Genomic DNA, 57,671 nt, shown 5'->3' with positions numbered 1-57,671 from the left:
AAATTACTAAATATGTATGAAAGATAGAATAATACAGTTTTGTGTTAATTCTGTGTTATAACCTGTTTCGTGAATATTTGAGGGAAAATGTATCTAATTAAACACATTTTTGTAAAATTTTTCTACTGTCCTTTTTTTTTCGTTGTGGTATAATATCGTGGATTCAAACTAATTGTGTCAAATATATTTCAATGAAGCTAAGGCTTATATATGCCTTGTCTTCGTTTAGAATGGAGAATATTTTATGTCAGAAACAAAGTATCGCCTAGGTATAGACATAGGCTCTACTACAGTTAAGGTTGCTCTTATAGACGATAACCTGAAAGTACTCTTTTCGGACTATCAAAGGCACTACGCCAATATCCAGGAGACTCTTGCTTCTCTTTTGCACGACGCAATAAAGACCTGTGGCAATGTGGATGTGTATGCGATGATAACAGGCTCTGGCGGTCTTACCCTCTCAAAGCATCTTGATATACCTTTTGTTCAAGAGGTTATTGCGGTGGCAACAGCCCTTAAGACCTTTGCACCACAGACTGATGTGGCAATAGAGCTTGGTGGCGAGGATGCCAAAATCATCTACTTTACCGGTGGAATCGAGCAGAGAATGAACGGTATCTGTGCAGGTGGTACAGGCTCCTTCATTGACCAGATGGCAAGCCTCTTAAAGACTGATGCAGCTGGCCTTAATGAATATGCAAAGAGCTACCAGTCCATCTATCCGATAGCCGCACGTTGTGGAGTATTTGCAAAGTCGGATATACAGCCTCTTATAAATGATGGAGCTACCAAGCCTGACCTTGCCGCATCCATCTTTCAGGCTGTTGTAAATCAGACCATAAGTGGTCTTGCCTGTGGTAAGCCTATCAGAGGAAATGTAGCCTTCCTTGGAGGGCCTTTACACTTCCTTACTGAGCTACAGGCTGCCTTTGTAAGAACCCTTGAATTAGGACCAGAGAACATAGTTGCTCCTGAGGGTTCACATCTTTTTGCAGCTATGGGTGCTGCTATGAGCTCTAAGTATGAGAAGGCTACGACTCTTTCCCAGCTTCACAATACTCTTCACAACAAGGTTAGTATGGATTTTGAGGTAGCTAGGCTTGAGCCTCTCTTTAACAGCGAGGAAGAATACGAGGCTTTTAAGGCTGAACATAAGAAGGCTGAGGTAAAGAAAGGAAATCTTGCAGATTACCACGGAAAATGCTTCCTTGGTATAGATGCAGGCTCTACCACTACCAAGGTAGCTGTTGTAGCTGAGGATGGCACCCTTCTCTATTCATTCTACAGCAGTAATAACGGAAGTCCTCTTAAGACCTCCATTAAAGCATTTAACGAAATACATGAACTCATGCCAAAGGACTGCAAGATAGCAAGAAGCTGTTCTACAGGCTACGGCGAGGCATTGCTTAAGGCAGCCTTCCTTCTTGATGAGGGTGAGGTTGAGACTGTTGCTCACTATACTGCCGCTTCCTTCTTCAATCCGAAGGTAGACTGTATCCTCGACATCGGTGGTCAGGATATGAAGTGTATAAAGATAAAAGACGGCACAGTTGACGGCATTCAGCTTAACGAAGCCTGTTCATCGGGCTGTGGCTCATTTATAGAAACCTTCGCTAAGTCTCTTAACTACGAGGTTGCTGACTTTGCTAAGGTTGCCCTTCTTGCGAAGAATCCTATTGACCTGGGTTCACGTTGTACGGTGTTTATGAACTCCAAGGTTAAACAGGCGCAAAAAGAGGGTGCAAGTGTAGCAGACATTTCTGCCGGTCTTGCTTATTCGGTTATTAAAAATGCCCTTCTAAAGGTTATTAAGCTCACAGACCCTAAGGATTTGGGCGAAAATATAGTAGTTCAGGGTGGAACCTTCTACAATGACGCTGTGCTAAGGAGCTTTGAGAAGGTATCAGGCACCAAGGCTATAAGGCCTGACATTGCAGGTATAATGGGTGCTTTCGGTGCTGCCCTTATAGCAAGAAAGCACTACAGGCAGGGTGATGAGACCACCACTCTTTCCTACGAGCAGATTAAAAATCTTAGCTATGAGACAAATATGGAGAGATGCCAAAAGTGTAATAACCACTGTATGCTTACTGTCAATACATTTACAGGTGGAAGACACTATATCTCAGGTAACAGATGTGAAAGAGGTCTCGGTCTTGAAAAGAACAAGGACAATATACCTAATCTTTTTGAGTATAAGATGCAGAGAACCTTCGGTTACAAGGCTCTCACTGAGAAAGAAGCCACAAGAGGAACTATTGGTATTCCAAGAGTGCTTAACATGTATGAAAATTATCCTCTTTGGTTTACTTTCTTTACCAAGCTTGGTTTTAGAGTTGTGCTTTCTCCACGTTCAAGCAGGAGTATATACGAGCTTGGTATTGAGTCAATTCCAAGTGAGTCTGAGTGCTATCCTGCTAAGATTGCACACGGCCACGTTATGTGGCTTCTCAAAAAGGGAGTAAAGCATATATTCTACCCTTGTGTAATATACGAGCGCAATGAGACACCTGACTCAAATAACCACTACAATTGCCCTATTGTTACCTCTTATGGTGAGAATATTAAGAACAATATGGAAGAACTTAACGACCCTTCCATTACCTTTGAGAATCCTTTTCTTTCACTTGAGTCTGAGAAGATACTTGCTGACAGGCTTGTAAAGGTGTTTGAGGGAAGGATACCAAAGGCTGAGATAAAGGCTGCTGTGAAGGAAGCCTGGAATGAGCTCCTTCAGACCAAGAAGGATGTAGAAAGAAAGGGTGAGGAAGTAATTGCCTACCTTAAGGAGACAGGCAAGAAGGGCATAGTTCTTGCGGGAAGGCCATACCACATTGACCCTGAGATAAATCACGGTATACCTGAACTTATCACCTCCTTTGGTGTTGCTGTTCTTACCGAGGATTCGGTGGCACATCTCGGACAGGTTGAGCGTCCTCTTGTGGTAATGGATCAGTGGATGTACCATTCAAGACTTTATAAGGCTGCCTGCTATGTAAAGACCAATCCTGCTCTTGATTTGATTCAGCTTAATTCCTTTGGGTGTGGTCTGGATGCGGTAACTACAGATCAGGTGAGTGATATCCTTGAGCGTGCAGGCAAGATATACACTGTACTTAAGATAGATGAGGTAAATAACCTCGGTGCGGCTAGAATCAGAATCCGCTCTCTCCTTTCTGCGGTAAAGGACAGGGAAGCTAATCCGATGCAGAACTTTGATTTCTCCTCTGCCACTGACAGGGCTGTATTTGAAAAGGAAATGAAGGATTATACCATACTTTGTCCTCAGATGTCTCCTATCCACTTTGAAATGCTTAAAACTGCTATCGAATGGGGTGGCTACCATATAGAGCTCCTTGCGGATGAACATTCCGTCATCGATACCGGACTTAAATATGTAAATAATGATGCCTGCTACCCATCTCTCATAGTCGTAGGTCAGATTATGAGTGCAATAAAGTCAGGCAAATATGATGTAAACAAACTTGCAATCTTTATAAGCCAGACTGGAGGAGGCTGCCGTGCATCCAACTACATAGGCTTCATCCGTAGGGCACTTAAGAAGGAAGGACTCGCTCATATCCCTGTTATTTCCCTCTCTGTTCAGGGACTTGAGAAGAATCCGGGCTTTAGTGCTACCCCTCCTATCCTTCTTCGCTGCCTTCAGGCTCTTGTGTACGGTGACCTTTTCATGAGAGTCTTATATGCAACCAGGCCTTATGAGCTTGTAAAAGGCTCTGCTGACGAGCTTCACCGGAAGTGGGAGAAAAAGTGTATAGAAAGTCTTAAAAAGGCTTCGATGATAACCTTTAACAGAAACTGCAAGCAGATTGTAGAGGACTTTGATACTCTGCCTCGTGTAGAAGGACTTACTAAGACCAAGGTAGGTATAGTAGGAGAAATCCTTGTTAAATTCCTTCCAAGTGCCAACAACGGTGTTGTAGATCTCCTTGAAAATGAAGGCGCTGAGGCAGTCGTTCCTGACCTTATAGACTTCCTCCTCTACAGTGCATACAATACTAATTTTAAGGCTGAAACCCTTGGCAAAAGTAAGAGAAATGCCTTTATAAGCAATAGGGCAATTGACCTTATCGAGTTCTTTAGAAAGCCGGCCAGAAAGGCTCTTAGAAAGAGTAAGCATTTTGTGGAGCAAAGCTATATAACTGAGCTTGCTGAGTTTGCTGAGCCGATAGTTTCTCTTGGCAATCAGACCGGAGAAGGTTGGTTCCTTACAGGTGAAATGATTGAGCTTATTAAGTCAGGTGCAACCAACATCATCTGTACCCAGCCTTTTGGCTGCCTTCCTAACCATGTAGTAGGAAAGGGTGTAATAAAGCAGCTAAGGCTTAAGTATCCGGGTACTAATATAGTTGCTGTTGACTATGATCCGGGTGCAAGTGAGGTTAATCAGCTTAACCGTATTAAACTTATGCTTGCAACTGCTGAGAATGAGCTTCTTAGAAGTTAAAACTTAATGTATTTATTAAGATAGTCCCTGCGGGGGCTATCTTTTTTAATTTTGGTTATTTTGTACACTTTTCTTTCAAAACTTTGTGCACTTTACCGTTGTTTTTGATTTGAATTTCGTTTATAATACTACTTGTCGGGTGAGTTGCAATAGTCACTAAGTAGTATTTCTTAAACCACTAAGCAGTATTTCTTAGTTTTTATAATTTGCGTGAAATATGTATTCGATATCTGATTATATGTGATATGTGTTTTATATTTTATTATATGTGATATGTATTCGATATCTGTCTATACTGATTGCTGCTTTTTCTCCCCAATAGTCACTGCAAAAAGCGTTCAGTTCTTAGGTATCTGGCATTAAGCAGTTCTGATTATTGTGGCTGCCTTAAACTTTAGTATATCCTGAGTATCTAAGTCTTACTTAACAGGAAAATCTATTTAACATTTTAACTTCATCTGCTATAATGTCTATAAAGGCATTATAGCAAACCCACGAAAGAAAGGACTATATGCCGGCAAAAAAGAATTTTGAAAAGTATGCAAAGCTTCTTAATCCTATCGATGATTTGATGTTTTGCAAGATGGCAGAACACAAGGAGTTCTGCGAAGAGATTTTAAGAGTTATTCTTGAAGATGAGGGACTTACCGTCATAGAGGCGATACCTCAGTGGCAGGGAAAGAATCTTACAGGGCGTTCTGTTGTGCTAGACGCTAAGTGTGTAACAGGTGATGGGTGTCAGATTAATATTGAGGTTCAGAAGGCAGATGACGATAATCATCTAAAGAGAGCTCGTTACAATGCTGCTGTATTGACTACGAATATATCTGAAACAGGTAAAAGGTTTGAGTTCATACCTGATGTGTGTATTGTGTTTATATCGAAGTTTGATATATTTGATGGAGGACTTCCTCTCTATCATATTGACAAGGTGGTTAGGGAGACCGGGCAGGTGATAGAGGATGGTCTTACTGAGATATTTGTAAATACAGTTAATAATGATGGTTCCAAGCCTGCAAGGCTAATGAAGCTATTTACTGACAATGATGCTTACAGTAGTGATGAGTTCCCTATAACAAGTGAACTAAAGTCTAGATTAAAGTCAAGTGAAGGAGGTAGTAGGACTATGAACGAGATTCTTGAGAAGCTTATTAGTGATGAAAAGAGGGAAAGCGAGTTGCGTGGTGAAGAACGCGGCGAGAAACGTGGCCGAAAAGAAGGCAAAATTGAAGGTGCAAACGAGGAAAAACTTAGGATTGCTAAAGATATGAAAGCCAGTGGGCTTGCGTTTGATTTTATTGCTAGGTTTACAGGTCTTACTGAAGATGCTGTTGCCACTCTACAGAACTAAAATCTGTCTCCACCTATGCTGTGCAGGGCATTAATCCTTATAAATTAAAAACGGTTACAAATTTACAAGGTCAGTTTTTTGTTTATTTTGTACATTTTGTAACCGTTTTTACGTTTTTTTTGCCGTTGCTAAAAGCTTTAAAATATACTATAATGAGCCTAGTAAATATTGTTTGTAATACGCGTTATTCTCACGATTTTTAAATTAATTGTATGATTACACTTATAATATGAAACTTTTTTCAATATAAGTGAGAGGGAAAAATTAAAGAAAAAATTATGAAGGAGGTGCCGGAAGATTGGATAATATTTTACACGGATGTATGCTTAAAAGCGCTGAGATTAAAGAAAAATTATGCTCTTATTATATAGATTGTTTAGTAAGATAGTTACGTATTACAAAAATATTTCATAAAAATATATTTTTGTAAAGGAGTATTTAGTGAAAAGCAGGACCTTAAAAAGAAAATTGGATAAGCTCGGTAGAATCACCCTCCCATCAGATTTTAGAAAAGCCCTAAAGCTGGCTGATTTGGAGGAACTTGAAGTGGTAAGTGACGGAAATAGCATCATTCTTAGGAAGCAGAGCTATCCGGATGTATTTGGAAATATTGCTCACGATGATTTTTACTTTGAATACCGAGGTAACAAGGTATCTAGGAGATCCATTATTGAATTATCAGAAATGGCGGGAATCATCTAACTTTGTTTAGATACTGTCAAAGATTTAGCCGGAGCCTATATTTAAGCTCCGGCTTTATTCATTAAAATCAAAACACCTTCATTGCTCTTTTTAATATACCTGTCATCTCGGCAATTGCCATCCCATAATTTACTATAGGAACACCCTGATTAACAGCCTTACCTATTCTGCTCTTCATAGCAGCTTCGTTAAGCATACAGCCTCCACAGTGGACTATAAGCTTATAAGAGGTTAGGTCATCAGGATAGGTTCCCCCTGAGGTAAATTCAAAATGAGGGGAGGCACCGGAATATTCCCTTATCCATCTTGGAAGCTTTACCGTACCTATATCTTCACACTGCCTGTGATGAGTACAGCCCTCACTGATAAGTACCCTGTCACCATCCTTTAGTTTAGATAGCATAGATGCACCTTCTAACATCTTAGAAAGCCCGCCTCTGTATCTCGCAAAAAGAATTGAAAATGAGGTTAGTCTAATGTTTTCAGGTACTATTTCACTTACTTCCTTAAATACCTGCGAGTCCGTAATTACAAGACTTGGAGGCAGTTTAAGTTTTTCAAGACTTTCCTTAAGCTCACTATCCTGTACACAGAGTATAATACAACCTATTTCAAGCAATTCTCTAATCACCTCCTGTTGAGGCAAGATTATCCTACCTTTAGGTGCAGATTCATCTATAGGCATTACAAGAATTACTGTATCTCCTTTATTTACCAGGTCTTTTAATATATACTTTTCACTCTTGTCTGGAATAAGTCCTGCAAGTTTTTCTTTAAGCTTTAAGATATTAGTCCCTTGTTTTGCACTGACTAAAATCTCATTATCCTTTGCTTTTCTGTGTGGAGCAAGGTCTGCCTTATTAAGCACAATAATGAACGGTAATCTCTTCTTCTTAAAGGTGTAGGCCAGCTCTTTCTCGGGCTCTGTAAGCTCTCTGTGAGCCTCAGTCACAAGCACGGCTATATCTGTGATATCAAGGACTTCCTTGCTTTTTTGAATTCTAAGACTGCCAAGTTCCCCCTCATCATCAATCCCCGCAGTATCTATAATAACTACAGGGCCTAAAGGAAGGAGCTCCATAGCCTTTTTAACCGGATCTGTAGTGGTTCCCTTCACATCTGAGACCACACTTAATTCTTGCCCTGTTACCGCATTTACAAGACTGCTCTTTCCTACATTTCTCAGTCCGAAAAAGGCAATATGTACTCTTTCAGCCGAAACCGTCTGGTTTAATCCCATACTAAGCCCTCCTAGAATCTGAAATCTCTGCGGTTAGAGGCCTTGATGTCATTTATATTGTTTATTGCTATTTCTCTTCTCTTTTCATTAGGTATTTTATTTAACTCTCTTTCAATCATTTCAAAGCCTTTTTTCCTCGTTTCCTCGCTTGCATAGTCCACAAGAAACTCGGTTAGTGTCATAAGGGCGTTTGGATGACAGCAATTAAGTATCTGCCCGGTTTTGCAAAGAGCCATGAACCTGTCTCCGGTTCTGCCTTCTCTGTAGCAAGCTGTACAGAATGAAGGTATATGCCCATTGTCCATAAGCCAGCCAACTACCTCATCAAGAGTTCTGGTATCTGAAACCTCAAACTGCTCACTGTCATGCACTCTTTCTTCCTTTTCATAACCTCCTACAGAAGTTCTTGAGGCTCCACTAATCTGAGAAATACCGAGGTTTAGAAGCCTTCCTCTAACTTTCTCAGATTCTCTTGTAGAAACTATCATTCCCGTATATGGAACTGCAAGCCTTATACAGGCTGTAATCTTCGCAAATATATCGTCTGAAATAGAGTTATCAAAGGCATTTGGATCTATGTCATCTGCCTTTTTGATTCGAGGTACGCTTATAGTATGAGGTCCAACCCCGTGAACTGCCTCAAGATGCTCAGCATGCATAAGCAGGCCTGCGAACTCATACTTATATCCCTCAAGTCCAAAGAGCACCCCAAGTCCTACATCATCAATGCCACCCTCCATAGCCCTGTCCATAGCTTCTGTATGATAGCAGTAGTCATGCTTTGGTCCTGTTGGATGTAGCTCCTCGTAGCTTTTCTTGTTGTAGGTTTCCTGAAACAGTATGTAGGTTCCTATGCCTGCATCTGCAAGCTTTTTGTAGTTTTCTACAGTTGTAGCAGCAATATTTACATTAACCCTTCTTATCGCTCCGTTCTTGTGATTCACACTGTAAATAGTTTTGATACTGTCAAGAATATATTCGATAGGGTTATTAAATGGATCTTCTCCCGCCTCTATCGCAAGTCTCTTATGTCCCATATCCTGAAGCGCAATTACCTGTTCTTTAACTTCTTCCTGAGTCAGCTTCTTTCTTGCTATTGTTTTATTCTTGGCATGATAAGGGCAATATACACAGCCATTTATACAATAGTTTGATAAATATAAAGGTGCAAACATAACTATTCTATTTCCATAGAAAGCAAGTTTGATTTCCTCTGCTATTTTATTGATTTCTTCATTTATTTCAGGGATATCACAGGCAAGAAGTACAGATGCCTCCTTGTGGGAGAGACCATTACAGACATAGCCCTTATCTTTCTTTACGGGCCTTGCCTTCTCTAAGATTGTTTGAATAAGTTCCAGATTGTTTTTGTTTTCCTTTGCATAAGCAAGAGTTTCAAGTATTTCTTCGTTATTGATAAATTCTTCAGCTTTAAGCGATTTTACATCATATTTGTACATATAATTCCCCTTTCTTAAGGTCAGTTAATCTTCCCTTTTAGATGTACTAATGTCGCCTCTCTCGTTTACTATTTCAAAGCCGATAGCAGACATTCTCTTTTTCAACTCTCTAAGTCCCTCTGCTGCCTCACTTCCTGTACATAGCTTCTTGTCATAAAGGGCGTATTTCCCTCTAACTTCTAACGGAGAAAGATTAGGCATAATGACATTTGCCCCGGCAAGTATCCCTTTTTCTCTTCCATAGCTGTCAATAGTTCCTAAAGCTGTGGTCGAAGGCAAGAGAACAGGAGGGTGTATCAGCCTTATGATGGATAGCAGATAACAGGTAAAATCTGCACTTCCGTTTTGCATATCCTTAAAAGGAGTATCCTTTTGCGAGATAAATGGCCCAATTCCACACATTTCAGGTCTTAACTCCTCGATGAACTTTAAGTCTTTTGCGATAGTTTTTGCAGTCTGATACGGTGAGCCTACCATGAAGCCACAGCCCACATAAAAGCCTGCTTCCCTAAGGCTTTTAATGCAGTCCATTCTGTGAGATAAGGTAAGTTCAGGCGGATGAAGCTTTGAATAATGTAAAGAATCTGCAGTTTCGTGACGAAGCAGATATCTGTCAGCCCCGGCAGCCTTTAACTTCATGTAGCTTTCTCTGCTTCTCTCTCCCAAGGATAGTGTGAGAGCGACTTCAGGATATCTTCTCTTAACCTCAGTGATTACCTCTACCAGAAATTCATCAGTAAAGGCAGAATCCTCTCCTCCTTGCATAACAATGGTGCGAAAGCCCAGTCCATAGCCTGTATCCACACATTCAAGGATTTCATCCGCTGTAAGCCTGTATCTGTCAACCTCTCTGTTGCTCCTTCTTATACCGCAGTAGTAACAGTCATTCTTACAAATATTACTTACCTCTATCAAACCTCTTATAAAAATCTTGTTGCCATAATGAGCTCTTCGCTCCTTATCCGCATATTTCCTGAGTATTTCAGCGTTTTCTTCATTAAAATTTTCTACAAGTGTCTCATATTCTGAAACACTTAAACTATGTTTCTCCCCTAACCTCTCTATTAACTTACTAACATCATTCATCATTAGAAATCACGCCTGAGAAAGAAGTCTTAACATTAACCCCCTCAAGCTTTCCTATCTTCCCCGCTAATTCTGATGTAGTATCCTGAGGTGCATCCATAGCAATGCTGATAATATTAATCTCACGCCTCTTGTAAGGAATACCCATCCTTCCGATAATGAACTCCCCATACTCGTGTAAAAGAGCATTAAGCTTCTCAACAGAATCCCTCTCATCCACAATAATACTTAAAAGTGCCACTCTCTTTTCCATACTTAAACTCCTCCTTAAATAAAAAAGAACAAACCTTATAATAATTATACAAAGTTTGTTCTAAGATTTCAACAATATTAGCTAAAACTAACAAAGTTTTCTTACCCTTTCTTAAGCCCTATTTTAGTATCAGTTGCAAGTTTTTTCATTTCTCTCGCAGAATTTATCACATTTTCTGTAACTGCAACTCCACCTAAAATCCTTGCAAGTTCGCTAACCTCTTCAGCCTCATCAAGCCTTCTTATCTCTGTAGCAGTATGGTTTTCATCAGCCTTTTTCTCGATTAGATAATGATTATCCGCCATTGCCGCTATCTGCGCAAGATGGGTAATGGCAATAATCTGCCTCTTGACTGAAAGAAGAGCCATTTTTTCAGCTACCATCTGAGCCGTCCTGCCACTTATGCCTGTATCCACCTCATCAAAAATCATAGTAGGTATTTCATCTGTATCCGCCATTACCGACTTGAGAGCAAGCATTATTCTTGAAAGCTCACCGCCAGAGGCAACTTCAGATATCGACCTCATAGGCTCACCCGGATTGGTGGATATCTTAAATATAATCTCGTCATTTCCCTTGGAAGTAAAATCTTTGGACCCTGCAAATTCCACATCAAACTCCACCTGAAGGAAGTTGACGTCTATAAGGGACTGTTTCACAAGCTTTGAAAGCTTAAGCGCACCCCTCTTTCGCACCTTTGTAAGCTCATCACACTCAGATAGAATAACCTTCTTTAGCTTTTCTACTTCCATAGAAAGTTTTTCTTTATACTCTGAGGCATGCTCAAGCTTTTCTATCTGCGCAAGAGAAGCATCAAGGAAGTCAATTGTAGTCTCATACGAGCCTCCGTGCTTAGCATATATCCCTCTTATCTTGTCAAGTCTTGCCTCAGACTGCATAAAATCTGCTTCGTCAAATACATTGTCATCAGCATAATCAGAGAGTGAGCGCTCAAAGTCATTTAAGAGGCTTTCTATTTCTGATATCTGATTCAACAATTCTACAGAAGTCTCATCCACGTCAGACAGTCTTGACATAGCCCTTACTATACTACCAATACTGTCATCCGCCCCACCATTGTCGGAAAGATTCTTCCTTGCCTCTTCTATAAGGCCTACTATCTTGCTTGAAGAAGAGTACTTACGAACCTTTTTATCAAGCTCCTCTTCCTCGTCTTTTACTAACTTCGCTGACTCTATCTCTTTGCATTCGTATTTAAGAAAATCAAGTTCCCTTGAAATGGAAGCTTCGTCAGCACTATATTCAAGAAGCTCATTTTCCTTATTTCTATACTCAGTTACAAGGTCTTTCAGCCTTTTTTTATAAGGCTTAACCTCCTCTTTACAGTATTTGTCAAGCAATTCCAGATGATTCTTAGATAGCTGTAAGGTCTGATTTTCTGTCTGACCATGGATATCAAGGAGGAGGGCTGCTGCCTCTTTTACTTTTGACAAGGTAACCGTCTCCCCATTGATTTTGCTTACACTTCTCTCCCCCGTAAACTTCCTGGTGATTACCACCAGTCCGTCTTCGGGTATGATGTCAAGCCTCCTTAGCTTATCCCCAACATCATTATTTACGGAAAATACTAACTCTACAAAGCCTGACTCCTTGCCTGCCCTAACCAGATTCTTACCTGCTTTGGCACCCAGTGCCAGGTTGATAGAGCCTATTACTACTGATTTTCCCGCACCCGTCTCTCCTGTAAGGATGTTTAGTCCCCCTCCAAAAGAGACTTCAGCCTCATCTATGATTACCAGATTTTTAACATGAAGTCCCTCCAGCATATATCCCCCTTATTTTATGTTCTTTACTACCAATCTACAACGAAGTACTGCACCGTTCACCCTTGCAAGTATATAGGTTGTTCCTGCTTTTTTGGCGGTAACAACACCGCCTGCTACTGTTGCTATATCAGGATTCTCTGAATCCCAGGATACATTCTTTACATCTCCAAGTACCGATAATGAATAGGTGTCGTACTGTTCAAGGTCAAGTCTGTAGAAATTAAGCCCTACAACAGTTACAGAAACCTGAGCAGTTCTTCCGCTTGTTGTGGAGGCAGTTATTATGGCTGTTCCAGGTGCAACTGCGGTTATTAGTCCCTTTTTATTTACCCTTGCTACAGCCTTATTGTTTGTAGCCCACTTAACCTTGTCATCTGTTCCACTTGGACTGATTGAATAAACGGTACTCTGCTTGTCGCCCACACCCATTGTGAGTGTTGTATTGGACAAAGTAAGCCCTGTAGCAGGCACATACTCTCTTACCTGTACCACTACCACCTGTTTCTTCTTACTGTTATCCTTTGCGGCAACAGTTATCTTCGCCTTTCCTGCGGCAAGGGCTGTCACCCTTCCCTTTGAGTCCACCATGGCAACATCAGTATTGTCAGATATGTACTTAGCTGTCTTGTAAGTGGCATTCTTAGGTGTTATTTTGACCTTTATCGCCTTTCTTCTTCCAACTATCATAGAAAGGAAGGATGGATTGGCGCTTATGGAGCCTACCTCCCTTACTACCCTTATCCTTGCGCTGGCTACCGCACCGCTTCCATCTGTAGCCTTTACTTTAATTGTCGCATAGCCTGGCTTTTTACCGTATATCATACCTGACTTATTGACAGAAACAACGCTGCTCTTACTGCTTGTCCATTTTAACTTTTTATTCGTAGCAGAATTGGTCTTTAGCTTTGCCTTAAGTAAAAAGCTCTTGTGATAGCCCAGATTATAGGCTGTTTTATTAAGTGTAATCTGAGATACAGGCTCTTCAACTGTAACCACACAGTTAGCCTGCATACCGTTCTCATCAGCTGTTACGGTAATGATGGCAACTCCGCCCTTCTTACCTTTAACAACACCGTTTTTATCTACACTTGCTACTGATGACTTGGAGGATTTCCACTTTACCTTCTGATTGGTAACATCCTCAGAGTCAAAGGTCACTTCAAGCTCAAGCTCGTCTCCCACAGCAAGGTCATACTCTGTGTAGTTAAGTTCAATGCTTCCAACAGGCTGATTGACCTTAACCGTACATATTGCAGTGAGTCCGTTGCTGCTCTTTGCTGTAATTATTGTGTCTCCTGCTGATACCGCAGTTACCTTACCCTTGGCATCTACTTTGGCTACAGACTTATCTGCCACAGACCAAAGCACCTTGGTATCTGTAGTTGTCTTTGGGTTAAATGTGGCTTCAAGTGTATAGCTCTCACCCACATCAAGGATAAGTGAAGCCGCTGAGAGCTTCATTCCTGTAGCCTGCTGCGTTACCTTAACAGTCATGGTAACACTTACCTTTCCGTCAGGAGTAGAAACTATTATGTAAGCCACACCTGCCTGCTTCGCAGTAATAAGTCCTGTCTTGCTTACATCCGCAATCTTAGGATCCATTGACTTATACTCAAGGTTCTGGTTAGATGCATCACTTGGGGTAAGCGTTGCTGATATCTTATAGGTTTCACTTACTGCAAGGGAAATCTCGTTCTTTTCAAGCTTGATTCCCTCTACTGATTTGATTATGGTCAAATCACAGGTTGACATAACCTGTGGATTGGTATCTGATGATGCTATAATGCTTACATGTCCTGCTGACTTAAAGGTAACAAGACCTGTAGCGTCTACTGTTGCCACCTTTTCATTACTTGACTTCCAGTTAATCTTCGCACTTGTAGCCTCCTTTGGAGTGACTGTAGCTGAGAGCTGGAAGGTCTTGTCACTGAGCGGCTTTTCTGCCACGCTCTGTGAAAGTATGATACCTGTAACTGCTGTATTTACAGTAACCTTAGCAGAACCAAGCACCACATTGTCCTTATTAAGTGCCATAATGATGGCTATACCCGGAGACACACCTGTTACGGAAGCTACAGCAGAATGATTGCTTTCATCATCTATCTTTACTATCTCAGGGTTAGAGCTTCTCCAGTACAAATAAGTCCCCGCCGAAGTCTTAGGTGTAATGTCAGCCCTGATTGAAGCTATTTTATCTACTTCCAAAACTGTCTCTTCAGGTGTAAGAGTAATCTTGGTCACTGCAGCAGTTACAATTATCTTACAGGAAACCCTCTTTGTAATTCCTCCGACTGTGTGTTCAACCGTAACTGTAGTCTCACCTGCTGCCACACCCTTTACTACTGCGCTGACTCCATCACCTGCCACTGTTGCAATGCTTGTATTGTCAGATGTCCACTGCCAGGAATCGCTTGTGGATACATCTGTTGCCACAGCACTTAGGTCAACAGAGCCTCCTACAGGAATAGTGAGGTTGCTTGCACTAAGCGCTATGGTATCAATTACTATTACCGTTACCACAAAGCTGCTGCTTCCGTTGCTTACCGTAACAGTTCCCGTTCCTGTCTTAAGGGCTGTAATGACAGATGTGGAGCTGTTTACCTTTACCGCACCACTTCCGTCTGCTACAAAGGTAAATTCCTTTATACTTCCGATATTTGAATTGTTGTATATATCATAGGTATCACCCACATTCATATATACAGTTGCATTTGAGGTCATAAGAGGTACAACTACCTTAAATGAAACCTTCGTATAGTTAAGGTTTTTATAGTCATTTTTGACATTTTTAAGCCTTGCAGTTACCTCGTAGGTACCCGCTCTCTTTCCCTCTATCAGGAAGTTAGCAGCAGAGCTATTTGTCTTTGTTCTTGTATTGGTAAATGAGAGGATGTCTTTAACAACTTTCCCGTCTTTCTTTACTTCCCACTCAATGTCATTTGGATCCATTACATTGGTGTAAATGGCCTTCTTACCGCCGTCAAGAGTGATTACATCGTTACTGCCGATTGGATTAAAGCCTGTGTATACTCCTCCTGCTGCATTGGTAAGTGAGAGCTTAAATGGTACTATTACCCTGGTAGAGGTTTCTTTTACCTTACCTGTAGGATCTTCTCCTGCTGCTACAGCCACCTCTGCAACACCTGCGCCAACCGCTTTTACTACACCATTGCTCTGGTCTACTTCAAGCACTGAAGTATCGTTATTCTTTCCATTTACAGATACTGACCAATTGAGTATTGAACCTCTGTAATCAAGATAGCCATCGGCAGTAGAGGTCTTATAGCCTTTTAGCTTAATCTGATAGCTGTCATTAACTACGGGAATTACAAGGGTACTAGGCCCTTTATCCGTAGAGAATACAGTCTCGTATTTTGGCTTATTGACATCTGTTGTGGTATTGGTCTTGTCTATCTCAAGGTCTACCTTAACAAAGAAGCTGAAGTTGTAGTTAGTTCCTGCAATCTGAACACTACCGGATATCTGCTTACTTCCTGCTCCTCTTTTGGTAAACTTGATACCTGTACTGTCTCCGTTGGCTGCAGTAGTTACCTCAGCCTTAACCACATTTTCAGAGGTATCGTTAAGAATTATCTTAGCACCGCTTACAGCCTGTGTTGTCTTTGGCGGGTTCTTTAATACACTTGTGAGCACCAGAGTATTGGTATCCTGAATAAGTGTATAAGGGTCCCTTGAGCCACCGTTTGCAAGATTTACTTCAAAGTTACCTTCTTTAAGCAGGTAATCCCTGTCATCAGCTGCAAGTACGCTGTTTATGCTGTTACCGGCAATTCTCTGAATATTTGACAAAGCCTTAACAAAGCCCGGAATCAAGCCCTCTCCCGCATTTTCAGGCAGGGGTGCGAGGTTAAGCACCATAAGCAGAGCTAAAAACAAGGCTGTCTTACCTTTTGATTTTTTAAATAGTTTCACGCGATTATCCTTCATGGATTTCCTCCTCTAATTAGCACTAAACAATATTTCAATGCTATCCCAATCCTTTGGCAGTTATGTGTCACTTTTAAAAAACCATATCACTTACTTGCGCAAACGATATGGTTGTATACTTATTCATCCCAGTTGTGAAATACATTCTGCACATCATCTTCTACATCTAATAAATCGAAGATTTTGTTGATTTTCTTAATATCTTCTTCATCAGAAAGTGTAACATAATTCTGAGGAATCATCTTTACTTCCGCCTCAGCCATTGGTACACCTAGCTTTTCAAGCTTTTCCCTGACCTCTGAAAATGCTTCAGGTGCAGTTAATATTTCAAAGCTGTCATCATTGTCAATGAAGTCCTCAGCCCCTGCATCTATTACTGTCATCATAAATTCATCAGGGTCAGCATCGTATTCCTCTTTATCTATAAGAATCTGTCCCTTTTCATCAAACATATAAGACACGCAGCCCGGAGTTCCGACATTGCCGCCACCCTTTGTAAATGCATTTCTTACATTGGCTGCTGTACGGTTCTTGTTGTCTGTAAGAGTCTCAACTATAATGGCTGTTCCACTTGGACCATATCCCTCATACACAGCGCGCTCATAGTTAACCGAGTTAGCGTCTCCTGCTGCCTTCTTGATACCTCTGTCAATCGTGTCATTTGGCATGTTGTTAGCCTTGGCTTTGGCAATTACATCACGAAGCCTTGAGTTGTTGGCAGGATCTGCTCCTCCCTCCTTTACAGCTACGGCAATCTCTCTTCCTATAATGGTAAATATCTTACCCTTTGCTGCATCGTTCTTTTCCTTTTTGTGCTTGATATTGGCAAATTTTGAATGTCCTGACATCTTATTATCCTCATTTCATTTATATAATGTGGCTGTCAAACACATTTGACAACCACATCTTTTAATTTTATCACTAAAGAAGCTATCTGTAAAGATTAACCGATATTTAACAAGTCATTTAATGACTCAGCTATAGTTGGGTGGGTATAAATCTGATCTCTCAAGCTCTCATAGCTTATACCCTCATTCATGGCAAGGGTAAAGAGGTTGATTACTTCGTGTGCCTCTACTCCAAAAAGATTTGCACCAAGTATTTTACCTGTTTTTTCATCTATGAGTACCTTGAAAAGTCCTGTCTGATTGCCTAAAATTTTTGCCTTAGGAATAGCCATTACAGGGAGTTTAGCAAGCTTATAGGATGCTCCCGCTGCCTTAGCTTCCATCTCATTCATACCTACCTTGGCAAGGGAAGGTACTACAAATACATTGAAAGGAATGTGTTTTCTCTCTTTAAGGTTATACTTTCCATCGTTAAAAAGTACACTCTTTATAATTCTAAAGTCATCAAGTGATAGGTAGGTAAACTGAAGTCCTCCATGTACATCACCCAGAGCGTAAATGTTTGGCACATTGGTTTCAAGCCTGTCATTTACAGGGATTTCTCCCCTCTCTCCTACCTTTACTCCTGCTTTGTCAAGGGATAATTCTTGGGTATCAGGTCTCCTTCCTGTTGCCACAAGCACAGCAGAAAACTTCTTTACTTCCTCCTTACCCTGGCCATTTTCAAAGTAAACATTTACTCCGTCAGAAGCTTCTTCAAACCTTACTACCTTGGTGCCAAGTAAAAATGCAGCACCCTGAGCCTTAAGCTCATCCATAATAAGGCCTGCGATATCTTCATCATCCCTTGGAAGAAACTTTGGATTGTCACCAAATACTGTAACCTTGCTTCCAAAGAGTGAGTAGGTGCTGGTAAATTCAAGTCCAATATAGCCGCTTCCAATGATTGCAAGGCTTTCCGGGAAGACTTCTAAGTCCATAATGGTTTCACTGGTATGGATGCGTTCAGATAAGTTAAGTCCCTCTATCTTAGGTACTACAGGTACCAGTCCTGTATTTATAAATATTCTCTCAGCCTGAATCTCTAAATTTCCCTCTGCTGATTTTACTTCCACGGTATTAGCACTAACAAAGGATGCGGTTCCGTCAATTACCTTTACATTAGGAACTCCCGCTACCTTGTCATAGTTTGCCTTATTAAGCTTTGCTATAAGATCTTTCTTAGCCTCTACAGCATGCTTGTAGTAGGTCTCGTTATCAAGAGATGACACCTTTCTAAGTGTAGCCTTATTGGATAAGAACTTAGATGGTATGCAGCCTACATTGATGCAGGTACCACCATACATTCTTTTATCCTTCTCTACCAAAATCACGCTTTCTCCCTTGCTCCCAAGGAAGCCTGCAAGTGTCTTTCCCGCCTTGCCGAATCCAATGATTAAATTCTTAACTGTCTCCATAATCAACCTCTTTTCTATGTTGTTTAGTGTTTCAAGAACAATAATGCACAATTACGGGTAATATCAGTCTTCCTTTGTAAGTTTCTTTAACTCATTTATTACGTCTGTGGTTGTGCTGCTTTCAGATACTGCAATAAAGATGGTATCATCCCCTGCTATGCAGCCTACAATCTCATTTATTTCAAGCGCATCTATGGCAGTAGCAACTGCCATTGCCATACCGACTACAGTCCTTAGCACTACGAGATTGCCCGATGACAGCATCGATACAAAGCCATCCCTTAGTACTCTTACATATTTTTCACTTACACCTTCGTCATTTTGAATGACTGCGTATTTCTGCCTGTTCCCCACATTTACCTTGGTTAAGTTCAACTCTCTGATATCCCTGGAGATAGTAGCCTGGGTCACATCAAATCCACTTTTTTTAAGTAAATCCAACAACTCCTCTTGTGTTGCTATCTCTCTGGTTTTGATAAAATCAATTATTGCATTATGCCTTTTTGTTTTCATAACTCCCTCACTCATTTAAGATAATAATACTAAACTTACTTTAGCTTAAGAACTTCTTCCTGTAGCTTTCAAAGAAATTGAAATCATTTATCCTAAGGAATGGCACCGTAAGTTCTGACTTCATTATTTGAACCTTGTCCCCTGGCATAAGCCTTATCCCCTTATTGCCGTCAAAGCTCACTATGGCCTCATCAGGCTCACTCCTCTTATTCCATTCAACATCTATGTCAATCTTTGATGCAGAAGAAGTAATCACCCCTCTGGAGTTTAAGCTGTGGGGGCATATAGGATGGATGCCAAAGACCTCTGCATCAGGCAAAATTATGGTTCCTCCTGCTGAGAGGTTGTAGCCTGTTGAGCCTGTAGGCGTTGTCACTATGATGCCGTCTCCGTGAAGTGAACTCACCTGATTACCATCTATGTATACAGTGGTAGAAATGGCCCGCACGAGATTCCCCCTTGCCACCACTATATCGTTAAGTGCATTGGCATCATAGACTATCTTACCGTCCTTAATCACCCTGCCCTTTAGCATAAATCTTTTTTCAAGCTTATACTTTCCTGCCATTACAGCGTCGATAGCCTTGTAAATATATGCAAGCTCCACCTCAGCGAGGAAACCTACAGTACCAAGGTTTACTCCCAGTATAGGCACCCCTGTTGCCGCAAGCTCTCTGGCTGCCTGAATGATGGTTCCGTCCCCGCCAAGAACCATAACACAGTCTGCATCCTTAGGAAGGTCAGTTATATCAGTAAAGTTCTCCATAAGCTCGGCACTTCCGCTCTTTACCTTCAGCCTATGAAAACTCCCTCCCTTTTCCTCAATATAGGCGCATACCTTATCTATGTCAACCTCGGCTGCCCTTGTTGAATGATTAACTATAATTCCTATCTTTGTCATTATTCCTCCCCCTTATTCAGGGTATTTTCAGCTTCTTTAACTACTTTTTTTACTTCATTCAAAATATCTGATACACAGCCATCTTCTTGTTTCTCTATACTTTTTTCTATGTATAAAAGATATTCAATATTTCCCTCAGGCCCCTTTACAGGTGAAAATGTAAGCCCTTTGATGATGAAATTAAGCTCTGTTGCATATCTAATAACCATCTCGATTACTTCTTCGTGCACACTGAAGTCTCTTACTACGCCTTTCTTACCTACCTTCTCCCTGCCTGCTTCAAATTGTGGCTTTATAAGGCAGACCATTTCTGCCCTTTCTTTTAGGAGGTTAACTGCAGCAGGAAGAACCTTGGTAAGAGAGATGAAAGACACATCTACTGAAGCGAAGTCAGCCTTTTCAGGCAAATCATCCTCTGTGACATAGCGTATGTTAGTCTTTTCCATAGAGACTACCCTGGGGTCTTCTCTTAGTTTCCAGGCAAGCTGGTTGGTGCCGACATCGATTGCATACACCTTTGTGGCACCGTTTTGGAGCATACAGTCAGTAAAGCCTCCTGTAGATGAGCCGATGTCTATACATACCTTGCCTTCAAGGACGGGCTTATACACCTCTATAGCCTTTTCAAGCTTAAGTCCTCCCCTGCTCACGTATTTTAAGGTCTTACCCTTTACTTCTATCTCTACTTCCCTGTCAAACTTACTCCCCGCCTTATCTTCTCTCTGACCGTTAACAAAGACCTCTCCCGCCATAATGACGGCCTTTGCCTTTTCTCTGGATTCAAAGAATCCTCTTTCGGTAAGAAGTATATCCAGTCTTTCTTTCATTATCAACTACCTTCTAAATAGCTCATCATCTAACTTAGTCAGAGCCTCTTCTTTTATTTTTTCTGCAATAACCTCAGCATTAAAGCCGTATCTATCCCATAGCTCATCTACGCTTCCCTGTTCTATGAAGCTGTCCGGAAGGGTTACGGGTACGAAGTGATAACCTAGTCCAAGCCCCGCCGACTCTGCCATAAGCCTCTCAGTATAGCTCCCTGTTCTTACACTTTCCTCAACCACAGCTACAACCCAATGGTCGTCTTTAAGTTCTTTAAGGAGTCTTGCGTCTGCCTTGTCTAGGAAGCGGACATTTACCACAGTAGGAAGAATTTTACTTTCTTTAAGGATTTTGCTTATATCTAGGGCTAGCTTAACTGTCTTTCCTGTAGCAAAGACAGCTACATTCTTACCCTTTTCAAGGACCTCATTTTCATAGGCTTTTATAGGCTTAAATTCTATGTCTGTAAACTCATCCGCCGTTCCTCTCGGGTAACGGACAGCCACCGGCTTATTAAGGCTATAAGCATAGATTAACATCTCCCTAAGCTCTCTTCCATCTTTTGGACTAAGAACCATTAGACCCGGGATTGAAGAGAGATAGCTTGTATCAAAGATGCCCTGATGGGTTTCTCCGTCACTGCCTACAAGCCCTGCCCTATCAACTGCAAATACTACAGGCAGTTCCTGAAGACAGACATCATGTATAATCTGGTCATAGGCTCTTTGCAAAAATGTGGAATATATTGCTACCACAGGCTTTAGTCCTGAAGCTGCCATCCCTGCTGCGAAGGTAACCGCGTGTTCCTCTGCTATGCCTACATCAAAAAACCTATTAGGGTACACCTGCTTAAAGTTATAAAGCCCTGTGCCAAAAGGCATTGCGGCTGTTATCGCAACAAGCTTATCATCCTTTGCCGCAAGCTCTAGGACAGTGTCTGAAAAAATGGAAGTATAACTCCTTCCTGTCTTTACACTGAGGCTCTCTCCTGTCTTTATGTCAAAAGGATCTACTCCGTGGAACTTAGCAGGATGCTCTTCTGCCTTTTTATAGCCTAGGCCCTTCCTGGTGATGACATGGACAATGACTGCACCCTCGACTCTCCCTGCATTTTCAAGGGCAGCCTCAAGCTCCTTCATATTGTGTCCGTTTACAGGCCCAAGGTAGGTAAGTCCCATGTCTTCAAAGAACATCCCCGGCACAAACAGCCGCTTAATTACGTCTTTCGAGACCTTTAGCTTCTCAAAGAGCCTGTTGCCAATGTTTGAACCCGTTAAGGTCTCTTTCACACCGCTTTTTAGCTTGAGGTATTTTCTGTTTGTCCGTATTCCATCAAGGTATTTTGCTACTCCACCCACATTCTTTGATATGGAGCATTCATTGTCATTAAGTATAATTATAAGATTGGACTTAAGTGTGCCTGCATTGTTAAGTGCCTCAAGTGCCATACCGCCTGTCATGGCGCCATCCCCAATAACTGCAACCACCTTTTCATCCCTGCCTAAAAGGTCTCTTGAGGCTGCAAAGCCTAGGGCCGCAGAGATAGAGGTTGAAGCGTGTCCTGCCCCAAAGGCATCGCAGTCGCTCTCATTTCTTTTGGGAAAGCCTGAAAGTCCGTCAAGCTTCCTAAGCCTGTTAAGCCCCTCTTTTCTTCCTGTAAGAAGCTTGTGGACATATGACTGATGCCCCACATCCCAGATTAGCTTGTCTTTTGGAAAATCAAGGTAGCGGTGCAAAGCCATAGTAAGCTCCACTATACCGAGGTTTGAGGCAAGATGCCCTCCATTTGTTGAGACGGTCTTAATAAGGTATCTCCTTATTTCCCTGCCAAGTTCATAAAGTTTATCCTCCGGTATATTCTTTATATCGTTAGGCTCATTTATATTGTCAAGTAAAGGCATAACTCCACCCCCATTTGTCTAACTCTCTCTGCTTTTTAAATACTCCAAAAATTCTAGTATAAAGCCGTCATAACTACAGTTTTTGTGGCAGATATTTTCTAAGTTTTTGTAAATACTTTTATAATTAGCTTCCATTATCTCCAAAGCCTTAGCTTCGCCCAGTAGCTTTAGATATGTGAGCTTGTTGTTTCTTTCGTCGCTGTGAAGAGGCTTACCAAGCTTAGCCTCATCTCCCTTTATATCTAAGAGGTCATCCTGAAGCTGGAATACAAGACCAAGTGAAGTCCCGGTTCTCTCCATGGAAGCTATCTCTTCCCCACTTTCTCCTGCGAGGATAGCTCCTATCACAAAGGCTGCCTTTATAAGTCCCCCTGTTTTTAGGTCATACATGGCTAGAAAGAAGTCCTCATTCTTTTCTTTCTTGCCTTCTTCTGAAAGCATATCAAGAATCTGTCCTCCTATCATGCCATCTGCGCCCGAATAGGAAAACAGGGCAGAGATTGCCATACCCACTCTTTTATATTCATCTATGGTCTCACAATGAACAAAGTCCTTGCTGACTGTTTCTGCGGCAAGATTTAACAGCCCGTCTCCTGCAAGTATGGCTACTGCTTCTCCGTATACCTTATGGTTAGTGGGCTTTCCTCTTCTTAGGTCATCATTATCCATAGCAGGCAGGTCATCATGAATCAAAGAATAAGTATGTATCATCTCAAGAGCTGCTGCAAAAGGGCGCACCAGTTCTTCCTTACTTCCGCCTAAAAACCTATAAGTTTCAAGCATTAAAAGAGGTCTAAGCCTTTTACCTCCCGCAAGGAGGCTGTAATTCATAGCTTCGCAAAGAAGTGTTTCCTCTGTCATAGGCTTTGGAGAATACTCTCTTACCACAGCCTCAACCTCTGCGATTTTTATATTAAGTCTATCTCTAAATCCGCTATTCATTGGCGCTTCCCTGTTCTTCTAAAACCACTATCTCTTTCTCTACATCTGCAAGCTGTTTCTTGCACTTTTCAACCAACTCCACTCCCTCTTTATATAGCTTAAAGGATTCTTCAAGCTTTATAGAGGAGTCACTCATGAGATTATTTATCTCATTTAGCCTAGCCATATTTTCTTCAATAGTTTTACTATTTTCTTTAGTTTTATTCTTTTTCTCAGCCATTTTTCTTATTTATCTCCTCTACCCTCGCCTTTACAGAGCCGTCTGCAAGCACAAGATTAAGCCTCTCTCCCTGCTTTAGTCCCTTAACGCTACGAATATTTTCTCCTGCTTCATTTTCCACGTAAGAGTAACCTCCCATGAGCCTCTTCATAGGAGATTTCCCTTCTATCTCAGCAGTTATTGATATAAACCTCTTGTTAAATGTCTCATAAGATGCCCTCATAAGGCGGTCAAGCTGCTGCTTGCCCTTTGTCACAGCTTTATCGTAATTATCAAGTTTTAGGGTAAGCAGACGGTTATAATTTTGTGAATAATTCTCTATCTGCCTTCTTACTTCCTTTAGCTTCATCTGTGGGCTCTGCCTTCTTATGGCATATTCAAACTTGTCGATAGAAGACTTCATCCTGTCAATTCTTAGCTGTAATTTGTTTGAAATGCTATCCTTGAAGCCGTCCAGTTCATTAAAAGCAAGTGCAAGGCTTGGTACTGCATTCATGGCGGCCGCTGTAGGAGTGGCTACACTTAAATCAGATACCTCATCAACCAGCGTTCTATCCGTCTGGTGTCCCACCGCTGAAATAACAGGTATTCTACAACTATAGACAGTTCTTGCAAGCTTCTCGTCATTGAAACACCACAGGTCTTCGGTAGAGCCGCCTCCCCTGCCTATGATAATGGTGTCCACGCCTTCTTCTTCAAAGCGTTTAATCCCCCTTATAAGTGTGGCTACTGCATCTGCTCCCTGAACTATTGCAGGATAAAGGATTAGCTGTACATAAGGATTTGCTTCCCTTGCTGTTCTTTTTATATCCTCTATGACAGCACCTGTTCTTGAGGTAATTATGCCTATTTTCTTAGGATACCTAGGGATAGACTTCTTATGAGACTCATCAAAGAGTCCCTCAGCTCTTAGCTTAAGCTTTAGTTTCTCAAGCTCCTCGAAGAGCCTTCCTACTCCCTCTTTTTCTATTTTATCGGCATAAAGCCTGTAATCTCCCCATCTTTCATAGACACCTATATTGCCTGTGACTACAATGTGCTGACCCTTTTCAAGCTTAAAATCAAGTCCTGCACTTCTCTTTGACATCCACATGGCACAGCTCATAACTGCAGCGTCGTCTTTGATGGTGAAATATATATGCCCCTTTTTATCTTCTTTACAGTCAGAGACTTCTCCGCTTATCTTTACATTTCTAAGGGCAAAGTCTCCCTCCAGCTTGCTTTTTATATATCTGGTTATTTCAATGACAGAAAATACCTTTCTTTCAGCCATATTATTTCTCTTCTCCGGACTTGTCCTCTGTCATAAATTTAGCAAGCACTCCGTTTATAAACGCAGGAGATTCGTCACCGCCATAGATTTTAGCCAGTTCAACAGCCTCATTTACCGATACCTTATCAGGTATTTCTAAGTCAAACTTTATCTCGTATACGGCCACACGAAGCAGCATAAGGTCAGTCTTTGAAATCCTGTTTATTCTCCACTTTTTGCTGGCTCCATCTATAAAGCTGTCTATCTCAGCTTTTTTCTCCTCTACGGCTAAAACCCTCTTCCACAGGTTCTCTCTGTCTTCTTCTTTTATTTCCGCATAGTCAGCATAAGCCTCAAACTGTTCTTTCCATTCGTCTTCAGGATAAAACTCAAAGACAAAGGTAAGTTTGGCTGTGTGTTCTCTAAATTCTCTTCTTGTCATATAAAACCTTTCATTATTTCAATGCACAAGAATCTCCTTCAAGAAAACACGCTTAAAGGAGATTCTTAATAATCGGCTAGGTAAAGATTTGCCACTTACAAATACAGGTTATACTGCATCCGGTGCAACCACAACCTTTACATTAACTTCTTTACAGGTTAAGCCTATCATATTCGAAAGTGCTGTAATTACCTTTTCCTGTATCTGTCTGGTAACCTTAGGTATGCTATAGCCATACTTTATGTCAACTGACATATCCACATAGACAAAGGCTTCAACCACTTGGACTTTTACCTTCTTATATGCATTTTTGGACTTGAAATTCTCAGATGGTTTGCCTGCAACAGCCTTTACACCCTCTACTTCAAGAGCTGCAAGCCCTGCAATCGCAGAAACCACCTCATCTGCTATGTAAATCTCACCAATATTTTTAATTTCCTTTGTATTCATACTAACCTCCTTAAGTAACGGCTCTACCCCCTGCTTAGCAAGGGTTTCGGACCGCAGCTTTATAGTTTTTTCTCTCCATATTATAACCATTTATGAATATTTTTGCAATGTATTAGGGAAAAAACCCTTAATCGCTAGTCTATTCTGTCACTTTTAAAAGCAAAGAACCTCTGGCCTAAGTAATTAAAGCCTGTAAAGAACACCATTCCCACCAACATCGCAATATTGGTTTGAATTTTTTCCTCCTGGCCTGAGAGAATTAAAACTGTAACAGGCTTAGCTATCCCATAGGCAAGGAGGTAACAAAAGGCTATATTTAAGGCAAATTTCACCACCTGTAAAAATGATTTTTCTTTATTCTTAAAGGTAAAATGTTTGTTTAGGTAATAGCTTAAAATGCTCACCAAAATGTAATTGCTGGCAGTTGATATCCAATAATTTATACCTAATAAATTATACATTCCAAACATTATTGTGGTTCCTATTACAGTGTTAATAACTCCAACAATAATGAACCTTATCATACTCCCATCAAACAAAGATAATATTTTTTTCATAGCTTGATATCCTTTATATTGCTGTCTGAACAAATAAAAATAGGTCTTTTCTTTACTTCTAAATAAACCTTTGAAAGGTAAATTCCGAGGATGCCTATACAAATCAACTGAACTCCTCCTATTAGCAGGATAATGGACATCATAGAAGGCCAACCCGCTACAGGATCCCCAAAAATAGCAGCCCTTATCACAACAAGGACCAATCCGATAAAAGAAAGGAAGGCAAATATAATCCCAAAAAACACCGAAATGCTGAGGGGAAGGGTTGAAAAAGCAACTATTCCTTCTATGCTGTAAAGAAGAAGTTTCCAAAAGCTCCACTTAGTCTCCCCCGCAGCTCTTTCCACATTTTCATAAGCTATCCACTTGGTCTTAAAGCCTACCCAGCCGAAAAGTCCTTTCGAAAATCTGCTATATTCACTCATTCTAAGTAGAGAATCTACAAAGTTTCTACTCATTAACCTATAATCTCTTGCTCCGTCCACAATATCTGTTTTTGATATTTTATTCATTATTTTGTAAAATTTCTTTGCAAAAAATGAACGTATAGGTGGCTCACCTTTTCTCGTAATTCTTCTCGTTGCGACCGAATCATACCCTTCTTCTGTCGCAATCCTTAACATATCTATCAAGGTTTTAGGAGGATCCTGTAAATCTGCATCCATTAGTACAACATAATCACCATTTGAATTTTTAAGTCCTGCGTACATAGCGGATTCTTTACCAAAGTTTCTTGAGAATGATATAAACTTGACTCTATTGTCTTTAGAGGCAAATTCTTTCAAAATACCAAGGGTACCATCCTTTGATCCATCATTTACAAAAATAAGTTCAAAGTCATAGTCTGTTAGTAATTCCGTAACTTTGTTCATTTCTTCATAATAAAGTCTGATTACAGCCTCTTCGTTATAACAAGGCACTACTACTGATACCAACACTCTTCCTTTTCCTCCAATCTAATACAAGCATCACTCCAAGGATAATAAATGATGCTACTGAAAGCATAATTGAGATTGTAAGCCCTGGTGTACGATATTTCAGCTCAATGTTAAAGTCTCCTCTTCCAAGAGAGAGGCAGCTAAACATATAGTTTCCCCTAAGTATTGGCACTTCTTTCCCATTAACATAGGCTTTCCAACCCTTTTCATATGGAATGCTCATAGCCAATATTTTAGGCTTATCCAAGCTAATCTCTCCGGAAATTTTATCTATTCCAAACCTTACATTTTGTAGGTGGTTTTCCTTTAACTTGTTTATTTTAGCTGGAATTCCCTCCATCGAAACTGAGAAAACTCTCACATCAGCAAGTGGATATTTTATTTTTTTCTGAAAATATAATTTCCCCCATTTTTTCTTCTTACCTGCATTCCCTAAGTTAAATAAAAAATTGTTTCTCCCGAAATAAGATGTATGTCTCTTACTTCTTACAATATCCTTTTTATTTAATTTATATGAACGAATGCCAATTTTAGAAGTAGAAAAACGCTCATTCAAAAAGAGCGATTCCAAATAAAGGTAAGTTTCTTTCTTCTTATCATCATCAAACAAAACCTTTAAGTATTTGCCGGATGAATTTAACTTTTTATTCTCTTTCCCATCTTCACTTTTATTATCATAAGAAAAATCTATATATTTATTAGGTTTATACCTAACTCTGTTTCCAACTTCCACCTTATAAGGAATTTCGCTGTAATATTTTTTAGGTACGCCTTGCTCTATATCAGGAATTTTCTCCTCCAGATAAACCATATCAAGCATATTTGCCTCTTTATCCAAAGAAAAAGCATCCTTAATTTCATCATAAGTTGTGTACTTGTCATAGGTATAGCCAAATGGTAGAAAATACTTATTCTCATATATCTTATACTGTCCATTTGGCGCTTTTAAGGTATAACCATAAGGAACCTCTCCTTTGTATTTCCCTTTAGCAAGAAAGTACTTGTTAGAAACCAAATTACCTGCAACAGCTCTGCCATCCATACCCGCAAAAAAGATTTTGTTCCTATGGTCAGCAATCTCTAGTTCATCAAATAATTCTCCTATATGCGGATTGATAATGCTAAAATATAGGTAGCTGTTCGGAAATCCCGCTATCATCCCAAGATTCTGTGTAAAGCTGCTTCCATCTGTTCTAAAATACTCTTCCTTAGAAACATACTCTGAGTTCTTAAAAAATACTTCCTGACTATTTTCATATCTTGAGAAATTATCATACTTTCTATACTTTTCAATAAAACCTGTGTCATAATAAGTCATAATTCCAACAACACAGGCATTTGCAGGTATCAGCAGAACAACAATCATTAAACTTCCCATTTTACTGATGAATGAGAGTTTTTTCTCAATATAATCATTCAAAAAATAAACCAGGAAAAACGCAATATCTACTAGGATTAAACCAATCAATTGATATTTATCGCCACCTATAATATAAAAAACAAAGCATAGAACATTTAAAATGCCAAGAATTTTGATAATAAAAGCCTTATGCTTTCTTTCCATCAATTCTTCCATTGTATCTACAAACAAATATGAAAGAAGCAGCCCTGTACCAAACATCCAGCGGTTTGTAGCATAAGAAAAACCATTCATTATCCTGCCTGCAAATGGCATCCCAAGACAAATTATAGACAAACCCGTCAAAAACAGAAGGGGTTTTCTACTTTTTTGATACTTAAAAAATGCAATAATTAAAGTAAAAAATACCAGTGGTGATATAGTAAAGCCATAATTTTGAGCTTTTGCATAAAAAAGTGACAGCATAAATTTTAAGTATTTTAAATCAAAAAAGCCATAATAATCTTCTATATTTTCCACTCGATTACTGTCTAAAAAGGCCATGATGTGCGGCAATAATACTATAGCTACAAGGGAAATTCCCAATATGTACATTGCAAATACCCTTAAAAAGCTCCATACATACTCTTTTATTTTTTGTTCAGAGCATTTATATAGTTCCATAAACCTTACATTCGCATATAAAAACAGCATTATAGTCATCATATAAAGGAAATAGAAACCACTTAACGCAGATAAAGAAATGCCAAATATAAATATATAAGGTTTCTTTTTACGCAGTATAAGGTCAAGTCCAACCACTAAAACAGGAAGATAAATTATGGGATTTAAGAAAAAAGGGTGCTTAATTCCCCAAAAAAACACATAAGATGTACTAATATATACCAAAGCACCGATTATAGAATATAATCTTCTTTTTCCAAAATAACTGCACATAAAAATAAAGCTAAGCCCTGAAAGATAGACTCTTAAGGCAACTAAAAAGCTATATAAATAATCTGTGTACTTGAAAGGTACAAGTATGGATAGCTGGTTAATGGGATCAAAAAAACCGTAGTAGGTCAAAGTTGTAAAAACATTTCCACCAAATCCCAAATTAAAATCATAGCTTGGAAAGCTACCTGATGTAACAGCTTCAGAATAGTATTTTCTAATGTACATAAGGGCTTTTAAATGTTGGGTATAGCCATCTGACTCCCATACAAAACTACGCCCTTCTAAAATGAAAGTTATAAACATAAAACTAAAAACAAGCAGAAATAAAAATGTATAAATAGTTATATAAAGATGTTTTTTAGTTTCAATGTCATGCGTAAGTCTGTTTATTTTACTCTTTAAATCACTACCACCCATCAAATTCCTCCTATTTAATCACACTTGCTATCTAGATTTTATCATGTTAAACTGTATTTTTCAAATAAATATCCAAAGAAGAGCTATTGCAAATCACATAACAGCTCTTCTTTGATTTATAGTCAAAATCTTTTTTTACCTTTATTAAAACTCACTTTGAGGTATGGTACAGATAAGCTGCTGATTCGCGTCCCCTGTATTTCTTACCACAAACTGAAGGTCGCCTCCAACTATCTTTAAGTCCTCAACCTCGGCAAATGTTACATCCTCATCATCTTCATCAGTGTAGTCATCATCGGTATAATCTTCTTCCTCGTCATTGCTCTCTTCGCTTTCTTTCTCATCACCGCTGCCATCATCCTCTGAATCGGGCGGAAAAGAACTCCATACATAGTCTGCATTTAATCTGGCCGTAGACCTGTGTCTGACCTTTCCATTCTTAATCTCATATTTATAAATGGAAATCCCGTTTAGTTTGTAATATCTTTCATCTCCTGATGACACATATAGATTGTACCTACCATTTGTTTTATTGCTTATGGCAAAGCCCTGAATTGACCTTGATTTAAGCTTGTACTGTTTTGTTGAAAATACAAGAGCCTTTTTAATTCTCTTATTTTTCTTTACATTTACTTCGTTATTTTTCGCCCTGTCAAATTCCTTATTTACTACGGAGAATTTGTATGCGGAATACTCGGATTTACCTTTTTCATTTAGTTTCCATATGACCAGGGTACTTTTATCAGGTGTCAATGCTGCATCAACCCTCATTGTAGTGCCAAAGCGTTTAGACTTTTTATTGGAATAATTCAGATATGTAAGCCTTTTTACCTGACTGTTATTTATAAATGCACCTGGTTTGTATTCAATGCGTCCAATCTGAGTTGACCACCAAAGTGTACGGTTATAGGTCTTTTTACTTCCACAGGAAACTAAAAGGTACTTCTTCCCATTGTAACTATACACCTCTAAGGTCTGTCCATGCCCGGCTCCCCTTATTACCATATGGTCTACAGGTTTATAAGCATCATACTCAGCTGAATACTGACATCTGCTTATGAGCACGAGATTTTCAACTCTTCCGGTCTTGTAATCATCGAATTCATCAAACTCATTTTCACTGTATGCCTGTTGAATGTATATGTCATTGCCATCAACGGCATAGCTTTGAATGGCCTGAGTATAGTAGAGCAAGAATCTATATCCCCCCTCTACTACTACATCCTTACTCTCAGCGGCCTGTGTCTTTATGGTAAGCCCCACATAGGTAAGGACCATAAATATTATCACACTTAATAAACTAACTATCTTCTTTGTTTTCATTTGTTATCTTCTTTTCTTGGTAAAAATATATCCCATAACTTGTCTTTGGCATCAAATATCAGATTGTACTGCACATTTTCATAGCCTCTTTTTAGCTTCTCAGCCTTCTTCTCGTCCACCTTCTTTTGCTTATGCCTTGTGGCCGCTCCAAATTCAGAAGCCTGCGGCTTAGTAAGGTGAGTGGAGAAAAGTCTTTTGCCATTACCGTCCCAGTAGCCAAGAGCTGACATTGCAGGTATGTACTGATGGAGGTTTAGCAGGTATTTATCATAATCAGAAAGCTCAACCCCTGAATACTTTAACAGGATTGATGCCAGATAGTTAACTGAAACAGTGTTATATTCACCTGTAAGTCCTCCGTCATGCATGCCGTCATACTCAGGAATGTCATAATTAGCCCAAATAAAATAAGGAACTACGAACTTTGACAGTCTCTTGTCATTATCACTTTTATAAAGGCTATGATCATTTAACTGCTTTGTAGCATCATCCGAAAATGAAGGCTGGTGGTCCCCGTAAAAAAGTATAATCACAGGCTCATCCACCTTCTTAAAATACCCAATCAAATCTTTAAGTGCAGTATCACTTGTCCTCATAAGCGAAACATAGTTATCAAGTGCCTGAACCGCCTTGAAGTTGGTTATCTTGACAGGCTCATCAAATCGCACCTTGTTATTTGAAAAGCCACCATGGTTTTGCATAGTTACATTAAAGAAAAATTGTGGTTGATCCTTGTTAGCTTTTTTATTTTTTTCGTACATTTCTATGAGGTCTTTGTAGTCATTCTTATCGGTAATTAGCCCCCTAAGCAGCTCCTTATCATTAAATTCCTCGTAAAATACAGCATCTTCAAAGCCTATATACTGATACACACTCTTCCTGTTATATCCTGATGAATAGTAAGGATGGAAAGCAGTTGTCTTGTAAGGCTTTTTCTGATTCTTAAGCACCTCTACCACCGATGGTACATTCTGCTTAAGATACTGGGTATACGGCACTGAGCCTGTCGGCATATATGCCATCGAGCTTCTTGTGAGGAATTCAAATTCAGTATTGGCTGTAGGCCCTCCTGTTACACTCATATTTACATAGCCTTTAATTGTATTCTTCTTGAGGCTCTTTATATAAGGCATAACAGGCTTATCTGTCTTAATGTCCGCAAGAACCGAAAGGTCTGCAAAGGTTTCATTTTGAATGACTAAGATGGTAGGATAGCGTACACCGTCCTTATAATCTTTCATTATATTATCAGGTGAATCAAGCACCTCTTTTACAGCTTCCCTAGCCACCTTAGGACTGTAGCCCTCGACTTTTACACCGCTTGTTGCGTGCATATTGCTGAAAAAATATGCAAGGTAGCCCTCATCATTTACATTTTCATTATAGTTCCATGAAAGGCCGAAGATATAGTTGTAAAGTAGTCCATCCTGAAAAGACCAAATACAAGCTACAGATAAGCAGCCAATTGCTATCAGTGTGGTAATTATCCTTCTAACAGGATTTATTTTATTCTTCCTAAGCCTTGGTATCAGTATCAGTATGATGAGAAAGACCACAAATATGCCCACAGCTACAAAGAATGGAGTATCAGGGTGAAGCTTATACCTGCCTGCTACTTCCATCGCAGTTCCTATAACTGTAAGGTCTCCGAACATAATGTAGTTGCCTCTAAACTGAAGTACTGTGTAGTTCGCAACTCCCACCAGGTATGCAAGGACGATGCAGATAAAGGCAGGTATCTTAATCCCTCTAAATACCGCATATAAAAAGGTATAGAGGATAATCCAGTACATCATGTTAAAGAACATCATTTTTACGATGACATTCGGAGGGGTACCCATCTGCATTTCAACCAGATAAAAGCCCATAAGCCCTGTAAGCCCCGCCATAAAGCATTTGATAAACCAGGGATGCTTGTAGGCGCCTCCTGACCTCAGCCATAATATGAGCTTTTCCCAGATTGCGCCTAAGGTAACCAACAGTATTACACCTATGAATTTAAGATAAGCTATACCATCATTGTTTATTATGAATTTATTTACAAGACCGTAAATATCTTTATGCTCATATCTTAATATTCCGCCTGCTGCTCCAAGAGAAATGAGTATGATTATCTGGGTAAAGATAGAATTCTCTCCTCTTTTAATAAGCTTTTTCTCCTTTGGCGCACCCGCAAAGCGAAAGATAGAGTATATACATAAAAATACAGGGATTAAAATAAGAACCATTCCCCATATTAAATTATCAAAATCATCTGTATAAAACAGCTTCTCAAAGTCCTTGCCGTTTTTGTTAAACTGTGTGAGACTCGCGTCAAAGCAGAAAACACCTACAACAAACAGAGAAAGCATAAGGGCAAGTATAACCTGCCCAATATGCCTTTTTAAGTACCCTAACATGGATTCGTCAGGGTTATATTTTTTGTATATCCTATAAATCTTTTTAATAATTTTCATTTACTTGCATAACTCCACTATTGCATCTGCAAATACTTTCGCACTCTTAACTATCATGTCAACTACCATGAACTCATCAGCACCATGCATATGGTTGTCAATTTCAGGATCTTCACAGCCAAAGGCTACTCCGTTTTCAACATGGTGTACATAGGTACCTCCACCTATGGCTATTGGCTTGGCATTTGTAACTCCAAAGCCCTTCTCATAACATTTAAGCAGGGTTTTTACAAGCTCTGAATCACCGTCTACTACATGAGGCTCAAACATAGGCTTTTCAGGTATGGTAAATCCCTGTTCACGGATTTTTTGCTCCATTACCCTGCCTGTGTTCTCATCGTTAGCTACAATGCTTGCACGACAGTCATAAGCACCCTTAAAATGTGTTTCGGTGATTTCAAGGATGTCAAAGCTGACTGTGGTCTCTCCTGAGACATCATCCTTAAGGTCTACGCCCATCGTTTTACCATTGTAGTCGCCATAAGGGAAGATGTTGTTAAGAGCTTTCACATAGTTGTTTACAGGAGCATCTGCAAGAGGGAACTTAGATAAGAGGGTAACAAGTCCCTGGATGGCGTTCTTACCCATATGTGGTAGGGAAGCGTGTGCATTCACACCTATAGCCTTGATATTAAGGTTATCCCCGTCTTCCTCAAATACAAACTTAAGTCCGGTTTCTTCCTCAAATTTCTTGGTTATCTCCTTAACATCTGCCTCTTTAAGCCCCTTTACTACTGCTGTAGCCTTGCCTGGAACCACATTTATCTTGATACCGCCCTTTAAGGACACAAGACTTGGAGTCTTGTCAGTCTTTTCGTATTCGGCGGTAAACTCATTGCTGATTCCGCCCTTTTCTATATTGATAAGAGGCCAGGACGCATCAGGAGTAATTGTCATAGGTGCAGCCTTTTCTTTGGTGTAGTAGTATTCTACATCACTGCTGCCACATTCCTCGTCTGAACCAAGGATGAGGCGGACATTGTGTTTAAGTGGTATATTTAGCTCTTTGACTGCTCTAATTGCATAGAGGGCTGCAACTGCAGGTCCCTTGTCATCACAGCTTCCCCTGCCGTAGAGGAGCCCGTCTTTAATCACAGGATTGTAAGGCTCTGTAACTGTCCAGTCATCTCCCGCAGGCACTACATCCAGGTGCGCCAAGATATCAAGTCTGGTAGGTAAATCATAAGAGTCAGCAGTAATTACTCTGTTGTCATAGTTATTTACCTTAAAGCCGTAGCCTGTGAGAAGCTTACTTGCAGCCTCAAGAGCCTTGTAAGGGCCCTCTCCATAAGGCATACCAGGCTTTTCTTCGCCTTTTTCACTATTAATCCTTATGAGGTCCATAAGGTCGTTTAACATCTCTTCCTTATGACTCTCAATGTAGTCACTTATTTCTTTTTCGTAAGCCATTTTATACCTCCATATTTACAATTATTCTTCACCCGATAGGAAAATTTCTTACTGAGAATTATACCATTACATTATCATATTTCAAGTAAAAAGTATAATGCTAAGCATTGAATACGCCCATGATAGCAGGTATTAGCTGCTTCTTTCTGGAAACTATACCCTTTAGGGTAGCGGCATCCTTATAGACTTTCACATCAAAGGCCTTTTCTACAATTCTTTCGCTTCCGTCACCAAAACAAAGAAGTTTTGTGGATTCCTCGACTATGTTAGTAAGCATAAAGAATACCATTGACATACCGTTTTTACCACATTCACTCTGCAATATAGGCCTTATCTTCTCTTCAGCATTTGCAAGAGACTTGGAGTCCATAGAGTTAATCTGTCCCACTCCAAAGGATGTTTCGCCTGCCATAAACTTCTTAAAATCCTGATAGAATATCTCCTCAGGAGCCTTTTCTGAGAGGTTGCTGCCCGCCATGAACATATCATTTGCAAAGTCCTCTATGTTAATGCCTGCAATCCCCGCAAGCACGGTAACAGCCTCCTGGTCAAACTTGGTACAGGTAGGTGAGCGGAACATAAGGGTGTCAGAGAGAATAGCCGCAAGGAGGAGCCCCGCTATCTTCTTAGGTATCTCTACTCCTCTTTCATTATACATCTGGTATATAATGGTTGCAGTACAGCCTACAGGCTGATTTCTAAACATGACAGGTCCCATGGTCTCAAGAGAGCCTATTCTATGGTGGTCAATTATCTCAAGGATTTCTGTCTCTTCTATGTTGTCAACGGTCTGAGTACGCTCGTTGTGATCGACAAGAATGAGCTGCTTTTTCCTTACATTGATGAGGTTTCTTCTGGAAATGGTGCCAAGACAGCGTCCATCTGCATCTATTACAGGGAAGTCACGGTAGCGGTACTTACCCATAGTTTCCTTGATTGCATCTGTAAAATCATTCGAATGGAAGGTTACTATGCCCTCACATTTCATAAGATATCTAACAGGTATACTATGGCTTATAAAAGTTGCTATGGTATAGGTATCCATAGGACTCTCTATGATTACGCAGCTCTTCTTCTTCGCCGCAGCTATGACGTCTTCATCTGCTGTGTGTCCGCCACTTATCACTATACAGCTGGCATCTGCCTTGATGGCCGCAAGCTGGGTATCTTTTCTGTTGCCAAGCACAACCAGGTCATCTGCAGCCATATTGGACGCAAGAAGCTTAGGGTCATCAGTGCCAATGATAACCCTTCCCTTTATGAAGTAGCCGTGTTCATTACCAAGCGCAAGCCTTCCATTTAGTGTATCCGCCATTCTCTTGTACTGGGTTCTGGCCTTAGCAAGTATAGTCTCATCAGCATTTCCCATAAAGTACTTCGCAATATCTCCTATAGCTATTATACCTTCAAGCCTTCCCTCACTATCGGTAATAGGAAGGGATGCAGCCCTAGCCTCTTTCATAAGCTCCCAGGCCTCATTAATTGTGAGGCTTGAGTCAGCAAATGGAGTCTTGTGAATCTCCATATCCTTTACCTGTGTACCCGCATCAGGCATATAGCCCGGAGGCTCTATTCCAATCCTCTTTAGGACATATTCCGTCTCTTCATTTATCTGGCCTGCCCTCTTTGGAACATATTTAATTCCTCTTGACGTCAGATTCTTAAGCTCTGCATAAGAGATAGCAGAACAAATTGAATCGGTGTCCGGGTTCTTATGTCCTATTACATAAACTATCTTTTCTTCTTTCATATTCTCCTAACTTAGCTGTGCAAGTGTAGTGAGTCCCATCATTGCAATGCAGGCAGCTATAAAAAATGCCATTCCAAAGTTTCCGTAGACAAGACCTTTCTCTTCCCTTCTAGTAAATGGTGCGCCGTTTACATCAAGACGCATATTCTTTCTTCCGATAATCAGTAAAACAAGTCCCACAAAAAAGATTACGATAACCGCAATCGAATATACCGCAGACATAATTACCCCCGGTGTTAGAGCCTGTGATACTAGTTCAGGATTGCCGCTCTGGAGCTTATTTATCACGTCTTCGGTATAGTTTTTAGAGACGAACACGGCCAAAACAGATCCCATAAAGTTGATAATCATATGGAAGGCTATTGAATACCCTATCTTTCTGCTCTTTATGTAAACATAAGCAAAGATGAGACCTATACCAAAGGCATAAAAGAACTGGAAAAGGTTCATATGGAAAAGTCCAAACATAAGTGCAGAAAGCATCATTGCGTTTCTTTCTCCGAACTTCACAGTCTTGTCGATAAGTATCTTTCTAAATACTATCTCCTCCATGATCGGTCCTAAGATAACAACAAAGATGATTGTACCTGTCATATCAGCATTGGTAATAAGTTCAGCAAGATTGTTGGTTGAAGTCTTGCCAAAAAAGCCTCCGATAACCCCCGAAAGCCCTGTTCCTATGAGATTACCAATATACATAATGGTAATGCACATACAAAAACATTTTAAGAGGGTGAAAAAGCCGATGCCCTCCTTTTGTCTGCCATCATTAGGTAGTTTCCTGATAATAAGTAAGAGCACAGGAAAGGCTACAAGGTACAATGGGAAAAATGACACAATGTAGGTCATAATCGAAGGTATCTGCCCTCCGCCTGAGTGTAACATCCTGACCAATGTTACTCCTATTTCCTGTGCGATTAGCGACACTATAACAAAGGCAAAAAAGCCCCAGCCTAAGATGCCAAAGGTCTTCTTTGCAAGTATTTTATTAAAAAGGCTCTCTTCCTTTTTAGCCTCATTTTCTATACCTTCCATCTTTTCCGCCAGATTCTCAAGCTTAGTAGTCACATCCTCAAGTTTCCTCGCTGTCTCTTCAAGCTGCCCTACTGTCTCCATATTTTCATTCTCGTTGTTCAATTCTTATCCTCTCTTTCATAGTAATATTATGACTATTTTTATACCATATAATTCCCACAAAAATCAACCTAAAGAGGTCATTTAACGCGCCTTGTAAGCAAATCTTAAGAATACTCACTATAAGCCAATCTGTTTTTCTTTCTAAGATAGGTTTGAAATATATTCCTTAAGCGCCTCTTTCCAGGATTTAATCTTAAAATCCGTTTCACTATGAAGCTTTTCATTGGAAAGCACTGAAAAATGTGGCCGTTTAGCCTTTGTAGGATATTCCTCAGTAGTTATAGGCAGGACCTCTACCTCTTCTTTTCCCATAAGCCTCATTATCTCCTTGGTAAGCTCATACCAGCTTGTACTTCCGTCACATACCCCATGCCAGATTCCATATTTATCAGTCTGGATGAGATAGACTATAAATCTTGCAAGCTCCACTGCAGAGGTAGGAGAACCAATCTGGTCAGAAACCACACGAAGAGTCTTATTTTTTTCTGATAGTGAAATCATAGTCTTTACAAAGTTCTTTCCTTCTCCGTAGAGCCAGGCAGTTCTTATAATAAAATATCTATCAAGGGTATCAGTAACTGCTTTTTCACCAAGAGCCTTACTTCTTCCGTAGGCACTTACAGGGTTTGGCTTGTCACCCTCTGTATAAGGCACAGCTCCACTTCCGTCAAACACATAGTCTGTTGAAATGTGTACCAACACTGCGTCTATCTCCTTTGCCACAAGAGCGAGGTTCTTCACTCCTGTTTCATTCACAGCCCTTGCCTCTTCTTCGTGGTCCTCACAGTCATCCACAGCGGTGTATGCAGAGCAGTTGATAATAACATCAGGCAAGAATCCAAAAAGAGCTGCCTTAACCGCATAATAATCTCTTATATCAAGAGTTGTAATCTCCGCTCTTTCATCTAAAAGTCCGTCTTCTTTCATTAGGTTGTACAGGGAATTCCAAGAGGCATCATTTGATACCGTAAGCATAAGCCTAAAGTCAAAGTCCTGTTTTTTCCCTAATAATTCTCTCATAACAGCTATACCCAGCTGTCCTTTTGCACCGGTTACCAGTATTCTCATTTTTACCTGCCAAATTTTTCTTCGCGGTTGTTATACACCTTTTTGTAGTATTTTTCATAGTCCCCACTCATCACATCTTCCATCCACTTCGCATTATCAAGATACCATTTTATGGTATATTCAATACCCTTTTCAAATGGAGTAAGCGGCTTCCAGCCAAGCTCCTTTCCTATCTTCTTTGGGTCTATGGCGTATCTTAGGTCATGCCCAGGTCTGTCTGTTACGTATTTAATGAGGCTCTCAGGCTTGTCCGTAGCCTTAAGGATGGCCTTAACCACCTCTATATTCTTCTTCTCGTTATGGCCGCCTACATTGTAGACTTCTCCGACCTTGCCCTTTTCAAGTATCATATCAATGGCTATACAATGGTCTTCTACATAGAGCCAGTCCCTTACATTGATACCCTCGCCGTATACAGGCAGTTCCTTATCGTGCTTAGCATTGTATATCATAAGAGGAATCAGTTTCTCAGGGAACTGATAAGCGCCGTAGTTGTTGGAGCATCTTGATATGGTCACAGGCAGTCCATAGGTTCTGTGATAAGCTAGAGCTATCAGGTCTGCAGATGCCTTCGAGGATGAATAAGGGCTTGAGGGATTAAGCGGAGTATCCTCAGTAAAGAATAAATCTTCTCTATCAAGTGGCAAGTCACCGTAAACCTCATCTGTCGATACCTGATGAAAACGCTTGATGCCATACTTTCTGCAGGCATCCAGAAGTACTCCCACCCCTGTAATATTGGTTCTTAAGAACTCATCAGGAAAGAGAACTGAGCGGTCTACATGACTTTCTGCGGCGAAGTTTACCACCTGATCAGGCTTTTCTTCTTCAAATAACTTATAAACAAAGTCCCTGTCAGCAATATCTCCCTTTATGAACCTAAGCTTTGGATTCTTAAGTGCTTCTTCAAGGTTTGAAAGATTGCCCGCATAAGTGAGCTTATCCAAACAAATATACTCATTTTCAGGATGTTTTTTAAGTACATAATATAAAAAATTACTTCCAATAAAGCCTGCGCCACCTGTTACTATTACTTTCATTTTATACCCTTCTTTCTACTTCAGTAGAATAATTTTACTATATTTACATCTAAGAAGTCTGTTTTAAACCTCAGACTATCTGTTTAACAAATTTACCTCTTATCGGATATTCATCCATATATAAAATCTTTGGTACTGATTTTCTGATTGAATTGTAAATTTCTTAATCAAAAAAGTAACTCTCATCCAATTCTGCAAGTACCGGCGCTATCTTATCCTTATCAGATATAATAACCTCGTCTATTCCTAGTTTAGTGAACCTCCAGTCCACAGCAACCCTTTCATCATTGTAGATGATTGCTCCCTCAGACTCCTTGTTATAATAATTATCTGCCTTGTAGGCAAATTCCACATTGTCAGTAAGAGTTAAAAATCCATGTGCAAAGCCCCTTGGAATAAAAAACTCTTTTTTATTCTCTTCACTTAGTTCTATACCATACCATTTGAGGAAGGTCTCCGAATCCTTCCTAAGATCCACAGCCACATCATAAACTCTGCCTCTTAGTACCCTTACAAGCTTAGCCTGAGCATATTCTCCCTTTTGGAAATGCAGTCCTCTAAGAGTGCCCTTTTTCTCTGAAAATGAATGATTGTCCTGTACAAACTCGCAGTCAATCCCGATTTCCTCAAATTTCCTCTTTGACCAGCTCTCCATGAACCAGCCCCTATGGTCTCCAAAAACCTCTGGCTCCACCACAAAAAGCCCATCAATTCCGGTTTCTATCCTTTTCATCAAATAAGTTCTCCTGTTAAATTGTTATTTAGCCCACATACTTCTTGATTTCTTCAATGTAGAGCTCCCCTATCTCACTCATATTCATATGAGCCCTCTTGATATACCCAATATCCATAGTCACCTCCTTAGCAAGCTTAACCGCAATATAATCACTGCCATTTAGCTCCTCGCAGATGATACCCGAACATAGAGTAAAGGCATTTAGCCCCACCATAAGGTTCAAATTGGTAGCCCTGTCATTTGACTTAATAGTCTTCTTAAAATCGTAGGTACTAAGTATTTCCTCCGCAAAATAAAACGAATTGTTATCTCCCTGCTCAAACGAAAGGCAAGGATAGTCCTGAAGTTCCTCAAGGGCTATGACCTTCTTTCCCGCAAGTGGATGATTCTTCCAAAGATAGGCGTAACCCTCACAGGTGAAAAGATGAACGAACTCAAGCTGATTATCCTTAAATATCTTGTTTAACACCTTTTCATTAAAATCATTGGTATAAAGGATTCCTATCTCACTCTTTCCTGTAACCACATCGTGGATGACATCGTGTGTTCTTGCCTCTCTTATGGCAAATTCGTACTTGTCCATATCAAAGCCCTTTACCATCTCCACAAAAGCTTTTACGGCAAATGAGTAATGCTGTGCAGATACACCGAACTTCTTCTTTATCTGTCCTGCCTCTATGTATTTGTCCTCTAAGAGTTCCACCTGATTGATAATCTGCCTGGCATAGCCTAGGAATTCCTCACCTTCAGCGGTGATTACCACTCCCTTGGTAGTTCTTTCAAATATAGATATATGCACATCATTTTCAAGCTCCCTAATAGCCATTGACAGACTCGGCTGGCTCACAAAGAGCTGTTTTGCAGCTACATTCATAGAGCCTGTCTTGGCTACTTCTATTACATATCTTAACTGTTGTAAAGTCATAGGTTACTCCCTCTCGTGTATATTCCATTTATTTAAGTTCATCATCTTTTATCAAGTTTATAATCATCTTGCCCGTTATATCTTTTAATTATAACATAGTTCACCAAGTTTTAAAACCATAAATCACGAGAAATATACATAACAAAAAGGCACAGCCCTGCGCCACTTTCCAAACATCAGATACTAAGTCCAACTTTGGCCACGCAAAAGGCTATGCCTTATTTACATATCAATTTATTTTCCCAAACATTTCTCACAGGTTCCTACAAGCATGGTCTTTGATACATCAAGCTCCACCTTTAGGTCTTTACGAAGCTTATCCATAAAGTCATCCACAAAGCCATGTTCAAGATGAAAAATCTTCCCACAGGAATCGCACTGCAAATGAAGATGGGCATTGCATTCCTTGTGCTCTCCCGAATACTGGTAAAATGCGGACTCATTATCCTTTCCCTTAAAAGCCAGTATATCGCCACTTTCCACTAGCTTATCAAGGTTCCTGTATATGGTTGAGCGGTTGATACTGATACCCTCTTCCTTTAGTCCATCAAGAATCTCTACAACTGTGAGCCTATGCTCATTATGAGCCTTCAGATACATTATAACTTCATTTTTACCCTTGGAATTATATTCCTTTGCCATAATCCCTCCAAAATCTACGTCATATACAGAAGTTTACTGTCATTAACAGATTTTGTCAAGGCAGGCAAGGGCTTTGTGTATCTCGTTTATACTGTAGAAATCACCGGTATCCATTTTCCTGATATCAGCGATACAGCCGCCATACGCTTCTCGCTCTATATCTATGTTATGTTTTTACGACTCATATTTCCAATCTGTAAGCACATTCTGTAAGTTTCTCACATAAGCATCAATATCGGCACCCATTACAAGTTCACCGATGATGTTTCCGTTCTTGTCTACGAAGATTGTGGATGGAACTGCATAGAATCTCTTCGCAAAGCTGCTAAGTGAATCACTGAGTGTAAGGTTGGTATACTTTACACCGGTCTGCTTTTCGATATAGTTTGCATTGTCAACTCCATCCTTCATTCCTTCAGGAACATCTGCTACAATACCAATCAGATTGGCATTTTTAGGAAGGCTTTCATATATCTTCTGAAGCTCAGGCATTTCATTGATACAAGGCCCGCAGAAGGTTCCCCATACATTTACCATGGTTATGTCTTTGTCAGCAAAGATTTTCTCTGTTATCTTATTTCCCTTGGTGTCAGTTGTTTCAAATGAAGGGAATTTCTCCTTGCCTGCCTCTGTGCCTGCTGAAGCAGTGCTTCCTTCTTTTGCAGAAGAAGCGGATGATTGGCTGCTAGCTGATGATGTCTTGCTGTCAGTTGCTGATGTCTGGCTGCCGGCTGATGATGTCTTACTCTCAGTCACTGCAGCACTTCCTGATGTGGAAGCTTGGCCGCTCTTTGCAGAAGAAGAGTTGCCGGAGTTACCCTGACAAGCTGATACTACTAAAGTTGAAGCTAATATTAGTCCTAATAATTTTCTTTTCATTTTTCCTCCGTAATGATGATGGTCAGTTATATTTATTTTGATACTTTTGACACTTGCATCATACTTATAAATGACCAAATATTTTATGAGATTATATTGTACACAATTTTACCTAGTTTGTCTATAGGTAAAATTAGCTATTTTTTGAATCAATATGAACCACCCTTTGAGGATAACTGAACTCAATCCCATTTTCCTTAAAGGATTCTCTTACATTCTCCATCAAATCAAAATAAACATCCAAGTAAACAGGGGTTTCACACCAGACCCTTACTGCATACGTAATATCGCTTGCATTGAATCTTAACAGCCTTATTGTAGGTGTATATACTCCGTCTTTAGCTATACGCTCGTCTTTATCAACTACACTTTTTATTGCGGAAATAACATCCTTTGTAGCTGCCTTATAATCAGCAGATATCTCTATATCCACTCTCCTTTTAGCCTCTCCCGAGTAGTTTGATATCCTCTGTGAAGCAACATCAGAATTGGGTATGAGTTCTACCTTATTGTCTGGAGTACATATTCTGGTACGCATAAGAGTGATGCTTGTGACTGTCCCCATCACTCCTGATACCTCTATAAAGTCACCTATAGCAAATGGCTTTGTGATAAGGAGCATTATTCCTGAAAATACATTGGTAAGGATATTTTGCAAGGAAAGTGAAAAAGCAAGGGAGACAACACCTAGAAGAGTTACAATGGATGATGTATTTATTCCGACAGACTGCGCCGCCATAATAATACCTATTATGTAGAGCACGACTCTTGCAATCTGCTTAAAAAAGCCCTGCATACCTTTATCTAACTTGGAGGTAATAAAAATTCGGTCTAATATCCTAAGCACTATGGTTACTACTATCTTACATAATATTAGTATAATAACAGGCTTTGCTACATAGAGCATAGCCTGTTCAAAGCTCATATTAAAGATTTTCTCGAACTTTTCCATTATTCACCTTTGTTTTCTTTATTTACTTTATTATCTTTGTTTTCTTTATTCTCTTTATTTTCGTTATTTTCGCCGGCTTCGTTAGCTTCTTTCATTTCTTTAGCTTCATTTCTCTTCTCCTTTAAGCTAATAAGCCTCTCAAACCATACCTTCGCCAGTGCTCCTGATGGTACTGCAACTATCATTCCTACAAGACCGCCTATACTTGCACCTACCGTAAGAGAGATGATGACTATCATAGGATGAATATTGACACTTGAGCTTAAAAGCTTAGGGTAGATGAGGTTTCCATCTATTGCCTGTATAATAAGCAGGGCAATCGCCGCTATTATCATGCTTTTATAATCACCTGTAGCTATTCCTACAATTGCTATTGAGGTGTAGCCAACTATCGGTCCCATATAAGGGATAAGATTGCCAAGGCCAATAAGAAGTCCTATTACAATGGCATACTGTATTCCGATTATTGAAAATACTATACTTACAACGACTCCTATCATAAAAGCATCAAAGGCCTGACCTCTTATGTAGCCCGAAAATACCCTGTCTGCATCGCTAATCATGGTGTCCATTGTAGACTTTACTCTCTTTGGCAGAATGATGGTAAGCACCCTGCCCCAGTATGTTTTAAGCTTAGGCATATCGAGCAGAAAGTATATGCTAAATATAAGAGCGAAGAACGCTGTAGCAACACCATCTTTCAAGTTACCTGCTATATTGCCCACCTGGCTTGACAGATTAAGCAGGTAAGTACCTATGTTGTTCATAAATGTATCTACACTGGATTTTATCTCAGCTGAGTTAATATTTAGCTTGTCAAGTCTGTCCATAAGCTCCCAGTACAGCGAATTTATAGAGTTTGCATAGGTCTTAATACCTTCAATTATGTCCTCTGAATTAGCCGCCCTTGCCTGTTTGGTAATAATTGAAACAAGCAGTGAAACCAACAAAAACAAGCCAATCAGAATAACGACTCCCTGGAGAGCTACCGCAAGACCTCTAACGCTTTTCTTCTTTTTAAGAGGTTTTATCTTTTGAAGCAGGCTTTCTATTTTTTCAAGCATTGGAAACAGGAGATAAGCAATAACAAAGCCTATGATTACCGGCTTAAGTATCGCCCCCACCCAAGACACAACCTGCCCCGCAGTCTTTGCAAGGGTAGGAAGCTGGTCCGTAACCCTGCTTAATAGAAAGATAACTATGCAGGTAAAAATCACATACATTGAGATTTCTAAATACTTTTTATTAACCTTATCCTTGTAAAAATTCATATATCAACCTTTCTATAGCTAAACACAAATTCATCACTGTTTCCAGCGTGTCACTAAATATTTTTCTACAGTGTTTAATACTACCTCAGCCTTTTCTAACTGTTCTATTGCTGTGTCTTTCGAAACTATAAAAAAATCATCATAATCCGCCTTTTCTCTAAGTCTAAATGACGTATCCAATATCTTAGATAACGACTTATCAAAAATACCGTTCTTTACATACTCTCTATTTATATATGCAATTATTCCAGAATGCTTACTTGAATCAAAACCGTCAAGCGCTGTAATTGCTCTTAATGCATGAAAAATTGCATAATATGAGCGATTTACAGATGATGAAAAGCTCTTATCACTAATCAATAATTTTGCGTCTCCTATTATCTCTTTGGAGCGCTGAAAGCGATACTTTGAAAGCTCAATTAAGCTGCTGTCCATAACACAATTCCCTCTCTGTTTACATTTTTATAAAACGGCAAAGTGTCAGCCCATTTTATAAATTCATGTACATTTACATCAATGACAGAAAACACTTTATCATATTTCAAATTCATGTCAACGATAAAATCCGATAATTTATCTTCAGTAAATTTATCCAGCTCATTTTTTACTATAACCATTATATCTACATCAGAATCCTTATCATTTGTCCCTCTTGCAAATGAACCATATAGTATTACTTTTTCAATATTACTATTTATTATTTCAACTATACCATTTGATAATTCCTCTAAAATTTCACCATTCATAACAGCCTCTCCTTTAGCTTTAATACAGATTCCTCACCTTATAATCTCTCTCTGCTTCTCTTCTCTGGTCTTTTTTCTGTATATCCTGACGCTTATCATAGTTTTTCTTACCTCTTGCAAGGCCTATTTCAACCTTGACAAGACTGCCTTTAAGGTAAACCTTAATAGGCACCAGGGTGTAGCCCGCTGTCTTTACCTTGCCCACAAGCTTATTTATCTCAGCCCTGTGCATAAGGAGCTTTCTGGTTCTAAGGGGATCTTTGTTGAAAATATTCCCCTTCTCATAAGGGCTGATGTGCATACCTATAATGATAACCTCGCCGTTTTTATCTATCTGTACGTATGACTCCTTAATACTGACCTTGCCCATTCTAACTGACTTAACTTCAGTACCTGCAAGGGTAATACCTGTTTCGTATCTCTCTTCTATGAAATAATCAAAACTAGCTTTCTTATTCTGCGCCACTACTTTATAATTGTCCTTAGACATCCTTCTCTCCTTCTACTATCCTAAAATCTATGGTTCTCATCTGCTTACTTGCCTCTACTACTTTTACTCTAACCTGCTGTCCCAGACTAAATTTCTTCTTGGTATGTTCCCCTACAATTTCCATTCTTTCAGCATTAAATTCATAGTAATCCCCTCTTATACTGCTGATTTTAACCATGCCCTCAACAGTGTTTGGAAGTTCTACATATATACCCCAGCTTGTTACACCCGAGATTACACCGTCAAATTCTTCGCCGATTTTATGGGACATAAACTCAGCAGCCTTCATCTTATCCGCTTCTCTCTCTGCCTCATCAGCCCTTCGCTCCATCATACTTGAGCGAAGCGCTATATCGTAAAGAACCGCCTTATAATGCGTTGCCCTCTTGTCTGTAAGCCTGCCGTTTAAGTTCTCCTTTATTATCCTGTGTATCTGCAAATCAGGATATCTCCTTATAGGTGAGGTAAAATGGCAATAGTACTTAGCGGCAAGTCCAAAATGTCCATCGCAGGAGGTCGTGTACTTAGCCCTCTTTAAACTTCTTAGTGTCATCCTGTTAATAAGCATCTCTTCAGGAGTCCCCTCTATCTTGCTTAAAAGCTTCTGAATATCCTTTGGATGAATTTCCGTCTTTGTCTTTTTCTTTCCGCCTTTACCTATATTATACCCAAAATTATTAATAAATATACTTAATTCCCTAATTTTTTCTTCGTCAGGGTTTTCATGAGTTCTATATATAAAAGGAAGTTCCTGCCAGAAGCTGTCTTCCGCCACTGTTTCATTGGCAATCAGCATAAAATCCTCAATCAGCCTGGTAGCCTCATTCCTATCGTATGCTTTAATATCAGTAACTCTTCCTTTGTCATCAACTATAATCTTAGCCTCAGGGAAATCAAAGTCAATCGAGCCTCTCTCATGCCTGCATTTTCTAAGGATTAGCGCAAGCTCTTCTGCATTTATAAGCATTTCGTACACATCTTCATACTTTTCTTTTAATTCATTAAATCTCTCGCTCTCACCTGTAATAAGCACATTTACATCAGAATAATTCATCCTATGTGCAGTCCTAATAACTGTTTCTGCTATTTCGTGGGAGATTACTTCTCCCTTCTCATTTATATCCATAAGACAGGAAAGGGTGAGTCTGTCCACATTTTCATTTAGAGAACAGATGCCGTTTGAAAGCTCCTTAGGAAGCATAGGTATTACCTTATTTACAAGGTATGCACTTGTACCACGCTTAATGGCTTCCTTATCAAGGGCTGAGCCCTCCTTCACATAATTGGTAACATCAGCAATGTGCACTCCCAAATGGTAGATAACCTCTCCATCAGCCTTAACTTCCTTAGTCACAGACACAGCATCATCAAGGTCTTTTGCATCCTCGCCGTCTATTGTAACTATCTTCATTTCTCTAAGGTCAAGTCTGTTCTTAATCGAAGTCTTAATGACCTTCGCAGGTACCTTTTTCACTTCTTTACACACTTCCTTCGGGAATTCATCCTCTATGCCGTAAGCCTTGGCGATAGAGAGAATATCAACACCCTTATCATTTTCAAAGCCAAGAATCTCTATTATCTTACCCTCAGGACTAAACTTAGCATCTCCATAGCTTGTAAGTTCTACAACCACCTTAACTCCCTTAGGCACATCTTTGCAGGCATTCTTAGGTATGTAAATATCACAAGTAATCTTAGTGTTGTCTGGTACTACAAAGCCAAAGTTCCTGCTTTTTTCAAATGTGCCTACAACAGTAGTAAATGCTCGCTCAATTACCTTAACTACCTTACCTTCTCTGCTCTTTCCCCTGCTTTTGGCTGAAAGCTTGACGGTAACAGTATCCCCATCAAAGGCATTGCTAACTTCTGAGGCAGGAATGAACACATCTTCCTCATCCTCCGCAGTTCTAAGAAAGGCAAAGCCCTTCGCAGTAGACATAAATATTCCTGTGACGAGGTCTGCATCAGGCTTTGAATACCTTCCATCCCCCATTTCAATGAGCTTTCCATCTTTTATAATATCATTTAAAATAATCTGCAAATCCCCTCTTTCAGCCTTAGGCACTTGAAACAGGGACGCAATATCCCTAAACTTCATAGGGACATAGTCCTTCCTTTCAAAGAATTCCAAAAGTGCCTCTTTTCTTTCTCTCATCTTCTTTGTATATTCTTTAGCCACCTCTATCACCCCTTGTCTATCTAATATAATTATAGCGAAAAAAAGAAAAACTGCTACAAAGTGTGTAGGCAGGATAAGACCTGAAACAACATACTATGCAACAGTTAAAATTTTCTTGTTCTACTTAATTACCACTTCATATTAAGTACAAAAGAAAGCACTATAAAGCCGAGGGCAACAACTGTGGTAGCCTTGTTAAGATTACCTTCCATTGAACGGCTCTTATTCTTGCCCCAGTAGGTATCAGCCATACCGCCGATGCTTCCAAGCCCCTGCTGCTTACCTTCCTGTAAAAGTACTATAGCCGCAAGTGCAATGCATATAATGCAATAAATAACTGTAACAACAATTCTTAATGTAGACATAACCATCTCTTCCTTTCAAAACATATCTTTCAGCATTCTACCACAATTTCAGATAGAATTCAAGACTAAGTGAAATTTAAAATTTCTGCTGACAATTATTACTTAGGTCAAAACAGAATTAAAAGCATTTTAATTTTATGTCCAAGAAATTTCTAAATGGCGCTTTTTAGCAACACAATCTCTTAGATATAGATTTATCAATGTTTGATACGGAATACCCTCACTTTCGGATTCTTTTTTAAAATATGATATAGTATCTTCATCGATATTAATTGTCACTTGCTTTTTTAACAACTTAGCGTAAGGATTTTTTCTCGGATTTAGTTTTTCAATTTCGTATTCTTCCCTCATATCTATGCCTCCAGTCCTTCATCCCATTCGAATTCCAGCAAATATTCACCTTCCTTTTGTACATGTATTATAATTATAATATATGTATAAGTCAAGAATCAACACATTCTAGCGCCCTTCATCAATTATTTCCCCATCTTGAGCAAATAACTAATCTTATGATAAATAAGCACAGTTATTACAGATACAATGCTAAATTTAATGATATTAAATGGAGCTACTATGATGAGACAAAAGACAAATACACTGTTAACCGCAGGGTTTACCGCTGTTCCGGCTGCTATAATCTTATCTATTCCGCCAAAGGCCGCTCCATAGAAAGGAAGAAGCACAAAGGCATTTACAAGACAGCCTATTACAGTTGTAGTAATGACCCCTGCTACAAGCCCCATTATAGCCCTTTTCTTGGTTTTTTTTGCAAAATACAGGATAGATGCAGGTATAACAAAGGCAGCACCTACCACGAAATTGCCGAATTCTCCCACAAAGGCAGATGATGTGCCGTTTATAAATAAATTAAGCAATATCTTCACAAATTCTATAACAATACCTGCCACAGGCCCCAAAGCAAAAGCACCGATAATCACAGGTACCTCGCTGAGGTCAATCTTGTAAAATCCCGGTGCAATGAAGGGAATAGGAAACTCAAACAACATAAGCACTGCTGAGATAGCTGAGAACATTGCTACCATTGCAAGTTTCCTTACCTTAAACGACCCGCCAGCCTCATCTTTCTTTAAGACCCTTTCTGCAACAAATGCCAGTGCAAGAAGCAAAGCCACCACTGCCAGGGTGATGACAACCATGCCCCAGTTTTTAACTGCTGCGTCTTTCAAACCACCTAATAAAATCATTTTTTCCTCTTTTCCGCATTCTTTAAGGAAAAAAGCCCTGACCGATTGGCCAGGGCTGATTACGCTGCTAAAACATAGGATAAGTTAATATCCTATTATTTCTTCTTTCATCCAGACTTTACTGTCGGTATCGGAATTGCCGAGGCTCACCGATTCTGCAAATGCTCGCGGACTTTACCGCCGGTCAGGAATTACACCCTGCCCTGAAGAATGCTATATAATTTTTATATGCCTATGTTAGTCCAAACTTATTCCATTGTCAAGAAGATTTTTGAGCTTTTTAATTTTTTCAAACTTTCTATGTTTCTTAGGCTTATCACCTCAAATTTTTTACAAAATTTTCGCTGAGCATTTTATGTATTCTCTAGTACATAAATTTGGGTTAGTGTATAATTATAATTGGCAATAGCAAAAAAAGAAGGGGTTGCCCCCTTCCCAATCATACAGTTTTATTTTATTATTGATTTGAGAAAAAAATAACATAAAGGAAAAAAACTGTATGACTAATGCTATTGTAAAAGAAAAAAAGATTTCATTCAAGACCTTAGAGAAGAAAATTTTTGAAGAGGCCTGCAAGCTTGCCAGGGAACACACTAAAATCATACTTGAAAACTATGATGATATTCTTTCAAAAGAGAGGGATACTTCTAAATATAGGAATAAAGGAAAGAGAAAGACTTCGATAAGAACCGTATATGGAGATGTCGAGTATGAAAGAAGGGTGTACCAGACAAGGCTTAGAGATGGAACGAAAGCCCATGTTTATCTTCTTGATGAACAAATGGGTATGGAGAAGATAGGCTTAATATCTACTAATCTTGCAGAGAAGATCGCCAATTCAGTTACGGAACTCCCGTACAGGGCATCTGCTGAGATGTTAAGCTCTTCTACAGGACAGACCATAAGTGCGGGAGGCGTGTGGAATATAGCCCAGAAGCTTGGCCAGAGGATAACATCAGAGGAAGACCTTGATGTGAAGAAGATGAAGGCAGGCAGACCTGATGGGAAAAGGGAAATCGGAGTTCTTTTTGAGGAAATGGATGGAGTATGGCTTTCGATGCAGGGCAGAGGGCATAAACGCATGGGTAAAAAGGAGATGAAGGTCTTTACCATGTATGAAGGCTGGGATGCGGAGAAGGAAAAGGAAGGGCGCAGCACTCTAGTGGAGAAAGTGGTGTTTGCAGGCATGGATGGAAGCAGTGGATTCCACAATAAAAGAGAGGCCGTGATACAGAAGAAATATAACCCTGACGAAATAGGCAGGCGTATCTTAAATGGAGATGGTGGAAGCTGGATAAAAGAGCCTTATGATGACGAGGCGGTGTTTCAGCTTGACAGATACCACATTTATCAGGAAATTTTAAGGAAAATAAGCAGTAAAGCTGTACAAAAGGATATACGAAGGCTCTTTGATTCAGAGAAGATTGAAGAAATGTTTGATTATATACGGGAGTATATAAGAGTAAGTAAAAGCGAAGATGAAAGCGATAAAACCAGTAAAAAAGCCGAGGAGCTGTACGCCTACCTTCACAATAACAGAGAAGGGCTGCTACCGTACTACAAGCGGGGAATAAAACTCCCAGAACCTGTAGAAGGCATCATTTATAAAAACATGGGTATACAGGAAACACAAAACTGTACACTGATAACGCTGAGAATGAAGCACAGGCGCATGAGATGGTCAGAATCAGGAGCTGATAACCTTGCGAAGCTTCTGTGCAGGAAAGAAAACAAAGACCTGATAGAGACAGTCGAACGTTACTCTGGGGAATTGATATTTGATGAGAGCCAGAGCGAGATAAAAGAGCCTCTCAGCGCTTCAAAATCACCGTTACGAGACGGTAAAGGGCTTCCATATATGGAAGTAGGCAGAGGAAGTCTTCCACTAACCGGTACACCATTAACAGCAGGTAGAAAGGCATTAAGAAATTTTATACTTGGCAACTAAAGAAAAAATATCTGTTCAGTGCATAATCTGGGCTTGTTTGTGATACAAAAAAATAAAAAAACAATGATAAAAGAAAAAGGTAAGGAAATTTGCCAACGAGTACTTGACACAAACTAAATTTGGGCTTCCTATTGACACTAAGTCCCTTTGATGTTATGATTATTCTACATAGTTGCGTGATTCATCATGCAAATATCAGACCAAATTTGTTTTTGCCTTACGGACAGGCGGTCACTTGCCGTAGTGGTTATTCCACATTATTGATAGGGTTTGAAGCCCGGATTTTATAAGTTGATTACTCTACAATCATTATCATCTTGTGAAACGTCAATAAGAGCAGCAACCTGATATTTGCTGGACTACTCTGAATGAAGTTAACGCACTTATTCTGTTCTTAGGAAAACTACGTGCAGCTCAAGATGATTGAGCTGCTTTTTTATTGCATAAAATTAGGAAGAGCTGCTTTATCAATCCTATATGCAGGATATATAATATAGATATGAGGAAAATGAGATGGACATTAGCAGACAGCAGAGAGCTCCGATTTGCGAGGCTCTTGAAACATTTAAGAAAAAAAGAGTTGTGCCTTTTGACGTACCGGGACATAAAAGAGGACGCGGAAACCCTGAGCTTGTAAGACTTCTTGGTGCACAATGTGTTTCCCTTGATGTAAACAGTATGAAGCCCCTTGACAACCTCTCCAACCCTGTTTCCGTCATTTCAGAGGCTGAAGACCTTATGGCTGAGGCTTTTGGTGCCGCTCATGCCTTTCTTATGGTAGGCGGAACCACTGCTTCAGTACAGGCTATGGTACTTTCTGTCTGCAAGGCAGGCGACAAGATTATTCTCCCAAGAAATGTGCATAAGAGTGTAATCAATGCACTCATTCTCTGTGGTGCCATCCCTGTCTATGTAAAGCCTGAGATTCATCCCGTGATAGGTGTGGCTCTCGGTATGGAGATAGATGCGGTCAAAGAGACCATAGACAGTAATCCTGATGCGGTAGCTGTACTTGTAAATAATCCAACCTACTACGGTATCTGTTCCGACCTTAAGAGCATTACTGACTACGCCCACGAAAAAGGGCTCAAAGTCCTTGTAGATGAGGCACACGGAACCCAGCTTTATTTCGGTTCTAATCTTCCTATGGCGGGAATGCGTGCAGGTGCTGACATGGCAGCTATTTCTATGCACAAGTCAGGTGGCAGTCTTACTCAGAGCTCCATCCTACTAACAGGTAAAAATATGAATGTAGGTCATGTGAGACAGATAATAGGACTTACCCAGACTACCTCTGCTAACTATCTCCTGCTTTCAAGTCTTGACCTTTCAAGAAGAAACCTTGCACTTAGAGGCATGGAGAGCTTTGCAAAGGTTATAACTATGGCAGAGTACGCCAGAAACGAGATAAACAGCATAGGCGGTTACTATGCCTATGGGAAAGAGCTCATAGACGGAAAGAATGTCTATGACTTTGATGTAACCAAGCTTTGTGTGTACACCAAAGACATTGGGCTTACAGGAATTGAGATTTACGATTTACTTCGTGATGAATACGATATACAAATAGAATTCGGCGATATCGGCAATATTATGGCTTATATCTCAATAGGCGACAGGCTTCAGGATATAGAAAGGCTTGTTGGTGCTCTTGAGGATATCAAGAGGCTGTATGCCAGAGAGAAAAGCGGTCTTGCCTTTGTGGATGCGGTTATTCCAAAGGTAGTTTCAAGTCCACAGTATTCATTTTACGCCGAAAAGGAGTCTGTGCCTATAAAGGAAGCATATGGCAGGGTCGCTGGCGAATCAGTTATGGCTTATCCACCGGGCATTCCTATACTTGCTCCGGGAGAGCTCATTACAAAGGATATTGTTGACCACATCCTGTATGCAAAAGAAAAGGGCTGTAGCTTGCAGGGTACAGCCGATCCTGAGGTTAAAAGCTTAGAGGTGCTGATAAAGTAACTTGAAATATTTTTTACCATTGACACTTGCCACTGAAAGAAAGGAGGAAAGATGTCCGATTATACAAACATCCACGTTTTTGAAGAATTTACCGACAACGTGAGTATGGACATAGGTGTCGAAAGGCAGCTATACAGTGCCGAAAGCGAATTCCAGAAAATAGAGGTATTTCAGTCACGCGAATTCGGCAGGTTCCTGATGCTTGACGGAGATATAATCTTCTCAGAAGCAGACGAATTTGTATACAACGAAATGGTTGCCCACGTACCTATGTCGGTACACCCAAATGTAAAGAGTGTGCTTATAATAGGCGGAGGTGACGGAGGTGTAGCCAGAGAGCTGACTGCATATCCCGAGATCGAGCGAATAGAAGTTGTAGAGCCTGACGAGCAAATGGTTGAGGTTTGTAGGGAGTTTTTCCCCGATGCCGTAAAGGGGTTTGATGATGAGAGGGTTCATATAACCCATCAGGACGGACTTCGCTTCCTTAGAGGCAGAAGAGCTGAATACGACCTCATTATAAATGACTCTACAGATCCCTTTGGCCATACTGAAGGACTGTTTACCAAAGAATTCTACGGCAGCTGCTACAAGGCTCTTAAAGACGATGGAATTATGGTTTACCAGCATGGAAGCCCCTTCTTTGACGAAGATGAAGAAGCCTTTAGGGCAATGCATAGAAAGGTGTATACCAGCTTTCCTATAAGCCGTGTATATCAGGCACATATCCCTACCTGTCCTTCTGGCTACTGGATGTTTGGCTTTGCCAGCAAGAAATACCACCCTATCACAGACTTCAAGCCTGACGAGTGGAAAAAGAGAAATATCAAAACCTGGTATTATACAAGCAACCTCCATGTAGGCGCATTTATGTTACCTAAATATGTTGAAGATATATTGGAAGAAGAAGAAAATAAAGGAGAAAAATAATGTCAAGATTACTTATTATCGGTTGCGGCGGAGTTGCACAGGTTGCAATCCACAAATGCTGTCAGAACAGCGAAGTTTTCACAGAGATTTGTATAGCAAGTAAAACAAAGTCAAAATGCGATGCTATTAAGGCTGAGCTTGAGGGCAAGACAAAGACCGTTATTACTACTGCAGAGATAGATGCTATGGATGTAGCTAAGACAGTAGAGCTTATTAAGAGCTACAAGCCTGATGCAGTGCTTAATGTTGCACTTCCTTATCAGGATCTTGCTATTATGGATGCCTGCCTTCTTGCAAATGTACATTACATCGATACAGCTAACTATGAGCCTGAGGATACAGAAGAGCCTGAATGGAAGGCTGCTTACGAGAAGCGTTGCAAAGAAAAAGGATTTTCAGCACTTTTTGACTACTCTTATCAGTGGGCTTATGCTGAGAAATACGAAAAAGCAGGACTTACAGCACTTCTTGGAACAGGCTTTGATCCGGGTGTAACCAGCGTATTTGCTGCTTATGCGAAGAAGCATTATTTTGACAGGATAGATACCATAGATATCCTTGACTGCAACGGTGGAGACCATGGCTATCCATTTGCTACCAACTTCAACCCTGAGATTAACCTTCGTGAAGTATCTGCACCTGGCAGCTACCTTGAAAATGGTAAGTGGGTTGAAATCCCTGCAATGAGCATAAAGCGTGAGTATAACTTTAAAGAAGTTGGACAGAAAGACATGTACCTTCTTCACCACGAGGAGCTTGAGGCTCTTGGCAGAAATATGCCTGAGGTTAAGCGTATCCGCTTCTTTATGACATTTGGGCAGAGCTATCTCACACATATGAACTGCCTTGAGAATGTAGGTATGCTCTCTACAACCCCTATCAACTATGAAGGCAAGGAGATAGTGCCTATCCAGTTCCTTAAGGCTCTCCTTCCTGATCCTGCTTCACTTGGTCCTCGTACAAAGGGAAAGACCAACATCGGCTGCATCTTCACAGGTGTTAAGGACGGCAAGGAAAAGAGCATCTACATCTACAACATCTGTGACCACGAAGCCTGCTACAAAGAGGTAGGAAGTCAGGCTGTAAGCTATACTACAGGTGTTCCTGCTATGATAGGCTCCATGCTTGTATTAAACGGACTTTGGAGAAAACCTGGTGTATATACCACAGATGAATTTGATCCTGATCCATATATGGAAGCTCTTAATAAATGGGGACTCCCTTGGCAGGTTGAGGAGAATCCTGTACTCGTACCATAAGAGGGTTACATCAGACACAGAGAATTAAACCTCTCTGTGTCTTTGAATATAAAGGAGTTTAACTTGATTTCAAATAACTATCAAGAGTTAAAAAGGGCATTTGAAGGGCTTAAAACTCCCTGCTATGTCATCGATGAGGCCAAGATAGAGGAGAACTGCAAGATTCTTAAGTCTGTAATGGATGAGACGAAAGCAAAGATTCTACTTGCACAAAAGGCATTTTCTGGCTTTTATTTCTATCCCCTCATAGGCGAATATCTTACAGGCGCTACAGCCAGCGGACTTTTTGAGGCTAGGCTTGGTGCCGAGGAAATGAAAAAGGAGAATCATATCTTCTCTCCTGCTTATAAGGACGAGGACATGGAGGAAATTACAAGAATCTGCGACCACATTATATTTAACTCTGTAAATCAGCTTAAGAAATATAAGAGTTACTGCTTAGACAAGGGTGTCAGCATTGGTATTAGAATAAATCCTGAATTTTCCACGCAAGAAGACCATGAGATCTACGATCCCTGTGCCAGTGGAAGCAGGCTTGGCATCACTCTAAGTACCCTTGAAAATGCTCTTAAAGAAGATGCTTCACTACTTAGTGGTGTTGACGGACTTCATTTTCACACCCTTTGTGAACAGGGGGCAGAGCCTTTAAGGAATACATTGGAGGTTGTGTATAAGAATTTTGGAAAATATCTTAAAAATATGAAATGGCTGAACTTTGGCGGCGGTCACCATATAACAAGGGAT

48 protein-coding genes and 1 riboswitch (1 of these 49 only partly in view) are annotated in these 57,671 nt (G+C 40.0%); of the genes, 8 read left to right on the top strand and 40 right to left on the bottom strand.

The features are described from left to right. The first annotated feature begins 244 nt into the window (after window positions 1-244). The 3 genes from JJN12_RS01720 to JJN12_RS01710 all read left to right on the top strand — a co-directional run bounded on the left by JJN12_RS01720 (window position 245) and on the right by JJN12_RS01710 (window position 6,521). The gene (locus tag JJN12_RS01720) at window positions 245-4,468 is read left to right on the top strand and encodes a 2-hydroxyacyl-CoA dehydratase (protein WP_208428073.1); all 4,224 of its coding nucleotides are present in this window, start codon (window positions 245-247) and stop codon (window positions 4,466-4,468) included. A gap of 511 nt (window positions 4,469-4,979) precedes the next feature. Then, window positions 4,980-5,819: an Rpn family recombination-promoting nuclease/putative transposase gene (locus JJN12_RS01715; protein ID WP_208428072.1), complete on the top strand. Its 840-nt coding sequence runs from the start codon at window positions 4,980-4,982 to the stop codon at window positions 5,817-5,819. Between the two features lie 441 nt (window positions 5,820-6,260). Further along, window positions 6,261-6,521 carry an AbrB/MazE/SpoVT family DNA-binding domain-containing protein gene (locus JJN12_RS01710; protein ID WP_208428071.1) on the top strand — a complete coding sequence of 87 codons (261 nt, stop codon included), beginning with the start codon at window positions 6,261-6,263 and terminating at the stop codon, window positions 6,519-6,521. Window positions 6,522-6,588: 67 nt separating this feature from the next. Here JJN12_RS01710 and hydF read toward each other — a convergent pair whose 3' ends face one another. The 40 genes from hydF to JJN12_RS01510 form a co-directional block, all read right to left on the bottom strand. Continuing rightward, entirely contained in the window at window positions 6,589-7,761 is a 1,173-nt protein-coding gene (gene hydF / locus JJN12_RS01705) for a [FeFe] hydrogenase H-cluster maturation GTPase HydF (protein ID WP_208428070.1), read from the bottom strand. Window positions 7,762-7,772: 11 nt separating this feature from the next. After that, window positions 7,773-9,221, bottom strand: coding sequence for a [FeFe] hydrogenase H-cluster radical SAM maturase HydG (gene hydG, locus JJN12_RS01700; RefSeq protein ID WP_208428069.1), 1,449 nt, complete (start codon window positions 9,219-9,221; stop codon window positions 7,773-7,775). A gap of 24 nt (window positions 9,222-9,245) precedes the next feature. Continuing rightward, entirely contained in the window at window positions 9,246-10,310 is a 1,065-nt protein-coding gene (hydE, locus tag JJN12_RS01695; protein WP_208428068.1) for a [FeFe] hydrogenase H-cluster radical SAM maturase HydE, read from the bottom strand. Continuing rightward, a complete protein-coding gene (locus JJN12_RS01690; RefSeq protein WP_208428067.1) occupies window positions 10,300-10,560 on the bottom strand; it encodes a TM1266 family iron-only hydrogenase system putative regulator in 261 nt (86 codons plus the stop codon). The genes hydE and JJN12_RS01690 overlap by 11 nt, the downstream gene beginning before the upstream one ends. A 101-nt stretch (window positions 10,561-10,661) precedes the next feature. Next, window positions 10,662-12,347 carry a DNA repair protein RecN gene (gene recN, locus JJN12_RS01685; RefSeq protein WP_208428066.1) on the bottom strand — a complete coding sequence of 562 codons (1,686 nt, stop codon included), beginning with the start codon at window positions 12,345-12,347 and terminating at the stop codon, window positions 10,662-10,664. Between the two features lie 9 nt (window positions 12,348-12,356). Continuing rightward, entirely contained in the window at window positions 12,357-16,295 is a 3,939-nt protein-coding gene (locus JJN12_RS01680) for an Ig-like domain-containing protein (RefSeq protein WP_208428065.1), read from the bottom strand. Between the two features lie 119 nt (window positions 16,296-16,414). Further along, window positions 16,415-17,143, bottom strand: a complete 729-nt coding sequence (locus JJN12_RS01675) for a YebC/PmpR family DNA-binding transcriptional regulator (RefSeq protein WP_208428064.1) — start codon at window positions 17,141-17,143, stop codon at window positions 16,415-16,417. Window positions 17,144-17,238: 95 nt separating this feature from the next. Further along, on the bottom strand, window positions 17,239-18,600 hold the full coding sequence (locus JJN12_RS01670) for an FAD-dependent oxidoreductase (protein WP_208428063.1): 1,362 nt from the start codon (window positions 18,598-18,600) through the stop codon (window positions 17,239-17,241). A gap of 63 nt (window positions 18,601-18,663) precedes the next feature. Further along, on the bottom strand, window positions 18,664-19,113 hold the full coding sequence (gene argR, locus JJN12_RS01665; protein ID WP_208428062.1) for an arginine repressor: 450 nt from the start codon (window positions 19,111-19,113) through the stop codon (window positions 18,664-18,666). 40 nt (window positions 19,114-19,153) lie between these two features. Then, window positions 19,154-20,014 (bottom strand): NAD(+)/NADH kinase, encoded by an 861-nt coding sequence (locus JJN12_RS01660; RefSeq protein WP_208428061.1) that lies wholly within the window; start codon window positions 20,012-20,014, stop codon window positions 19,154-19,156. Beyond that, entirely contained in the window at window positions 20,014-20,841 is an 828-nt protein-coding gene (locus tag JJN12_RS01655) for a TlyA family RNA methyltransferase (protein WP_208428060.1), read from the bottom strand. The genes JJN12_RS01660 and JJN12_RS01655 overlap by 1 nt, the downstream gene beginning before the upstream one ends. Before the next feature lie 6 nt (window positions 20,842-20,847). Continuing rightward, window positions 20,848-22,737, bottom strand: a complete 1,890-nt coding sequence (gene dxs, locus JJN12_RS01650; protein ID WP_208428059.1) for a 1-deoxy-D-xylulose-5-phosphate synthase — start codon at window positions 22,735-22,737, stop codon at window positions 20,848-20,850. A gap of 18 nt (window positions 22,738-22,755) precedes the next feature. Next, the gene (locus JJN12_RS01645) at window positions 22,756-23,679 is read right to left on the bottom strand and encodes a polyprenyl synthetase family protein (protein WP_208428058.1); all 924 of its coding nucleotides are present in this window, start codon (window positions 23,677-23,679) and stop codon (window positions 22,756-22,758) included. Then, complete coding sequence (xseB, locus tag JJN12_RS01640) at window positions 23,672-23,899, bottom strand: exodeoxyribonuclease VII small subunit (protein WP_208428057.1); 228 nt, start codon at window positions 23,897-23,899, stop codon at window positions 23,672-23,674. The genes JJN12_RS01645 and xseB overlap by 8 nt, the downstream gene beginning before the upstream one ends. Next, window positions 23,892-25,172: an exodeoxyribonuclease VII large subunit gene (gene xseA, locus JJN12_RS01635; RefSeq protein ID WP_208428056.1), complete on the bottom strand. Its 1,281-nt coding sequence runs from the start codon at window positions 25,170-25,172 to the stop codon at window positions 23,892-23,894. The genes xseB and xseA overlap by 8 nt, the downstream gene beginning before the upstream one ends. A gap of 1 nt (window position 25,173) precedes the next feature. Beyond that, a complete protein-coding gene (nusB, locus tag JJN12_RS01630; protein WP_208428055.1) occupies window positions 25,174-25,593 on the bottom strand; it encodes a transcription antitermination factor NusB in 420 nt (139 codons plus the stop codon). 108 nt (window positions 25,594-25,701) lie between these two features. After that, the gene (locus JJN12_RS01625) at window positions 25,702-26,043 is read right to left on the bottom strand and encodes an Asp23/Gls24 family envelope stress response protein (RefSeq protein ID WP_208428054.1); all 342 of its coding nucleotides are present in this window, start codon (window positions 26,041-26,043) and stop codon (window positions 25,702-25,704) included. A 134-nt stretch (window positions 26,044-26,177) separates the two neighbouring features. Further along, on the bottom strand, window positions 26,178-26,600 hold the full coding sequence (locus JJN12_RS01620) for a GtrA family protein (protein ID WP_208428053.1): 423 nt from the start codon (window positions 26,598-26,600) through the stop codon (window positions 26,178-26,180). Continuing rightward, window positions 26,597-27,538 carry a glycosyltransferase family 2 protein gene (locus JJN12_RS01615; RefSeq protein ID WP_208428052.1) on the bottom strand — a complete coding sequence of 314 codons (942 nt, stop codon included), beginning with the start codon at window positions 27,536-27,538 and terminating at the stop codon, window positions 26,597-26,599. Before JJN12_RS01615 ends, JJN12_RS01620 begins: the two co-directional genes overlap by 4 nt. Further along, window positions 27,507-30,251 carry a YfhO family protein gene (locus tag JJN12_RS01610; protein WP_208428051.1) on the bottom strand — a complete coding sequence of 915 codons (2,745 nt, stop codon included), beginning with the start codon at window positions 30,249-30,251 and terminating at the stop codon, window positions 27,507-27,509. Before JJN12_RS01610 ends, JJN12_RS01615 begins: the two co-directional genes overlap by 32 nt. A gap of 144 nt (window positions 30,252-30,395) precedes the next feature. Continuing rightward, entirely contained in the window at window positions 30,396-31,574 is a 1,179-nt protein-coding gene (locus JJN12_RS01605) for a helveticin J family class III bacteriocin (protein WP_208428050.1), read from the bottom strand. Then, entirely contained in the window at window positions 31,571-34,030 is a 2,460-nt protein-coding gene (locus tag JJN12_RS01600; RefSeq protein WP_208428049.1) for an LTA synthase family protein, read from the bottom strand. The genes JJN12_RS01605 and JJN12_RS01600 overlap by 4 nt, the downstream gene beginning before the upstream one ends. Continuing rightward, window positions 34,031-35,440, bottom strand: a complete 1,410-nt coding sequence (locus tag JJN12_RS01595) for a Sapep family Mn(2+)-dependent dipeptidase (protein WP_208428048.1) — start codon at window positions 35,438-35,440, stop codon at window positions 34,031-34,033. It abuts the gene before it with no gap. A gap of 100 nt (window positions 35,441-35,540) precedes the next feature. Beyond that, window positions 35,541-37,190 (bottom strand): putative manganese-dependent inorganic diphosphatase, encoded by a 1,650-nt coding sequence (locus JJN12_RS01590; protein ID WP_208428047.1) that lies wholly within the window; start codon window positions 37,188-37,190, stop codon window positions 35,541-35,543. Between the two features lie 6 nt (window positions 37,191-37,196). Next, a complete protein-coding gene (locus tag JJN12_RS01585) occupies window positions 37,197-38,327 on the bottom strand; it encodes a CPBP family intramembrane glutamic endopeptidase (protein ID WP_208428046.1) in 1,131 nt (376 codons plus the stop codon). A gap of 141 nt (window positions 38,328-38,468) precedes the next feature. Next, window positions 38,469-39,395: a dTDP-4-dehydrorhamnose reductase gene (gene rfbD / locus JJN12_RS01580; protein ID WP_208428045.1), complete on the bottom strand. Its 927-nt coding sequence runs from the start codon at window positions 39,393-39,395 to the stop codon at window positions 38,469-38,471. A 2-nt stretch (window positions 39,396-39,397) separates the two neighbouring features. Next, window positions 39,398-40,435, bottom strand: coding sequence for a dTDP-glucose 4,6-dehydratase (rfbB, locus tag JJN12_RS01575; RefSeq protein WP_208428044.1), 1,038 nt, complete (start codon window positions 40,433-40,435; stop codon window positions 39,398-39,400). Between the two features lie 163 nt (window positions 40,436-40,598). After that, window positions 40,599-41,168, bottom strand: a complete 570-nt coding sequence (rfbC, locus tag JJN12_RS01570; protein WP_208428043.1) for a dTDP-4-dehydrorhamnose 3,5-epimerase — start codon at window positions 41,166-41,168, stop codon at window positions 40,599-40,601. Window positions 41,169-41,196: 28 nt separating this feature from the next. Next, complete coding sequence (locus JJN12_RS01565) at window positions 41,197-42,096, bottom strand: LysR family transcriptional regulator (protein ID WP_208428042.1); 900 nt, start codon at window positions 42,094-42,096, stop codon at window positions 41,197-41,199. 234 nt (window positions 42,097-42,330) lie between these two features. After that, window positions 42,331-42,738: a Fur family transcriptional regulator gene (locus JJN12_RS01560; protein WP_208428041.1), complete on the bottom strand. Its 408-nt coding sequence runs from the start codon at window positions 42,736-42,738 to the stop codon at window positions 42,331-42,333. Window positions 42,739-42,912: 174 nt separating this feature from the next. Next, window positions 42,913-43,617 carry a TlpA family protein disulfide reductase gene (locus JJN12_RS01555; RefSeq protein WP_208428040.1) on the bottom strand — a complete coding sequence of 235 codons (705 nt, stop codon included), beginning with the start codon at window positions 43,615-43,617 and terminating at the stop codon, window positions 42,913-42,915. A gap of 133 nt (window positions 43,618-43,750) precedes the next feature. Continuing rightward, window positions 43,751-44,569: a mechanosensitive ion channel family protein gene (locus JJN12_RS01550; protein WP_208428039.1), complete on the bottom strand. Its 819-nt coding sequence runs from the start codon at window positions 44,567-44,569 to the stop codon at window positions 43,751-43,753. Next, window positions 44,569-45,840, bottom strand: coding sequence for an AI-2E family transporter (locus JJN12_RS01545; RefSeq protein WP_208428038.1), 1,272 nt, complete (start codon window positions 45,838-45,840; stop codon window positions 44,569-44,571). The genes JJN12_RS01550 and JJN12_RS01545 overlap by 1 nt, the downstream gene beginning before the upstream one ends. A 33-nt stretch (window positions 45,841-45,873) precedes the next feature. Beyond that, window positions 45,874-46,275, bottom strand: coding sequence for a HEPN domain-containing protein (locus tag JJN12_RS01540; protein WP_208428037.1), 402 nt, complete (start codon window positions 46,273-46,275; stop codon window positions 45,874-45,876). Further along, window positions 46,260-46,586, bottom strand: a complete 327-nt coding sequence (locus tag JJN12_RS01535) for a nucleotidyltransferase domain-containing protein (protein WP_208428036.1) — start codon at window positions 46,584-46,586, stop codon at window positions 46,260-46,262. The genes JJN12_RS01540 and JJN12_RS01535 overlap by 16 nt, the downstream gene beginning before the upstream one ends. A gap of 19 nt (window positions 46,587-46,605) precedes the next feature. After that, window positions 46,606-47,076 (bottom strand): SsrA-binding protein SmpB, encoded by a 471-nt coding sequence (smpB, locus tag JJN12_RS01530; protein ID WP_208428035.1) that lies wholly within the window; start codon window positions 47,074-47,076, stop codon window positions 46,606-46,608. Beyond that, window positions 47,069-49,231: a ribonuclease R gene (gene rnr, locus JJN12_RS01525; protein ID WP_208430283.1), complete on the bottom strand. Its 2,163-nt coding sequence runs from the start codon at window positions 49,229-49,231 to the stop codon at window positions 47,069-47,071. The genes smpB and rnr overlap by 8 nt, the downstream gene beginning before the upstream one ends. A 152-nt stretch (window positions 49,232-49,383) precedes the next feature. Next, window positions 49,384-49,620, bottom strand: coding sequence for a preprotein translocase subunit SecG (gene secG / locus JJN12_RS01520; RefSeq protein WP_208428034.1), 237 nt, complete (start codon window positions 49,618-49,620; stop codon window positions 49,384-49,386). A 135-nt stretch (window positions 49,621-49,755) separates the two neighbouring features. Continuing rightward, on the bottom strand, window positions 49,756-49,971 hold the full coding sequence (locus JJN12_RS01515; RefSeq protein WP_208428033.1) for a BrnA antitoxin family protein: 216 nt from the start codon (window positions 49,969-49,971) through the stop codon (window positions 49,756-49,758). 125 nt (window positions 49,972-50,096) lie between these two features. Continuing rightward, the gene (locus JJN12_RS01510; RefSeq protein WP_236013638.1) at window positions 50,097-50,825 is read right to left on the bottom strand and encodes an ECF transporter S component; all 729 of its coding nucleotides are present in this window, start codon (window positions 50,823-50,825) and stop codon (window positions 50,097-50,099) included. 95 nt (window positions 50,826-50,920) lie between these two features. Further along, window positions 50,921-51,040: riboswitch (FMN riboswitch) on the bottom strand. A gap of 284 nt (window positions 51,041-51,324) precedes the next feature. Between JJN12_RS01510 and JJN12_RS01505 the strand changes: the two genes are divergently transcribed. From JJN12_RS01505 to nspC, 5 genes are all read left to right on the top strand, one after another. Then, window positions 51,325-52,773: an ISLre2 family transposase gene (locus JJN12_RS01505; RefSeq protein ID WP_208428032.1), complete on the top strand. Its 1,449-nt coding sequence runs from the start codon at window positions 51,325-51,327 to the stop codon at window positions 52,771-52,773. A gap of 513 nt (window positions 52,774-53,286) precedes the next feature. After that, window positions 53,287-54,738: an aminotransferase class I/II-fold pyridoxal phosphate-dependent enzyme gene (locus JJN12_RS01500; RefSeq protein ID WP_208428031.1), complete on the top strand. Its 1,452-nt coding sequence runs from the start codon at window positions 53,287-53,289 to the stop codon at window positions 54,736-54,738. A 51-nt stretch (window positions 54,739-54,789) separates the two neighbouring features. Further along, the gene (speE, locus tag JJN12_RS01495) at window positions 54,790-55,668 is read left to right on the top strand and encodes a polyamine aminopropyltransferase (RefSeq protein ID WP_208428030.1); all 879 of its coding nucleotides are present in this window, start codon (window positions 54,790-54,792) and stop codon (window positions 55,666-55,668) included. Continuing rightward, the gene (locus tag JJN12_RS01490) at window positions 55,668-56,927 is read left to right on the top strand and encodes a saccharopine dehydrogenase family protein (RefSeq protein ID WP_208428029.1); all 1,260 of its coding nucleotides are present in this window, start codon (window positions 55,668-55,670) and stop codon (window positions 56,925-56,927) included. Before speE ends, JJN12_RS01490 begins: the two co-directional genes overlap by 1 nt. A gap of 63 nt (window positions 56,928-56,990) precedes the next feature. Then, a protein-coding gene (gene nspC / locus JJN12_RS01485) for a carboxynorspermidine decarboxylase (RefSeq protein WP_236013636.1) crosses the window boundary here: on the top strand, window positions 56,991-57,671 show its 5' portion. The gene runs 498 nt beyond the window's last position; 681 of the gene's 1,179 nt are visible here — the first part of the coding sequence; the start codon lies at window positions 56,991-56,993; the stop codon falls past the right edge of the window.

Origin of the sequence: Catonella massiliensis, assembly GCF_016651435.1 — a bacterium.
Taxonomy (GTDB): Bacteria; Bacillota; Clostridia; order Lachnospirales; family Lachnospiraceae; genus Catonella; species Catonella massiliensis.
Note: the sequence above shows the minus strand (reverse complement) of the source record. Positions and strands in the feature narration are given on the sequence as shown.

What these genes read in the sequence shown, in the direction of transcription:
- JJN12_RS01600 (WP_208428049.1), bottom strand. Translation starts at nt 34,030, where the DNA reads ATGAAAATTATTAAAAAGATTTATAGGATATACAAAAAATATAACCCT.
- JJN12_RS01715 (WP_208428072.1), top strand. Translation starts at nt 4,980, where the DNA reads ATGCCGGCAAAAAAGAATTTTGAAAAGTATGCAAAGCTTCTTAATCCT.
- dxs (WP_208428059.1), bottom strand. Translation starts at nt 22,737, where the DNA reads ATGCCTTTACTTGACAATATAAATGAGCCTAACGATATAAAGAATATA.
- recN (WP_208428066.1), bottom strand. Translation starts at nt 12,347, where the DNA reads ATGCTGGAGGGACTTCATGTTAAAAATCTGGTAATCATAGATGAGGCT.
- rnr (WP_208430283.1), bottom strand. Translation starts at nt 49,231, where the DNA reads ATGAGAGAAAGAAAAGAGGCACTTTTGGAATTCTTTGAAAGGAAGGAC.
- JJN12_RS01595 (WP_208428048.1), bottom strand. Translation starts at nt 35,440, where the DNA reads ATGGCTTACGAAAAAGAAATAAGTGACTACATTGAGAGTCATAAGGAA.
- JJN12_RS01540 (WP_208428037.1), bottom strand. Translation starts at nt 46,275, where the DNA reads ATGGACAGCAGCTTAATTGAGCTTTCAAAGTATCGCTTTCAGCGCTCC.
- secG (WP_208428034.1), bottom strand. Translation starts at nt 49,620, where the DNA reads ATGTCTACATTAAGAATTGTTGTTACAGTTATTTATTGCATTATATGC.
- smpB (WP_208428035.1), bottom strand. Translation starts at nt 47,076, where the DNA reads ATGTCTAAGGACAATTATAAAGTAGTGGCGCAGAATAAGAAAGCTAGT.
- JJN12_RS01535 (WP_208428036.1), bottom strand. Translation starts at nt 46,586, where the DNA reads ATGAATGGTGAAATTTTAGAGGAATTATCAAATGGTATAGTTGAAATA.
- JJN12_RS01505 (WP_208428032.1), top strand. Translation starts at nt 51,325, where the DNA reads ATGACTAATGCTATTGTAAAAGAAAAAAAGATTTCATTCAAGACCTTA.
- JJN12_RS01490 (WP_208428029.1), top strand. Translation starts at nt 55,668, where the DNA reads ATGTCAAGATTACTTATTATCGGTTGCGGCGGAGTTGCACAGGTTGCA.
- JJN12_RS01680 (WP_208428065.1), bottom strand. Translation starts at nt 16,295, where the DNA reads ATGAAGGATAATCGCGTGAAACTATTTAAAAAATCAAAAGGTAAGACA.
- JJN12_RS01605 (WP_208428050.1), bottom strand. Translation starts at nt 31,574, where the DNA reads ATGAAAACAAAGAAGATAGTTAGTTTATTAAGTGTGATAATATTTATG.
- argR (WP_208428062.1), bottom strand. Translation starts at nt 19,113, where the DNA reads ATGAAAACAAAAAGGCATAATGCAATAATTGATTTTATCAAAACCAGA.
- JJN12_RS01560 (WP_208428041.1), bottom strand. Translation starts at nt 42,738, where the DNA reads ATGGCAAAGGAATATAATTCCAAGGGTAAAAATGAAGTTATAATGTAT.
- hydE (WP_208428068.1), bottom strand. Translation starts at nt 10,310, where the DNA reads ATGATGAATGATGTTAGTAAGTTAATAGAGAGGTTAGGGGAGAAACAT.
- xseA (WP_208428056.1), bottom strand. Translation starts at nt 25,172, where the DNA reads ATGGCTGAAAGAAAGGTATTTTCTGTCATTGAAATAACCAGATATATA.
- JJN12_RS01610 (WP_208428051.1), bottom strand. Translation starts at nt 30,251, where the DNA reads ATGGGTGGTAGTGATTTAAAGAGTAAAATAAACAGACTTACGCATGAC.
- JJN12_RS01510 (WP_236013638.1), bottom strand. Translation starts at nt 50,825, where the DNA reads ATGATTTTATTAGGTGGTTTGAAAGACGCAGCAGTTAAAAACTGGGGC.
- JJN12_RS01690 (WP_208428067.1), bottom strand. Translation starts at nt 10,560, where the DNA reads ATGGAAAAGAGAGTGGCACTTTTAAGTATTATTGTGGATGAGAGGGAT.
- rfbC (WP_208428043.1), bottom strand. Translation starts at nt 41,168, where the DNA reads ATGAAAAGGATAGAAACCGGAATTGATGGGCTTTTTGTGGTGGAGCCA.
- JJN12_RS01670 (WP_208428063.1), bottom strand. Translation starts at nt 18,600, where the DNA reads ATGGAGACAGTTAAGAATTTAATCATTGGATTCGGCAAGGCGGGAAAG.
- JJN12_RS01645 (WP_208428058.1), bottom strand. Translation starts at nt 23,679, where the DNA reads ATGAATAGCGGATTTAGAGATAGACTTAATATAAAAATCGCAGAGGTT.
- rfbD (WP_208428045.1), bottom strand. Translation starts at nt 39,395, where the DNA reads ATGAGAATACTGGTAACCGGTGCAAAAGGACAGCTGGGTATAGCTGTT.
- JJN12_RS01675 (WP_208428064.1), bottom strand. Translation starts at nt 17,143, where the DNA reads ATGTCAGGACATTCAAAATTTGCCAATATCAAGCACAAAAAGGAAAAG.
- JJN12_RS01590 (WP_208428047.1), bottom strand. Translation starts at nt 37,190, where the DNA reads ATGAAAGAAGAAAAGATAGTTTATGTAATAGGACATAAGAACCCGGAC.
- nusB (WP_208428055.1), bottom strand. Translation starts at nt 25,593, where the DNA reads ATGACAAGAAGAGAATTTAGAGAACACACAGCCAAACTTACCTTTGTC.
- JJN12_RS01555 (WP_208428040.1), bottom strand. Translation starts at nt 43,617, where the DNA reads ATGAAAAGAAAATTATTAGGACTAATATTAGCTTCAACTTTAGTAGTA.
- hydF (WP_208428070.1), bottom strand. Translation starts at nt 7,761, where the DNA reads ATGGGATTAAACCAGACGGTTTCGGCTGAAAGAGTACATATTGCCTTT.
- JJN12_RS01545 (WP_208428038.1), bottom strand. Translation starts at nt 45,840, where the DNA reads ATGAATTTTTACAAGGATAAGGTTAATAAAAAGTATTTAGAAATCTCA.
- JJN12_RS01620 (WP_208428053.1), bottom strand. Translation starts at nt 26,600, where the DNA reads ATGAAAAAAATATTATCTTTGTTTGATGGGAGTATGATAAGGTTCATT.
- speE (WP_208428030.1), top strand. Translation starts at nt 54,790, where the DNA reads ATGTCCGATTATACAAACATCCACGTTTTTGAAGAATTTACCGACAAC.
- JJN12_RS01660 (WP_208428061.1), bottom strand. Translation starts at nt 20,014, where the DNA reads ATGACAAAGATAGGAATTATAGTTAATCATTCAACAAGGGCAGCCGAG.
- hydG (WP_208428069.1), bottom strand. Translation starts at nt 9,221, where the DNA reads ATGTACAAATATGATGTAAAATCGCTTAAAGCTGAAGAATTTATCAAT.
- JJN12_RS01515 (WP_208428033.1), bottom strand. Translation starts at nt 49,971, where the DNA reads ATGAGGGAAGAATACGAAATTGAAAAACTAAATCCGAGAAAAAATCCT.
- JJN12_RS01565 (WP_208428042.1), bottom strand. Translation starts at nt 42,096, where the DNA reads ATGACTTTACAACAGTTAAGATATGTAATAGAAGTAGCCAAGACAGGC.
- JJN12_RS01500 (WP_208428031.1), top strand. Translation starts at nt 53,287, where the DNA reads ATGGACATTAGCAGACAGCAGAGAGCTCCGATTTGCGAGGCTCTTGAA.
- xseB (WP_208428057.1), bottom strand. Translation starts at nt 23,899, where the DNA reads ATGGCTGAGAAAAAGAATAAAACTAAAGAAAATAGTAAAACTATTGAA.
- JJN12_RS01550 (WP_208428039.1), bottom strand. Translation starts at nt 44,569, where the DNA reads ATGGAAAAGTTCGAGAAAATCTTTAATATGAGCTTTGAACAGGCTATG.
- JJN12_RS01655 (WP_208428060.1), bottom strand. Translation starts at nt 20,841, where the DNA reads ATGAAAGAAAGACTGGATATACTTCTTACCGAAAGAGGATTCTTTGAA.
- JJN12_RS01625 (WP_208428054.1), bottom strand. Translation starts at nt 26,043, where the DNA reads ATGAATACAAAGGAAATTAAAAATATTGGTGAGATTTACATAGCAGAT.
- rfbB (WP_208428044.1), bottom strand. Translation starts at nt 40,435, where the DNA reads ATGAAAGTAATAGTAACAGGTGGCGCAGGCTTTATTGGAAGTAATTTT.
- JJN12_RS01720 (WP_208428073.1), top strand. Translation starts at nt 245, where the DNA reads ATGTCAGAAACAAAGTATCGCCTAGGTATAGACATAGGCTCTACTACA.